The following is a 57,671-nucleotide window of genomic DNA, read 5'->3' as shown; positions in this document are numbered from 1 at the left end:
GCTCCGGGCAGGTCCGTTTTACTGATCACCGCGATATGCTGTTTACGCGCGCCAATATCTAATAACCCGGCGGGTAATCGACTCTCTTTATCGTCTGCGGCGTGAATATAAATAAGCGTTTCTACATCCTGTAACGACGTTATTAGCGCGTGATACCAGCGTGGATGGCTAAAATATTCCCCCGGCGTATCAATATCGCCGTTGTCATTAAATTCCACGGCCTGCGTTTTACGCGCCAGCGTGTAATTTCCCTGTAATGCGTTAAAGAGCGTGGTTTTCCCCGCACCGACGGCCCCCACAAAAGCAATGCGTTTCATCGCCCCTCCGGATTAGCTTTTTGTCAGGCTGCACAGCGTGTAATTTAATAAACGCCCCAGGCCTGCGACCGTCTGCAATAAGGCCTCTTCCACTGCGCCAACGGAGCCGTAGATAACCAGTGCGCCGCTGAATCTGTCGAGAAAACCAATGTGGACATCCGCGGCTTTCATCGCTAAATCACCGGCAATCATCGCGGTTTCGCCGGGTGTGAGCGTCATAATGCCGATAGCACCCGCCTCGGGAACGCCAATTTTTTTGGCCAGTTCTTCGCCCGGATGCGCAATAAGATGCGCCAGCGTGACCTGTTTCCCCGGTACAAATTCCTGAATAATGCGTTCTTTATCCATGACTCGCCGCCTCCGCTAAAACGTGCCTCATCGTGGCAATTTTTTGGCAGAGTAAATAACAAAATTCGGCAAGGTGATTTAAAAGGAGAGGTAGATCACTAAGAATGGAAATAAAAAAGGCGCGGATAATTTTCCGCGCCTGATATTAATTAAATCGCTTACAGTGGCTGCGTTTGTGCCTCAACCACCGCCAGCGCCACCATATTCACAATGCGACGCACAGAAGCGATCGGCGTCAGAATATGGACCGGTTTCGCCACGCCCATCAATACCGGGCCGACGGTGACGCCTTCAGAGCTGGAGACGCGCAGCAGGTTATAACTGATACGCGCGGCTTCCATATTCGGCATCACCAGAATGTTCGCCGAACCTTTCAGCGGGCTGTCCGGCATGCGGTCGGCGCGGATGCTTTCCACCAGCGCGGCATCACCGTGCATTTCACCGTCAATCATCAGCTCCGGCGCTCGCGCTTTCACCAGCGCCAGCGCGTCGCGCATTTTGCTGGCTGACGGGCAGTCAGACGAGCCAAAGTTCGAGTGAGACAGCAGCGCCACGCGCGGTTCGATACCGAAGCGACGCACGCTTTCCGCCGCCATCAACGCGATTTCCGCCAGCTGTTCCGGCGTCGGATCGTTGTTGACGTAGGTATCGGCAATAAAGGTGTTGCCGCTTGGCAGCAGCAGGGCGTTCATCGCACCGGCGGTATGCACGCCATCGCGATAGCCAAACAGCGGCTGAATCACGCCGTAATGCTCATGATAGTCGCCGATGGTACCGCAGATCAGCGCATCCGCTTCGCCGCGATGCACCATGATTGCACCAATTACCGTGGTGTTGCTGATCACCGCGCGCTGCGCCTGTTCCGGGCTGATGCCACGGCGTTTCATCAGGTTATAGTACTCATTCCAGTACTCTTTAAAGCGCGGGTCAGATTCATTGTTGACGATTTCGAAATCGACGCCCGGTTTGATTTGCAGGCCCAGTTTCTGGACGCGCATTTCGATAACGCTCGGACGACCGATCAGAATCGGTTTCGCCAGCCCCAGCGTAATCAGCTCCTGCGTCGCGTGCAGTACACGCGTGTCTTCCCCTTCCGCCAGTACCACGCGTTTTGGCTCTTTACGCGCCTGGGAGAAAATCGGCTTCATGAACAGGTTGGTTTTGTAGACAAACTCGCTCAGTTTTTCGACGTAGGCGTCAAAGTCGGCAATCGGACGCGTCGCCACGCCGGAGTCCATCGCGGCTTTGGCGACAGCCGGGGCGATCTTGACAATCAGGCGTGGATCGAACGGTTTTGGAATGATGTACTCCGCGCCAAAGCTCAGATCCTGATCGCCATAGGCCGATGCCACCACTTCGCTCTGTTCCGCGTGCGCCAGCTCGGCAATCGCGTGCACCGCCGCCAGCTTCATCTCTTCGTTGATCGCCGTCGCGCCAACGTCAAGCGCGCCACGGAAGATGAACGGGAAGCAAAGCACGTTGTTGACCTGGTTCGGGTAGTCCGAACGACCAGTACAGATAATCGCATCCGGGCGTACTTCTTTTGCCAACGGCGGCAGAATTTCCGGCTCCGGGTTCGCCAGCGCGAGGATCATTGGCGCGCGCGCCATTTTCTTCACCATCTCCTGGGTCAGCACTTTAGGCCCGGAGCAGCCAAGGAAAATGTCCGCATCGGCAATCACGTCATCCAGCGTGCGCTTGCCGTCATCGTCCACCGCATAAGCCGCTTTGGTTTCCGCCATATTGGCTTCGCGGTTTTTATAGATGACGCCTTTAGAGTCGCAGACCACGATATTGTGTTTCTGCATCCCCAGCGCCACCAGCAGGTTCATACAGGCAATTGCCGCCGCACCCGCACCGGACACCACCATGCGCACGTCAGAGATATTCTTCTCAACCACACGCAGGCCGTTGAGGATAGCCGCCGTGCTGATAATCGCCGTGCCGTGCTGGTCATCATGGAACACTGGAATGTTCATGCGTTCACGCAGTTTCTGCTCAATGTAGAAACACTCAGGCGCTTTGATATCTTCGAGGTTGATGCCGCCGAAAGTCGGCTCCAGCGCCGCGACCACATCGATAAATTTGTCGGGATCGAGTTCGTCCACCTCGATATCGAACACGTCAATACCGGCGAATTTTTTAAACAGGACGCCCTTACCTTCCATTACCGGTTTACCGGCCAGCGCGCCGATATTACCGAGGCCAAGCACCGCCGTACCGTTAGACACCACTGCCACCAGGTTGCCACGGGCGGTGTATTTGTACGCGGCTAGCGGGTCCTTCTCAATTTCCAGACACGGCGCGGCAACGCCAGGTGAATAAGCCAGCGCCAGATCGCGCTGCGTCGCCAGCGGTTTTGTCGGAGAGACCTGAATTTTCCCCGGAACCGGGAATTCGTGGAAATCGAGGGCACTTTGTTTTAACTGCTCGTCCATTTGGGGTTCCTTTCACGTATCGAACTAAAAAGTGATGCGCCACGGCCGGGCCGGCGGGTTCACATTGTTATTGGTATATGAGGAACATGTTACCAAGTATCGAAAACAATGCTATGCCTGTCTGCTATGCTTTTTTGTTATGCATCTCATAACTTATCAAGATCGCCACTTTTGCTAAGGAGTCGTTAATGTCACGAAGAGATCTCGCTAATGCCATCCGTGCCCTGAGTATGGATGCCGTTCAGAAAGCCAATTCCGGACACCCTGGCGCGCCAATGGGCATGGCGGATATTGCTGAAGTCCTGTGGAACGACTTCATGAAACATAACCCCACGGATCCAACGTGGTATGACCGCGATCGCTTTATTCTCTCTAATGGCCACGCCTCGATGCTGCTCTATAGCCTGCTGCACCTGAGCGGTTACGACCTGCCGATTGAAGAGCTGAAAAACTTCCGCCAACTGCATTCCAAAACGCCAGGCCACCCGGAAATTGGCTATACACCAGGCGTTGAAACCACCACCGGGCCACTCGGCCAGGGACTGGCGAACGCGGTAGGTCTGGCTATCGCCGAGCGCACGCTGGCCGCACAGTTTAACCAGCCAGGGCATGAGATTGTCGATCACTATACTTACGTATTTATGGGCGATGGCTGCCTGATGGAGGGAATTTCGCACGAAGTGTGTTCCCTTGCCGGGACGCTGGGGCTGGGCAAACTGATCGGTTTTTACGATAGCAACGGGATTTCGATTGATGGTGAAACCAAAGGCTGGTTCACCGACGATACGGCGAAACGCTTCGAGGCTTATCACTGGCACGTGATACATGAAATCGACGGACACGATCCGCAGGCGGTGAAAAAAGCGATTGAAGAGGCACAGAGCGTTAAGGATAAACCGTCGCTGATTATCTGCCGTACGGTTATCGGTTTCGGCTCGCCGAATAAGGCCGGTAAAGAGGAAGCGCACGGCGCAGCACTGGGTGCGGAAGAAGTCGCGCTGGCGCGTAAACAGCTTGGCTGGAATCATCCACCGTTTGAAATTCCAAAAGAGATTTACAAAAAGTGGGATGCCCGCGAGCGCGGTGAAAAAGAACAGCAGAGCTGGAAAGAGAAGCTCGCCGCGTATCAAAAGGCGCACCCGAAACTGGCGGCGGAGTTCATCCGTCGCATGAGCGGCGGCTTACCGGAAAACTGGGCGAGTACCGTGCAGGCGTACATTGAGAAAATGCAGTCGGAGCCGGCGAAAATCGCCAGCCGTAAAGCCTCGCAAAATACCCTCAATGCCTATGGCCCGATTCTGCCGGAGCTGCTGGGCGGCTCGGCGGATCTCGCGCCCAGTAATTTAACGATTTGGTCCGGCTCGAAATCACTGAAAGAGGATCTCGCGGGTAATTATATTCACTACGGCGTGCGTGAGTTTGGCATGACGGCGATTGCCAACGGGATTGCCCACCATGGCGGCTTTGTGCCCTACACCGCCACCTTCCTGATGTTTGTAGAGTACGCGCGCAATGCCGCACGTATGGCGGCGCTGATGAAAGCGCGGCAGATTATGGTTTATACCCACGATTCTATCGGCCTTGGCGAAGATGGCCCGACGCACCAGGCGGTGGAGCAGCTTGCCAGCCTGCGGCTCACGCCAAACTTCAGCACCTGGCGTCCGTGCGATCAGGTGGAAACCGCGGTGGCGTGGAAGGCGGCGGTGGAGCGCCACCACGGCCCAACGGCGCTGATCCTCTCCCGACAAAACCTGGCACAAATGGAGCGCACACCAGAGCAGGTTCGGGAAATCGCGCGCGGCGGTTATGTGCTGAAGGATGCGGGCGGTAAGCCGGACCTGATTCTGATTGCCACCGGTTCAGAAGTGGAAATCACCGTGCTGGCGGCAGAGAAACTGCGCGCGGATGGTGTAAACGTGCGGGTGGTTTCGCTGCCTTCAACGGATACGTTTGATGCGCAGGATGAAGAGTACCGTGAGTCGGTACTGCCTTCCGGCGTCAGTGCCCGCGTGGCGGTCGAAGCAGGCATTGCCGATTACTGGTATAAATATGTCGGCCTGAAAGGGGCGATTGTCGGGATGACCGGCTACGGCGAATCAGCGCCTGCGGAGAAACTGTTCCCGTACTTTGGTTTTACGGTTGAGAACATTGTCGAGAAGGCAAAAGCGGTATTGAAGAAGCGTTAGGTTATGGCGCAAATGCCCGATGGCGCTGCGCTTATCGGGCCTACGAGCGAATGTTATTACGAGCGGCTGTTTTGTAGGCCGGATAAGGCGCAGCCGCATCCGGCAATTCTCCGCACCACACCTACCCGGTGATCCACTGGGTAGGCCACGCATCGGCACCCTGCCAGTTATCGCACTCCGGCTGCCCCGCATAGCGCACTAAACGGAAACGCTGCCCATCGTAGCGCCAGCGGGTTTGCACGCCGCAGTCGCCCAGTCCGCGCCCTTTCTCAAGGGTGATAAGCTCGCGCGTATTTTCATTAAAGGTCAGGTTCATCAACTCGACGTCACGATTGTCCTGCCCGGAAGGCAGGAACGGCAGACGCAAGCGCACCGGATGCGAGGCATGAGGCTTTTTACGCGACACCAGCCAGGCACGGTAAATTGTGTTATAGGCGCCAGATTCACAACTGATCATCATCAGCGCTTTATCATCGGTGAGTGCGGTGACCCACACTTCACGGCGCAACGGATCCAGCGAGCACTGGGTATTGTTCATCCGCCAGGTGCCATAATCGAGCAGATCGTTATATTCATCGCGGTTGAGCGGGGTCGGCGTCGGGTTGACTTTGGCGACGGTTTTCAGCGCTGGCGCAGGGGGTACGCTCAGCGGCGGTTCGTCGCCCTTTCTCACCCACGCCGTTTCGCTGCCAACCCGTTTTTGCTGCGAATCGATAAACAGCAGCGCGGCTTTTAGCCCTTTCAGAGAAATCACCTGGACCCCTTTTTGCAGGGTTATCGCTTGCGCATCCTGTACCTGTTGCAAAAACGCATTTATCGTCGCGCTGTCTTCCGTGGCAAGAAGCTTTGGCTGAACCTTCCAGTGCTCTTCCCCACGCTGAAGCGGTTTATCATCCAGCAGCAGTCGCGGCGCAATCGGTGGTACGGCGGCGACCGGATTGACCAGTCCGCCCAGTTCAACACGCAGCGCAGCGTCCATATGCGCGCCCGCACTGCGGCTGAGGGTCATCACCAGACCGTGATGCAACCCCACGTTACGCGTGACGCAGAAATTCTGATTATTGCAGGTAACCAGCCAGTCGGAAAAAACCTGCTGGACAGGAGACGCCCACGTCAGAGACGTTGGGAGCAGCCCCAAAAACAATAAGAGAAGAACGCGGTAACGCATGAACGGTACAACCCCAGAAGAAAAAAACATCAGTTTACCGGGGTATCTTCAACGCCATGAGCGCTGCGCTCAATCGGATTTGTCGGATTGATTCATATAAAATACATAATTATTTCTTTAGTAAAATCAATTCATTAAACCAGAAGACTGCAAATACTGTAGCAAGATCACCGTCTTACCGTCGCAGATTTCACCGCGCGCCATCATCGCCAGCGCCTCGGTGAACGGGATTTCCAGCACTTCAATGTCTTCATCGTCGACGCCACCACCCATAGTCTTTCTCTGGTTATCGTCGTACTCGCCAATAAATAAATGCACGATTTCCGTGACGCCGCCTGGTGACATATAGAGCTGGAACACTCTGCGCACCTCGCCAACCTGATAGCCGGTTTCTTCTATCGCCTCTTTGCGAATGCACACTTCCGGCTCGTCATTATCCAGCAGACCCGCGCAGGTTTCGATTAATCGCCCGTCAGCGTTGCCGTTAACCCAGGTGGCGACGCGGAACTGGCGAACCAGTACCACACTTTTTTTTCGCAGGTTGTAGAGCAGAATGGTGGCACCGTTACCCCGGTCATAAACTTCGCGCTTATGCCGGATAACGTCGCCATTTTTGCGGGTTAAATCGTAGGTAATATTGCGCAGAATAAAGTAGTTATCGGAGAGGACTTTATCTTTAATCAGTTCAATCTTAAATGACATACGGGCTCCACAACGCGATTCGAAGCGAACCATACTACGCCGTGGCGCCCGTTTTGTCGTTAATGTACGCCGTGCGTTTTCACACCTAACCAGTCGATAATACCCTGGGCGGCATGACGACCCTCTGCCATCGCGGTCACCACCAGATCGGCTCCGCGCACCGCATCACCACCGGCAAACACTTTCGGATTCGTCGTCTGATAACGATAGCGGCTTTCAACATTCGCGCGAATGCGCCCCCAGTCATCCACCTCGACGCCCTGGGCGCTCAGCCACGGCATGCTGTGCGGATGGAAACCAAACGCCATAATGACCGCATCGGCAGGCATAACAAACTCGCTGCCCTCAATTGGTACGGGGCGTCGGCGCCCCTGGCTGTCGGGCTCACCCATCGCGGTGCGGATGAACCGAATCCCGTTCACCTTGCCTGCGTTATCCAGTTCGAGCGTCAACGGCTGGACGTTGAATTCAAACTCCGCTCCCTCTTCCCGCGCGTTTTTCACTTCTTTCCTGGAGCCCGGCATGTTGGCTTCATCACGCCGATAAGCGCAGGTTACCCTGGCGGCACCATGACGCAACGCGGTGCGCACACAGTCCATCGCCGTATCGCCGCCGCCCAGCACCACAACATTTAACCCGGCGGTGTTGATGAAAGGCTCGTTTGGCAGTTCGTTTAGCCCCATCACATTTTTGGTGTTGGCGATCAGGAAAGGCAGTGCGTCATACACGCCAGGCGCATCTTCGTTGGCTAAATTGGCTTTCATCGAGCGGTAGGTGCCCACGCCGACAAAGACCGCATCGAACTCTTCCAGTAGGTCATTCATCATCACGTCTTTCCCGATTTCGCAGTTCAGCTCAAAGCGAATGCCCATCGCGGTAAAGATTTCACGGCGTCGCGCCAGCAGCGATTTATCCAGCTTGAAAGAAGGAATGCCGAAGGTCAGCAGGCCGCCGATTTCCGGGTGGCGGTCAAACACCACAGGCTCCACGCCCTGACGCACCAGTACATCGGCACAGGCCAGACCTGCCGGGCCCGCACCGATAATCGCCACGCGTTTACCACTTGCCGCTACCGGGCCCACTTCAGGCCGCCAGCCCTTCGCCAGCGCCTGGTCGGTAATGTAGCGCTCAAGGTTGCCAATGGTGACTGCGCCGTGTTCGTCACGCACGGTGCAGGCGCCTTCGCAGAGACGGTCCTGCGGACAGACGCGTCCGGTAATCTCCGGCAGTGGGTTAGTCTGATGCGACAGCGCCACCGCCGCGTCAATGTCCCCGGCTTTCACCCGCTCGATCCACTGTGGAATATGGTTGTGCAGCGGGCAGGTCCATTCGCAAATACTGTGCTCGCCGCAGGTCAGGCAGCGGGAAGAAGCCTGCTGCGCCTGATCTTCACTGAGCGGCAAGTAGATTTCCGCAAAACCGGTTTTTCGCGCGTCAATCGCCAGTTTGTCGGCTTCACCACGCACAGGCGTTTGCGCCATCTGCTGACGTTTACTGAGCATGATGGATTGCTGGTCTGTGCTTTCGCTGTGCCACGGCTGGGCATCGCGACAGGCTGCCTGCATGCGGCGATTTTTCGACATGTCAGCCAGACGCTGCGGGCTCACCAGCGCCAGCGCATCCGCCGGGCAGTTTTCCACGCAGGCCGGGCCGCCATCACGACCGTCGCAAAGGTCACATTTCTGCGCATTGGCCTTTACCCGCCCATCGGCGGCGGGCGTCAGGACAATCTGCATGGTGCCAAACGGGCACGCGACGGCGCAGGATTTACAGCCGATACATTTGCTTTGGTCAACCAGGATTGCATCATCGCGTTGACTGATAGCGCCATTCGGGCAGCTTCGTGCGCACGGCGCATCTTCACAGTGGCGGCAGGTGACCGCGCTGCGCTGCGTCTGGTTTCTGAAGACGGTGATACGCGGTTGAAAACGCGCAGGCGTTAAGACATGCTGTTCATAGTTATGCGACATTACGCAGGCAACTTCACATGCCCGACAGCCAATGCATTTTTGGCTGTCAGCCATAATAAAACGGTTCATAGCATCCCTCTGTCCGGGTTATATAAGCTTTATATTTATAAGGTCTATTTATTAGCCGAGGAGCTATGCAACAGGCAATGTCCATTTGCCCAGGAATGATGACTATTTAGCACTATGCTGTGGCAGATCAAAAAATTTCATCTTAAATGAAATTACGTTTCATTCAGTTAATGGCAAGATCCCCGCTGAAAACTTCTTGTAACGTGACCGTAATAATCTTGACGAAATGCCTGTCTATGCAGAAAAGCGGCATGATAATTTACACTATCTCCTTAATTTCTCCACGATTGCCGGAAGCCTTGCGGCTAGAGTGTTCGGAGCATTGGCATCACTAAAAATACGTATAACGAGGTCTCTTTCTGATGGCGAATTTCTTCATCGATCGCCCCATTTTTGCCTGGGTGCTGGCAATCCTGTTATGTCTGACGGGAACCCTGGCTATTTTTTCATTGCCGGTTGAACAATATCCCGATCTTGCGCCGCCGAACGTGCGCATCACCGCGAACTATCCAGGGGCGTCCGCGCAAACGCTGGAGAATACCGTCACCCAGGTTATCGAGCAGAACATGACCGGCCTTGATAACCTGATGTACATGTCATCACAAAGTAGCGCGACCGGACAAGCGAGCGTGACGCTCAGCTTCCTTGCAGGTACCGATCCTGATGAAGCCGTCCAGCAGGTGCAAAACCAGCTGCAATCGGCGCTGCGTAAACTGCCGCAGGCGGTGCAAACTCAGGGCGTCACGGTACGTAAAACCGGTGATACCAACATTTTGACCATCGCTTTTGTCTCCACTGACGGCAGCATGGATAAACAGGATATTGCTGACTACGTCGCCAGTAATATTCAGGAGCCACTCAGCCGCGTGAACGGCGTGGGCGATATTGATGCCTACGGTTCGCAATACTCCATGCGTATCTGGCTGGACCCCGCCAAACTCAATAGTTTCCAGCTCACCACCAAAGACGTTACCGACGCGATATCCTCACAAAACGCTCAGGTCGCCGTCGGTCAGTTGGGGGGAACGCCTTCTGTGGATAAGCAGGCGCTGAACGCCACCATAAACGCGCAGTCGCTGTTGCAAACGCCGCAGCAGTTCCGCGATATCACGCTGCGCGTTAACCAGGACGGTTCCTTCGTCACGCTTGGCGATGTGGCTGAAGTCGAAATGGGTGCGGAAAAATATGATTATCTGAGCCGCTTTAACCGCAATGCCGCCTCGGGCCTCGGGGTGAAACTCGCGTCAGGCGCCAACGAAATGGCAACCGCGGAGCGGGTTATCGCGCGTCTGGATGAACTTAAAGACTATTTTCCGCGCGGGCTGGAATACAAAGTCGCTTATGAAACGACCTCGTTCGTTAAAGCCTCCATCACTGATGTGGTAAAAACCCTGCTGGAAGCCATTCTGCTGGTGTTCCTGGTGATGTACCTGTTCCTGCAAAACTTCCGTGCGACGCTTATCCCAACCATCGCCGTTCCGGTGGTGTTAATGGGGACCTTCGCCACCCTCTACGCCTTCGGCTACAGTATCAACACCCTCACCATGTTCGCGATGGTGCTGGCAATTGGCCTGCTGGTGGATGATGCCATTGTGGTGGTCGAGAACGTCGAACGCATCATGAGTGAAGAGGGGCTGACGCCCCGGCAGGCAACACGTAAATCGATGGGGCAAATTCAGGGCGCGCTGGTGGGCATTGCGATGGTGCTCTCGGCGGTATTCATCCCGATGGCGTTTTTCGGCGGCACCACGGGGGCCATCTACCGTCAGTTCTCGATTACGATTGTCGCGGCGATGGTGCTTTCAGTGCTGGTGGCGATGATCCTCACCCCTGCCCTGTGCGCAACGTTGTTGAAGCCCATTCATAAAGGGGAATCTCAGCATACGAAGAAAGGTTTCTTTGGCTGGTTTAACCGCGTCTTTGATACCAGCTCGCGTCGTTATGAATCGGGCGTGGCTAAAATTCTGCATCGTAGCCTGCGCTGGATAGTGATTTACGTTCTGCTGCTGGGCGGCATGGTGTTCCTGTTCCTGCGTCTGCCGACCTCCTTCCTGCCACAGGAAGATCGTGGCATGTTCACCACCTCTGTGCAGTTGCCCAGCGGCGCAACCCAGCAGCAAACGCTGAAAGTGGTGCAGAAAGTTGAAGATTACTTTTTCGCCAACGAGAAAGATAACGTCACCTCGATTTTCGCCACCATCGGTTCCGGCCCTGGCGGTAACGGGCAAAACGTGGCGCGTATGTTTGTGCGCCTGAAGGACTGGGACGATCGCGACGCCAAAACCGGTACCTCCTTCGCCATTATTGAGCGTGCGACCAAAGCGTTTAACAAGATCAATGAAGCCCGCATTTTTGCCAGCAGCCCGCCAGCCATTAGCGGCCTGGGCAGTTCCGCCGGGTTTGATATGGAGCTTCAGGACCACGCCGGAGCCGGCCACGATGCGCTAATGTCAGCGCGTGACCAGTTGCTGGAAATGGCGGCCAAAAATCTGGATCTGACGCGCGTGCGCCACAACGGCCTTGATGATAGCCCGCAGTTGCAGGTTGATATCGACCAGCGTAAAGCGCAGGCGCTTGGCGTGTCGATTGATGATATCAACGACACCCTGCAAACCGCGTGGGGCTCAAGCTATGTGAACGACTTTATGGATCGCGGCCGCGTGAAGAAAGTGTACGTTCAGTCGGCGGCGAAATATCGCATGCTGCCGGAAGATATCAACCTGTGGTATGTGCGTAACCAGTCCGGTCAGATGGTGCCGTTCTCCGCCTTTGCGACCTCGCGCTGGGAAACCGGTTCACCGCGTCTGGAGCGTTACAACGGTTATTCGGCGCTGGAGATTGTCGGTGAAGCCGCGCCGGGCGTCAGTACCGGGACGGCAATGGATATCATGGAAAATCTGGTGCGCCAGCTTCCGGCGGGTTTTGGCCTCGAATGGACGGCGATGTCCTATCAGGAACGGCTTTCCGGCGCGCAGGCTCCGGCGCTTTATGCTATCTCATTGCTGGTGGTGTTCCTCTGTCTGGCCGCACTGTATGAGAGCTGGTCGGTGCCGTTCTCGGTGATGCTGGTGGTTCCGCTGGGGGTTATCGGCGCATTACTGGCAACCTGGATGCGCGGGCTGGAGAACGACGTCTATTTCCAGGTGGGGCTGTTGACCGTGATTGGGCTATCGGCGAAGAACGCCATACTGATTGTCGAATTTGCTAACGAGCGAAATCAGGAAGGGGAAGACCTGCTTCAGGCAACGCTGGATGCCTGCCGTCAGCGTCTGCGCCCGATTCTGATGACATCGCTGGCATTCATCTTCGGTGTACTGCCAATGGCTACCAGCACCGGCGCAGGCTCTGGCGGACAGCACGCCGTGGGTACCGGCGTGATGGGCGGGATGATTTCCGCAACGGTGCTCGCTATCTTCTTCGTACCGCTGTTCTTTGTACTGGTACGCCGTCGTTTCCCGTTGAAAGAGAAGCCCGAGTAACCTCTAATCGCAGCCAACAAAAAAGGCGACTGGTCAGTCGCCTTTTTATTTGTACGTCCGTACATATAATGAGAAGAAGAACAGCGCGCCCTTAACTCACAATGCTGGAATCATTTACGAAGCATAACTTCGATAAAGTCTTTCCAGTTCCCCAGTTCACGTTCAATCATAACAGCCTCTCTTATTATTATGCTTATCTTACGTGGAATTTTATGGCCTGTGAAGATCGTTTACCCTATTGCTATGATTGTTGCCTCCAGGACTGCTTTCACTTCTTGCGGTAACTATGGGCCCGCTGAATATAAAATTATGTGATGCACAGCAACATTTTGAAATAGTTCACCCACACCGCATTTAATGGAGAAAAACAGACGTCAGAAACTGTTATAACGGCCATAATGGTAGCGCCGGGGCGTGATTCCTGCTCGCCAGAAGCCTGCATTGTTGCGTTCATCTTTCCAGCCAATAACTTACCTTTCCTGCTTTCGGCAGAAATAGTATGCATCTCCAGTGAAATTTTATTCATCAGCCTTTGGAAATCACGCTGAATTAATTGATAATACGGATTGCTAAGAGTATTCCGTGTATATTTGTTCTCTCATTACACCTGCTAATTGATAAAAATAAGGATGCCAATACATGATCACCCTTTATGGAATAAAAAATTGTGACACCATAAAAAAAGCCCGTCGCTGGCTGGATGAACACCAGGTCACCTATCGCTTTCATGATTATCGCGCCGATGGATTAACGGCAGAATTATTAGCCACCTTTATAAATGAACTGGGTTGGGAGGCGCTGCTCAATACGCGTGGCACCACCTGGCGCAAACTGGATGAATCCGTTCGCGCCGGTGTCAATAACGCGGATAGCGCCGCGGCGATAATGCTCGAAATGCCAGCAATCATCAAACGCCCATTGCTCTGCGCGCCCGCACAGCCTATGCTGCTGGGTTTTAGTGATGAACGTTACAGCCAGTGGCTTGCCGACATCGCCCCGGCAGCCGGTCAATAAACCGCCTGTCAGCAACAGCACACTCGGTGCGAAGCAAGCGAACTGACGTCGTACCGATGAAGAAAACACGCAAACATCAGCAGTTAATCAATGAGGTGTAGTCTATGTCTTGCCCGGTCATTGAGCTGGCTCAGCAGCTTATTCGCCGCCCTTCCCTTAGCCCCGATGATGCGGGCTGCCAGGCGCTAATGATTGAACGCCTGCGCGCAGCGGGTTTTACCATCGAACATATGGATTTTGGCGATACGCAGAATTTCTGGGCGTGGCGCGGTCAGGGAGAGACGCTGGCTTTTGCCGGTCATACGGATGTCGTACCTTCCGGCGATGCCGATCGCTGGATCAACCCCCCCTTTGAACCCACCATACGCGACGGCATGTTGTTTGGCCGCGGTGCGGCAGATATGAAAGGTTCGCTGGCCGCCATGGTGGTCGCCGCCGAGAGATTTGTCGCGCAGCATCCGCATCATCAGGGGCGACTGGCATTTCTCATCACCTCCGATGAAGAAGCCAGCGCGACAAATGGCACGGTGAAAGTCGTTGACGCGTTAATGGCACGCAACGAGCGTCTGGATTACTGCCTGGTGGGCGAACCGTCGAGCACCGAAGTGGTGGGCGATGTCGTGAAAAATGGCCGTCGCGGCTCGATGACCTGTAACCTGACGATCCACGGTGTTCAGGGCCATGTGGCCTATCCGCACCTGGCCGATAACCCGGTTCACCGCGCCGCACCGTGGCTCAACGAGCTGGTGGCAATTGAGTGGGATCAGGGTAACGAATTCTTCCCGCCAACCAGCATGCAGGTAGCGAATATTCAGGCGGGTACCGGTAGCAATAACGTGATTCCGGGCGATCTGTTCGTGCAGTTTAACTTCCGTTTCAGCACCGAACTGACCGACGAAATGATTAAGGCGCGCGTGATTGCGCTGCTGGAAAAACATCAGTTGCGCTACAGCGTTGAGTGGTGGATTTCCGGGCAGCCGTTCCTGACTGAACGCGGTAAACTGGTCGATGCGGTGGTCAACGCCATTGCGCACTATAATGAAATTAAACCGCAACTGTTGACGACGGGCGGCACATCGGATGGTCGATTTATCGCCAGAATGGGCGCACAGGTGGTGGAACTGGGTCCAGTCAACGCCACTATTCATAAAATTAATGAATGTGTGAACGCTGCCGATTTGCAACTGCTGGCGCGGATGTATCAGCGCATTATGGAACAGCTTGTCGCCTGACAACACATTTAAGAGGTAACGCACATGGACTGGCTGTCAAAATACTGGTGGGTTCTGGTACTGGTGTTTCTGGTTGGCGTAATGATCAACGTGATTAAAGATCTCAACCGCGTCGATCACAAAAAATTCCTCGCCAATAAGCCGGAGCTTCCTCCGCATCGCGACAACAACGCGAAGTGGGACGAAGACGACGATTGGCCGAAGCACGATCAGTCGAAAAAACCGTAATAATAAACGGGCCGGAAATCCGGCCCATTTTGTTTTAAAGCATCTCTATGAGATCGTCATTCTTCGGTGTACTGCCGCTTAACGCTTCATCGAAGTAATGTTTCGGAATAGTGTAACGCAGATGATCGAGTGCAAACTGCATACTGTGTTCGTCAATCGCGTGCCCCAGATCGTCTACGATATCGAGCGTCACATCGCCGCCGGCTGCTAATAAAGCTTCCTGCCCCGCCACAGCATGCGCAAGATCGATAACCCGGTCTTCACCACCGTGAATCAAATACACCGTCGTGGTTGTCGATGCGGTTTCTGGCAACGTCGCATAACGGCCATTAAAGGCAATAACGCGGGATGCCAGATTGGGTTCCGCTTTAACGCTCTCAAGCGACATAATCGCGCCCTGCGAGAAACCAATTAATGCGGTTGCCAGCGGGCCGACGCCGCTCTGCTTTTGCCAGTAGCGTACGGTTTCAATAAAGGTTGGCATAATCGCATCAACGCGTGCCTGGCGATTCTCTTCGGTCACGCCCTGCACAGAGAACCACTGACGCGCCGGAGCCGGGCCACAAGGCTCTGCGCCACCGATGCTGACAATGAGCGCATCAGGAAACAGCGGCGCGAACCAACTGCCAATTTGCCCCATTGCCACCGGGTTATCACCCACGCCATGGAACAACAGCAGCAGCTGTTGCGCGGGTTTAGCGGGGCTTTGAACGACAAAATGATCGTGTTTCATGGCTATCTCCTTTGTTACCGCACAGTTTACGCTGGCCGGAAAGAATGACCATGCCATTTAACTGAATGAGATAGTTAAAAAAATTGCATCTGCTTTATCCGTTCGCGAAGCTGTTCAGTTCGCGCGTGATTAAACCCAAACATCGCCTGGGCGACCTCTTCCCGTTGTCGGATAAGCAACGCTTTACGCCCATGAAGACCCAGCGTTGCGCAAAGTTTAGCTTCATCTTCCCGCGCTAATCTGCGGCGCAGCGCCGTTAATGCTAACGGGCTGAGAGAAGTCAACAGATGCAGATTACCCAGCGTAGCCAGCAACGGGCGATGAGCAAACGCAAACCCCGCCAGATCCCACCACGCTTCATCATTAAGCATAGACTCCAGCCCCGGCGGCAGCGTCAATTTCTCATCGACCCACCCTTGCAGCCAGCGCCACTCCTGGCATAAACGTAAATGCTCATGCCTCGTCAGCTCTTTTCCGGCATCGGTGAGCGGGAACAGCGCCATCGCCGCATAACAGCCGCTGCTGGCTTCGCGCTGCGTGCCGATGCGCACCAACGTAAAGCCACAGCGTTGCCAGAACTGCCAGAGTGCTTCGGTATAGCCAAAGCTAACGGAGAGATAATCGCACCCCGAGGCGTGCTTACAGGCACGGGCGATGAGCGCAGAACCGATACCCTCGCGCTGGCGCAAAGGGTGCACAGCTACCCGGCTAATGCGCCGACCGATCAATGTTGCCGCCAGCGGGCTACCGCCGTGTGCGGCGAGCGACTGCGCCACCAGGTTACCGCGCGGTCGACGAAAACCCGCCCATACCGCCTGACTTAATTCGGCGCTCAATCCGCCTTCATCCACCAGCCACAGCGCACCTGCCAAGCCATTCGGCGTGTCGGCTGCGATAAAATGTTGCCCCGGCGCATCCATCATCCGCCGGAGATCGAGCGGTGAGGTGCGATAGTGCGCACCGGACAGTAGCTGATACATCGCCGTGGGGAGTTTAGGTTGCGACAACCATTGCGCCTGTTCTATCGCCCTGAAACTTAATGGGCCGGACGGGGAAACGGTAAAGCTATCGTCAGTGAAAATCAGCAGGTCATTCACCACCGCTTCCAGCGGGCAGCCCTGAGCCCAGCGAACGGGCGTATTGAGCGTAAATTGCCGTAACGCGGGGAAATGTGCGCAGAATTTCAGCAGAAATCCCCGTCCCGTGCCTTCATAGCCCTGAACGGTGGTGGTAAGTAAAAGATGTGGGAATCGTAAGGCCAGTTGTTCCAGCAATGGCGCAGGAATAGCGGCAGCTTCATCCACCACCAGCCAGTCTGCGGTTTCCGTAGAAGCCAGCAGGGCGTCCGGCGCCATAAAGTGAAAACGCTCGCCGGCAAAAGCAGCAATCACGTCAGCAGATGCCCGCGTCGGCGCGGTCACGATGGCTCGCCCCTTCAGGCTGCGGATGTGCATCCCCGCCAGTGCCGATTTGCCACGCCCACGCTCGGCGGTAATGGCGGTAACGCGCGCAGGATCATTCGCCAGCGCGTTAAGGATCGCAGCTTGTTCCGCATCCGGCTCACCACTGGCACGCAGCCAGTGTGGGCGCGAGGGAAAATTGACCTCCGGGAATGCATCCCCCTGTCGCCACAGTAGTGCTTCCGGGCTTTCGCGCAATACATCGCAAAAATGGTGCACAAAGCGCGGTGTGGCAATCGCTTCTGGCGAGTCGCTCCAGCGCAGGGAATCGGTATCCGGTTGATAAGGCCATCGCGCCCATTCCGGCACCAGCAGCAACAGCCAGCTTCCGGCGCGCAACGTGCCAGCGAGCGCGGCAAAAGCAGACACGTCGAAACCCTGGCGGGCATCAAAGATGGCGTGCTGAAACTCACGCCCCAGCAGCGTCACCAGCTTTGCAGGCGCGCAGTACGGCTCTGCTTGCGCTTCGGGCCCCACCCACACGACGTCCGTATGAGAACTGTCACGAAAAACCTGCGCCTGCTGCTGAGCCCAGCGTGACTCGCCGCTGATAACCAACAAGCGGCGTACACCTTCCTGCACCATGCGCGGCGCGAGAGCGAAAAGTTCATCCATGATGGCGATTCATTAACTTACAGCATTTTGCCAAACGTATTGCACTGCGCCGGGTCACCACTATCCAGGCCGCGTTTCAGCCAGGTAAAACGCTGCTGTGATGTGCCATGTGTAAAGCTATCCGGTACGACGCGTCCCTGACTCTGCTGCTGAAGACGGTCGTCGCCAATCGCTTGCGCCGCGTTAAGCGCTTCTTCCAGATCGCCCGGCTCCAGCACGCCCTGCTGCTGCATCGCGTGGCCCCAGACGCCTGCAAAGCAGTCCGCCTGCAGTTCCATGCGCACAGAGAGTTGATTCACTTGTGATTCGGACGCATTCTGCTGCATCTGGCGGACTTTTGGCTCGATACCCAGCAGTTTCTGCACGTGGTGCCCTACTTCATGAGCAATCACATAGCCCTGAGCAAAGTCGCCATCCGCGCCCAGTTTCTCCTTCATATCATCGTAGAAAGAGAGATCGATATACACCGTCGTATCCGCCGGGCAATAGAATGGGCCCATGACCGACTGGCCCGTGCCACAACCCGTACGCGTCGCGCCGCGATACATCACCAGTTTCGGTACCTGATAAGTTTTACCCATTTTTTCGAACTGCTGGGTCCAGGTATCTTCGGTGGTCGCAAGTATCACCGAGGTGAATTTGGCGGCTTCGTCATCCTGAGGGCTAACGCTCCGCTGTTGGGAGGATTGCTGTGATACAGGTTCTCCGGTCAGAAAGCCCGTGAGATCGACGCCGTAATAGCCCGCGACAACCACGACAATCAACAGAATGATGCCGCCTTTCCCGCTGGGAATACGAATGTTTCGCCCGCCGCCTGAAATCGGCGAGCCGGAATCATTTCGTCTGTCTTCAACATTGTCGCTTTCGCGACGACCTTGCCAACGCATATCTACCTCGAACCTATCCTATTAATTATAGTTATGATCGTAGGCGGTTCAGACAAGGATTACCACAGGAAATAACGGGGAAATTCAGAGGGTGCAGGCACCCTCTGTGAGGCAGTGACTCAGGAGACTCAGTCCAGGTTAACACCCAGACGACGTGCCACTTCTTCGTAAGCTTCAATCAGACCGCCCAGACTCTGGCGGAAACGGTCTTTATCCATTTTATCCATGGTTTGCTTATCCCACAGACGGCTACCGTCCGGTGAGAATTCATCACCCAGTACGACTTCACCTTTGAACAAACCAAATTCCAGTTTGAAATCGACCAGAATCAGGCCCGCATCATCAAACATTTTTTTCAGAACATCGTTGGCTTTGAAGGTCAGTTCTTGCATACGTGCGAGGTTTTCTTTGCTCACCCAACCAAAGGTTTCGCAGTAAGATTCATTAACCATCGGGTCATGCATCGCATCATTTTTCAGGAACAGGTCGAACAGCGGTGGGTTCAGCTCGATGCCTTCTTCGATCCCTAAACGTTTCACCAGCGAGCCTGCCGCACGGTTACGCACCACGCACTCTACCGGCACCATATCCAGTTTTTTCACCAGACATTCGGTGTCAGAGAGCAGACGTTCCATCTGGGTCGGGATACCCGCTTCTTCCAGTTTGGTCATAATGAAGTGGTTGAACTTGTTGTTCACCATGCCCTTACGATCGAACTGCTCAATGCGCGCACCGTCCCCTGCTGATGTATCGTTACGGAACTCGAGCACCAACAGATCCGGGTTTTCCGTACTGTAGACGGTTTTCGCTTTACCACGATACAACTCAGCTTGCTTTTGCATCTTTATTACTCCTGGTGAGATTTAACGATAAACTTGCCGCTTTTCTGCCGACGCACACGTTTGCGTATCATATCAGAAAAAAGGGCCGGATTGCTCCAGCCCTGAATATTACTTGCTAAACGCGGCCTGGAAGACGGCGACCAGCGCGTCGTTCTGAGACTGCGTCAGGGTATGACCTTTCGGGTCGATGAATTGCAGACTGCTGCGGTTATCGAGGTCACCGACCTGCAGTTTGTAATCACCGGAGACCAGACCCGGATCGGTCGCGCCCAGTTCCTGCCAGCTGCTGTCAGACAGCGGCTTGTAGGTCACGTTGATGCTGCCCTGAGAACGGGTACTGTCGGTCACTTTCATGCCCACTTTTTCCAGCACGCCAGGCAGACGTTGCCATACCTGGTTGAACGGACCACGTACCACCAGCATTGGCAGGCCCGTGTCATCCGCTGCGCTCTGCACATCGAAGGAAGACCCTGCCGTGCTCTGAGAAGCATTCTGCGCGGCAGTGGCGTTCTGATCGAGACCTGCGGAGATAACGTTCAGCATCTCGGCGCTGTAGCGCTGCAGCGATGCAGTATCGGCAACCGGTTTGCCCGCTTGTTCCAGGTTAACCAGTTTAACCACTACGGCCTGTTGGTAGCCCTGTGGTTTTACGGAGACTTGATAACGACCACGGTACTGCTGGTCTTCATCGAGACGGTTCCACTCGACCCAATCGGTGGTTAACGTTTGGGTGGCATCATCACGTTTATCGATGGTGTAGTTTTTACCCTGAAGGATGCTCACTACCTGCGGCCACAGGTTACCGCTACGGCCGCTTTCAACCAGTAGCGTGGCGGTATCGCCCGTGAACTGCGTGCGCGCACCAGAAACCAGCGCCAGAGGCTGTGCCGGCGGACGGATGTCCAGGGCTTTACCTACTGCGCCGCTACCATTAGCAACCGGAATGTTATAATCACCGCGTTGAACCGGCAGGATCATGCCAGCCGGCGCGTGAAGTTCACTTAACGGCGCGGCATCCAGATAGGATTCATCGCCGCTCACCTGGCGCTTATAACGCGAGTCGGAACTGCACGCTGCAAGCAGCAGGACAAGTGAAACACCCGCAACCTTTGCCAGGCGCGACTTCTGTACTGAGTAAGCCATCAAATCTCCCTAAACTTTACAGCAAACCGGCGTGCTTCATTGCAGAGGCGACGATATCGCGACCGTGGTCGGTGATAGGTGTCATCGGCAGACGCATCGTATCGGTTGCTACAAGTCCCAACTCCTTACACGCCCATTTAACCGGGATAGGATTGGGTTCGACAAATAATTTATTGTGCAGCGGCATCAGACGATTATTGATGACGCGCGCTTTCGCAAACTCGCCAGCGGCGGCCAGTTTACACATTTCTGCCATTTCACGCGCAGCAACGTTTGCAGTGACGGAAATCACACCCTGACCGCCAAGCTGCATGAAGTCCAGACCCGTGGCATCATCACCGCTCAGCAGGATGAAATCGTCTGAAACCAGCTCTTTGATCTGGTGAACACGACTTAAGTTCCCTGTTGCTTCCTTGATTGCGATAATATTTTTTATTTCAGCCAGGCGACCCACGGTTTCTGGCAGCATATCGCAACCCGTACGAGACGGCACATTATACAGAATTTGTGGCAAGTCAGTATGTTCTGCGATCGCTTTAAAGTGCTGGAACAGACCTTCCTGAGTTGGACGGTTGTAGTAAGGAGTCACGGTCAGGCAACCGACTACGCCGGTGTTGTTAAAGCGCTGGGTCAGGCTTATCGCCTCTGCAGTGGCGTTCGCCCCGGTGCCCGCGATAACCGGAATACGGCCATCGGCCAGCTCTACGGTCATCATCACGACATCGCCATGCTCGTCGTGGCCAAGCGTCGCCGATTCTCCAGTCGTCCCTACAGATACAATCGCCGAGGTCCCGTTGGCGACATGGTAATCAATCAGTTTTTTCAGGCTTGAACGGTCGACATTACCTTTCTCATCCATCGGCGTGACAAGCGCTACAATACTTCCCGTGAACATGGAGCCATCCTCTGTGCTGACGTGCGGACATGAGTCTCAATGGTACGTTTGGTACCGTAATAAAAGCAAGAGACTGAAGCCCCTCAGAATGTTGTATGCCGGTTTTTTTTATGCTTTCCTAGGGAATACCTCACCTTTTTAAAGGAAGCACCGGTTTGACAGCCACATTACAACACTATTTGGTCATTACAGCTCTGGGGGCCGATCGCCCTGGCATTGTCAATACCATCACGCGTCACGTCAGTAGCTGCGGCTGCAACATCGAGGACAGCAGGCTGGCCATGCTGGGTGATGAGTTCACTTTCATCATGCTGCTTTCCGGTAGCTGGAATGCGATCACCCTGATTGAGTCCACCCTGCCATTGAAAGGAGCTGAACTGGATCTGCTGATTGTGATGAAGCGCACCACCGCGCGGCCACGTCCGGCGATGCCTTCCACCGTGTGGGTACAGGTTGAGGTGCCTGATTCTCCGCATATTATAGAACGCTTCACCGCGCTTATCGATTCATGGGAGATGAACATTGCCGAACTGGTTTCCCGAACCCAACCCGGCGATGAAAATGCGCAGCCACAGCTGTTTATTCAGATAACCGCGCACAGCCCGGCTACGAAAAATGCATCAAATATTGAGCAAGCGTTCAAAGCCCTATGTACAGAATTGAATGCACAAGGCAGTATAAACGTCATAAATCATTCCCAGCATGACGAACAAGATGGAGTTGCCTAATGAACCCACTGAAAGCCGGTGACATCGCACCGAAATTTAGTTTGCCCGATCAAGACGGCGAGCAAGTAAATTTGACCGACTTCCAGGGACAACGCGTACTGGTCTATTTCTACCCGAAGGCCATGACGCCGGGCTGCACCGTGCAGGCCTGCGGTCTGCGCGATAATATGGATGAACTGAAAAAAGCGGGCGTGGAAGTGCTGGGCATCAGCACCGATAAACCGGAAAAACTCTCCCGCTTTGCCGAAAAAGAGCTGCTGAACTTCACCCTGCTGTCCGATGAAGATCATCAGGTTTGTGAACAGTTTGGCGTCTGGGGCGAGAAGTCCTTTATGGGCAAAACCTACGACGGTATCCACCGCATCAGTTTCCTGGTTGATGCTGATGGGAAAGTTGAGCACGTCTTTGATGATTTCAAAACCAGCAATCACCACGACGTGGTGCTGAACTGGCTTAAAGAGAGCGCCTGATGCGCTACGCTTATCAGGCCTACAAGGTTTCTGCAATATTTTGTAGGCCGGATAAGGTGTTCACGCCGCATCCGGCATGAACAAAGCGCACTTTGCCAGCGTTCTTAAGCCGACGTTTTCGCGTCGGCTTTTAATTTACTCTTCGTCGGCCACCAGACCATCCGGCCAGGCATGCATCACCGCTTTAATCAGCGTCGCCAGCGGAATGGCGAAGAAAACGCCCCAAAATCCCCACAGCCCGCCGAAAATCACCACCGACAGAATAATCACCAGCGGATGCAGATTCACCGCTTCAGAGAAGAGCACCGGCACCAGCAGGTTACCATCCAGGGCCTGAATAATGAGGTACACCGCAAACAGGCTCCAGAACTCGGTCCCCAGGCCAAACTGGAACAGCGCCACGCACACCACCGGAATGGTGACCACAAACGCGCCGATATAGGGAATCAGGACGGAGAACCCCACCAGCACCGCAAGCAGCAGCGAATAGTTAAGACCGAACAGAATAAAACCTATCCAGGTCGCTACGCCGACCACCACCATTTCCAGTACCTTGCCACGGATATAGTTGGTGATTTGCTGGTTCATCTCTTTCCAGACTAACCCGGCCAGACCGCGGTTACGCGGCAGCACGCGACGCACGGCATTCAGCATCTGCTCTTTATCCTTCACCAGGAAAAAGACCATTAACGGCACCAGCACCAGATAGACCGCCAGCGTCAGCAGGCCGACCAGCGAAGCCACCGAATATTTCACCACCGAGTCGCCCATGGTCTGCATGCGCGCGCGCATATTTTCCGCCATCGCATCGATGATGCCTGCGTCCATCAGCGCTGGATAGCGGCGCGGCAGCGTGGCGGCAAAATCAGAGAGCTTATTGAGCATGCCGGGCATATCGCGTATCAGATAGATACCCTGTTGCCAGGCCACCGGCATCACCACAAAGGCCATCAGTAGCAGAATACCGACAAAGACGACCAACACGGCGGTGGTGGCCCAACGTCGCGACCAGCCGAGTTTCTCCAGACGAATGGTGGGCCACTCCAGCAAATACGCGAGCACAATTGCCACCAGCAGCGGCGCCAGCAGGCCGCTAAAGAAAAACAGGATACCGAAACCGGCCACCAGAATAACCAGCAGCGCTATCGCTTCCGGGTCACTAAAACGGCGGCGATACCACTGCATCAACATTTCGAGCATATAGACTTCCCTGACGCACATTGGCGGATCACAGTGTCCGAATTGTATCTAAATGTCACAGAAAAGACTTCGCTTTTTCTATTTATCGACACAAACAGCAAAAGTTATGTGAATATCATTTTCAACCTCTATGAGGCCAGATAAACTGCCCAAACAGCCATTCAGGGAACGTAACGCCGCCCTGTCGGTCAAACTGAAACATCCCACATTACAGGACAGAGGTTATGTTCAGGCAGTTGAAAAAAACGCTGGTGGCATCCCTTATTGCAACGCTCACGCTCGGCCAGGTAGCCCCCGCTTTTGCGGATGCGGCTGATACGTTGCCTGATATGGGCACCTCCGCAGGAAGCACGCTCTCCATTGGTCAGGAGATGCAAATGGGGGATTTCTACGTACGCCAGCTGCGCGGCAGCGCGCCGCTGATTAATGACCCCCTGCTGGTGCAGTACATCAATACGCTGGGGATGCGTCTGGTGTCGCACGCCTGGTCGGTACGTACGCCGTTCCACTTCTATTTAATCAACAACGACGATATCAACGCCTTCGCCTTCTTCGGCGGTAACGTGGTGCTGCACTCGGCATTGTTCCGCTATTCCGATAACGAAAGCCAACTGGCATCGGTCATGGCGCACGAAATCTCCCACGTCACCCAGCGCCATCTGGCGCGGGCGATGGAAGACCAGAAACGTAACGCTCCGCTCACCTGGGTTGGCGCACTCGGCTCAATCTTGCTGGCAATGGCCAGCCCGCAGGCCGGGATGGCGGCGCTGAGCGGTACTCTCGCCGGTACGCAGCAGAGTATGATCAGCTTCACTCGTCAGAATGAAGAAGAAGCGGATCGTATCGGGATTCAGGTGTTACAACGATCCGGCTTCGACCCGCAGGCGATGCCGGCATTCATGGATAAATTGCTCGACCAGGCGCGCTACTCCTCACGCCCGCCGGAAATGCTGCTGACTCACCCCCTGCCGGAAAGCCGTCTGGCCGATGCGCGTAACCGCGCCAACCAGATGAAACCGATGGTGGTGCAATCCTCCGCTGATTTCTATCTGGCGAAAGCGCGTACGCTTGGTATGTATAACTCCGGGCAGAATCAACTGACCAGCGATCTGCTCGACGCCTGGTCAAAAGGCAATGTTCGCGAACAAAATGCCGCGCAGTATGGCCGCGCGCTTCAGGCGATGGAAGCGAAGAACAACGCGCAGGCGAGTAGCCTGCTGCGCCCATTACTGGCCGCCGACCCGCAAAACCCCTGGTATCTTGACCTGGCGACCGATATCGATCTGGGCCAGAACAAAGCCGCCGACGCCATTACCCGCCTGAAAAGCGCGCGCGATCTGCGCACCAACCCGGTGCTGCAGCTCAACCTGGCCAACGCCCTGCTGGAAGCAGGCCAGGCGTCCGAAGCGGTGACCATTCTTAACCGCTACACGTTTAATTATAAAGATGACACCAATGGTTGGGAGCTGCTGGCGCAGGCGCAGGCTAAACTGGGCCATCGCGATCAGGAACTGGCCGCCCGAGCCGAGAATATGGCGTTAGTGGGAAGGCTCGACCAGGCGATTTCTCTTCTGAGCAGCGCCAGCGCCCAGGTCAAACTCAGGAGCCTGGAACAGGCGCGCTACGACGCGCGTATCGACCAGCTTCGTCAATTACAGGAACGTTTCCGCCCTTACACGAAAATGTAAGGCCGGAGCAAAAAACGTCAGAATCACGGGAGATTTTATGACTGATGCGGTAAAAATTTACCACAATCCGCGCTGCTCCAAGAGTCGCGAAACCTTAAGCCTGCTGAAAGCCAACGGCGTTGAGCCGGAAGTGGTGCTTTATCTGGAAACGCCGCCAGATGCGCAAGGCATCAAGCAGTTGCTGCAAATGCTGGGCATGAACAGCGCCCGCGAACTGATGCGCCAGAAAGAAGATCTCTATAAATCACTCAATCTGGCCGATAGCCAACTGACTGAAGCGCAACTGATTCAGGCGATGGTTGAGAACCCGAAGCTGATTGAACGCCCGCTCGTGGTGAGCAACGGCCAGGCCCGCATCGGTCGCCCGCCGGAGCAGGTTCTGGAAATCGTTAGCTAGTGTGAGTTTACCGCAGCCGTGTTTTACCGGCTGCGGCCCATTCCGTCCCCCTGAAATGCGAGCATTTACGTCGTTCTGATGCAACGTTGCATGCCAGTGAATGTTCTCCTGATAACGCCTCGCAACCTGCAAGTCCTCATGTTGTTGTTTGGCCTATCCCCTGCCAGAGTCCCTCCATTGGTCAACATCCCATTGAGGGATTTATGGAAGAACAAAGCACATCCACGCCGCACGATGCGATTTTTAAACATTTCATGGCGCACGTGGACACGGCGCGTGATTTTCTCGACATTTATCTGCCAGCCCCGTTACGCGCCATTTGTGATCTAAGCACCTTAAAACTGGAAGCCACCAGCATGGTGGAGAAGAATCTGCGATCGCGCATTTCTGATATTCTTTATTCGGTGAAAACACAGGCAGGCGACGGCTATATCTACACGCTGATTGAGCATCAAAGTCGTCCGGAAAAACACATGGCTTTTCGAATGCTGCGCTACTCGCTGGACGTTATGCAACGGCATCTGGATGCCAAAAATAAACACTTGCCGATCGTTATCCCCTTGCTGTTTTATCACGGCGAGGCGACGCCCTATCCCTACAGCCTGCGCTGGTTTGACGAGTTTTCCGATCCAGAGTTGGCTAAGCGTCTGTATAGCCAGCCTTTTCCGCTGGTCGATATTACCGTCGTTCCCGACAGCGAAATTATGCAGCATCGACGAATTGCTACCCTTGAACTGCTGCAAAAACACATCCGTTTACGGGATCTTTCCGAACAGATCGCCCCGCTAGCTGCACTTTTAACGATGGGATACACTAGCAAGGATCGGCTGCTTGCCATACTGAATTACATGCTGCATACCGGCACCGCCGAGAATCCTGAGAAGCTGATTCAGGAGCTTTCTCAGCGCACGTCACACCATGAGGGAACGCTTATGACTATTGCCGAATATCTTGAGCAGAAAGGCTGGACGAGAGGAGTTGAAGAGGGGCGAGGTGAAGAAGCACGGCGCATTGCGCTTGCATTGCTGAAAAACGGAATGGAGCCGGTACTGGTAAAAGAGATTACTGGCGTCCTGGATACGGAACTGTTAGGTAGCAGCACGCACTAACCGCTACAGCTTCAGAATCTCTTTCACAAACGGAATCGTGAGTTTTCGCTGGGCAGTAATCGACGCGTGATCCAGCTGGTCGAGCGTTAAAAATAGCGTACGCATCTCTCTGTCCAGCCGTTTAAGCAGGAAACGGCACACATCTTCCGGCAGCTCAAACCCGCGCAGACGCGCGCGCAGCTGTAATGCCTGCAGTTTGTCTTCATCAGAGAGGGGCTGAAGTTTATAAATTTGCCCCCAGTCCAGGCGAGAAGCGAGATCCGGCAGGCCGAGATTAAGCTGACGCGGTGGACGATCGCCGGTGATCAGCAGTCGGGTATTCCCGGTTTCGAGGATCCGGTTATACAGGTTGAAAATCGCCATCTCCCAGAGTTCATCTCCGGCGACGCACTCGATGTTATCGATACACACCAGCGCAAGCTGTTCCATCCCTTCCAGCACTTCCGGCACAAACCAGGTGCGTTTATCCAGCGGAACATAGCCCACGGCATCACCGCGCGCCGAGAGTTCAGCACAGGCTGCGTGCAGCAGATGGCTACGCCCTGCCCCTTCCCGCGCCCAAAGATAGATGTATCCGCTGTGTTCCTGACGCAGGACGTTTTGCACGGCTGCAAGGAGAGAAGGGTTATCACCCGGCCAGAAACTCGCAAACGTTTCGTCGTCGGGAAGATAGAGTGGCAAAGAGAGCTGTGCCGGTGCGTTCAGAGGGACCTCTTCATGAGCTTACGTAAAAACGCGATGAGTTTATCACAGAATTATCCCATGAGAGAACCGGGCGGCGCACCGCCCGGTCAGAGGATCAGCGGGTGGAGACGTCGCTGTCGTCAGCATCCAGCACCACTTCTTCCGGGCGCAGCACGCTAATCAGTTTGAAGATCAGGCTCAGGCAGACGCCCACAACGGTCGCCAGGGCCATGCCTTTCAGCTCAGCAGCGCCAATGTGCACTTTCGCGCCGCTGACGCCGATGATCAGAATCACCGAGGTCAGGATCAGGTTTTGCGCTTTGCTGTAGTCAACTTTCGATTCAATCAGGACGCGAATACCGGATGCGCCAATCACGCCGTACAGTAGCAGAGATACCCCCCCCATCACCGGCAGCGGAATAATCTGGATGGCCGCAGCCAGTTTACCGACGCAGGAGAGCAGAATCGCAATCACCGCCGCGCCGCCGATAACCCAGGTACTGTAGACGCGGGTAATCGCCATTACGCCAATGTTTTCGCCGTATGTGGTGTTTGGCGTGGAGCCAAAGAAGCCAGAGATAACCGTCGACAGACCGTTAGCAAACATAGAGCGATGCAGACCCGGGTCACGAATCAGGTCTTTTTTAACGATATTCGCGGTCACCACCAGGTGGCCGACGTGCTCTGCAATCACCACCAGTGCAGCAGGCAGAATTGTCAGAATAGCGAACCACTCGAAGCGCGGGGTGTAGAAGGTTGGCAGCGCGAACCAGTGCGCCTGCGCAATTGGCGTGGTATCGACAACGCCCATTACGAAGGAGAGCGCATAGCCCACCAGCACACCAATAAGAATGGGGATAATAGCAAGGAAGCCGCGGAACAGAACTGAACCAAATACGGTAACCGCAAGCGTAACCATGGAGATAATAATGGTTTTGCTATCCGGTGTTTGCCCTTCAGCGGGAAGCAGGCCTGCCATATTCGCCGCCACGCCGGCCAGTTCAAGACCGATGACGGCAACGATTGCGCCCATCGCCGCCGGAGGGAACATCACATCCAGCCAGCCGCTACCGGCTTTTTTAACGATAAACGACACCAGACAGAACAGCACGCCGCACATAATAAAGCCGCCAAGCGCCATTTCATACCCCAGTGGCAGCAGGAGCATTACCGGTGAAATAAACGCAAAGCTCGATCCCAGATACGCCGGAATTTTGCCTTTACAGATAAAAAGATAGAGCAAGGTACCGACGCCGTTGAACAGCAGTACGGTTGCCGGGTTGATGTGAAACAGGACGGGCACCAGAACGGTGGCGCCAAACATGGCGAACAAGTGCTGCAAGCTAAGCGGGATCGTCTGTAACAGCGGCGGTCGTTCACTCACTCCGATAGCACGGCGCGTCATAATGTTTTCCTCATTGTTATTAGATTTGCATTTAGTTTTATTCAAAAAAAAGCCGACTCTTGAGTCGGCTCTTGATGATTTATTCTCTTATTTGGTACCAAAGATTTTGTCACCGGCGTCGCCGAGGCCCGGAATAATGTATCCTTGCTCGTTTAACCCGTGGTCAATGGATGCGGTGTACAGCTCGACATCCGGGTGAGCGCTTTCCAACGCGGCGATACCTTCAGGTGCCGCAACCAGCACCAGCACTTTAATGCTGCTGCAGCCCGCTTTTTTCAGCAGGTCGATGGTAGCGATAACGGAACCGCCGGTTGCCAGCATCGGGTCAACGATCAGCGCCATACGCTCATCAATGTTGGAAACCAGTTTCTGGAAGTACGGTACTGGCTCCAGTGTCTCTTCGTCGCGGTACATACCCACTACGCTGATACGTGCGCTCGGAACATTTTCCAGCACGCCGTCCATCATGCCGAGGCCCGCACGCAGGATGGGCACAACGGTAATTTTCTTGCCTTTAATCTGGTCGATTTCTACCGGGCCGTTCCAGCCTTCGATAGTCACTTTTTCGGTTTCCAGATCGGCGGTAGCTTCATAGGTCAGTAAGCTGCCAACTTCGGAGGCGAGTTCACGGAAGCGTTTAGTACTGATATCGTTCTCGCGCATCAGGCCTAGCTTGTGTTTGACGAGTGGGTGTTTCACTTCCACAATCTTCATTCTCTTTCTCCTTTGAATAGGGCAGCCACAAAAAAAATCGACGGATTATACCGCCATTCTTTTCGTCGGCAACATATTTTTACTTGATGCTGATCAAGCATAGGCAGGGTTGCTGTGAAGAGAGAAATGATTATCGGCACAGACACGCGTTACGAAAGGGAAGCGGCCAACCGGGGTTGACCGCTTAAAAGCAATTACAACTTCTCGCCGTTAGAAGCGATCACTTCTTTATACCAGTTGAAGGATTTTTTACGGCTGCGCGCCAGTGTGCCGTTGCCTTCGTTATCTTTATCAACGTAGATAAAGCCGTAGCGTTTTTTCATCTCGCCGGTGCCTGCGGAAACGAGGTCAATACAGCCCCATGGGGTGTAGCCCATCAGGTCAACGCCATCTTCCACTACCGCTTTTTTCATCTCTTTGATGTGCGCCGCGAGATAATCGATACGGTACTGGTCGTTCACCGTGCCATCGCTTTCCAGCACGTCGATTGCGCCAAAGCCATTTTCGACGATAAACAGCGGCAACTGATAATGATCGTAGAACCAGTTCAGCGAGTAACGCAGTCCTACCGGGTCAATCTGCCAACCCCAGTCGGATTTCTGCACGTACGGGTTAGAAACCAGGCTGGTGGTTTCGTCGTAATCAAGCTGCGGGTTATCGTCGGTCGCTTTGGTGGCAAACGACATGTAGTAGCTAAAACCGATGTAATCGACACAGCCCTGAGTGAGGGCCTGTTTATCTTCTTCGGTGATATCCAGTGCAAATCCGCGACGTTCGAAGTAGTTCAGCAAATGTTGCGGATATTTCCCGCGTACATGCACATCGGTGAACCAGTAGCGGCGATGCATGGCGTTCATCGCCATCATCATGTCGCCAGGTGCGCAGGTCAGTGGATAGATAGGACACATGGCAATCATGCAGCCAATTTGCAGCGAAGGATTAATTTCACGCCCCGCTTTTACGGCCAGGGCGCTGGCCACCAGCTCATAGTGCGCCGCCTGATACATCACCGGCTCGCGATCTTCACCGGGCTGATATTTCAGCCCGGAGTTGGTGAACGGGGCAAAATCTTCATGGAAGTTGGCCTGGTTGTTGATCTCGTTAAAGGTCATCCAGTACTTCACTTTGTGCTGATAGCGTGCGAAAACGACCTGTGCGAAGCGCACAAAAAAGTCGATGAGTTTACGGTTACGCCAGCCGCCATATTCGGTGACGAGGTGATACGGCATCTCGAAGTGCGACAAGGTGATCACCGGCTCAATGCCGAGCTTCAGACACTCATCAAACAGAGAGTCATAGAACTGCAATCCGGCTTCATTCGGTTCCAGTTCATCGCCTTTTGGAAAAATACGCGTCCAGGCGATAGAGGTCCGGAAACACGTGTAGCCCATCTCGGCAAACAGTTTGAGATCGTCCTTGTAGCGATGATAGAAATCAATGGCTTCATGATTGGGGTAATTTTTGCCGGGCAATACGCCATCGGTGATTTCACGCGGTACGCCGTTCGCACCGGCCGTCATCACATCAGCTACGCTGATGCCCTTCCCGCCTTCCTGCCAGCCGCCTTCCAACTGATGCGCAGCCACCGCGCCGCCCCACAGAAATCCCGTTTTAAATCCAGACATAGCTTTCCCTCATTAAACAGTCGCGTTCTGTTGATTGAAATGGTAAACCGCGCCCAGCAGCCCGGCGTCGTTGCCCTGGCTTGCCGCACACACGAAGTCGTCGATACCGAACCAGCGCAAATGCTCACGCAGCAACGCCAGGAATCCGGGGCGTTCAATAATGCCGCCGCCAATAAAAATGGTTTCAGGATCGAAAAGATTGACCAGGTTATAGAGCCCGGTAGCGATGCCATTCAGAAAATCATCGACCAGACGAAGCGCCGCGCGATCGCCTGCTTCATAGGCATCAAAAACCGCTTCGCCGGTGACGGCATCCAGCGGTTGCCCGAGGCTGTCCGCGTAGCGTTTACGCAGCACGCGCAGCGTACAGGTTGTATTCATGGTGTAATTCGTTACGTGACGCGAGCCCGGTCTGTCTGTGAACATGTAACCAAACTCGCCGGCGCGAAAACGCTTACCGTGAACCAGTTTGCCATTGCAGAAAATCGCGCCGCCGATACCGGTGCCGATAGTTAGCACCAGAAAATCATTCATCTTCTTAGCTTTACCGAGCCAGCGCTCCGCCAGTAGCACGCAGTTGGCGTCGTTTTCAACCGTTACGGGGCGTGATGTTTTCGCCTCCAGCCACGCTTTCATGGGGAAGTTATCGAAGCGACGAATAGCGCCGCCCATTTCGATAAACCCGGTATGAGGATTAACGTAGCCCGGCGCACTGATAGCAATGCCCGTGCATTGAGGATGCGTAGCAACCCAGTCGAGCATAGCCTGCAAAATCTGGTCGCCGTCGCTGTCGAGGATGGTCGCTTTGCCTTTCTCTACAATCGAGCCCTGAGCGTCCACAACGCCCATTTTTAGCGCGGTGCCGCCAATATCAAATGCTGCAATGCTCATCGTTCTCATCCCTCCCGAATGGTAAAACGACACGCTGAATTCTGGTTTTCGCAAAAACAGAAACCGGTTTCAGTGGCATCATGTGCATTCAAAGCAACTGATGCAAGGACAAAAATGTACCCGGTTTCATTTTCGTGAACGGTATCAAACTTGACCGCATTCTCGGGCTGGACGGTAAAAATTCACGCCCTGAAAAATGGATGCATAATGGGCTCGCAAACGTTTGCTTAGACTGTTAGAATTGCGCCGATTTTTCTTGCTAACGCAAACGCGTGGAGACTTAGCAGTGACCGACAAAACCTCTCTCAGCTATAAAGATGCCGGTGTTGATATTGACGCAGGAAACGCTCTGGTTGACCGAATCAAGGGTACGGTGAAGAAAACCCGTCGCCCGGAAGTGATGGGTGGATTAGGTGGATTCGGCGCATTGTGCGCGCTGCCGCAAAAATATCGTGAACCGGTGCTGGTCTCTGGCACTGACGGCGTTGGCACCAAGCTGCGTCTGGCAATGGATTTAAAACGTCACGACACCATTGGTATCGACCTTGTCGCCATGTGTGTGAACGACCTTGTAGTTCAGGGTGCTGAGCCCCTGTTCTTCCTCGACTACTACGCCACCGGTAAACTGGACGTCGACACTGCGGCCAGCGTGATCAACGGCATCGCGGAAGGCTGTTTACAGTCTGGCTGCTCCCTGGTGGGCGGCGAAACGGCGGAAATGCCGGGCATGTACCATGGCGAAGATTACGATGTGGCAGGCTTCTGCGTCGGGGTGGTAGAAAAATCAGAAATCATCGATGGCTCAAAAGTCACCGACGGCGACGTGCTGATCGCGCTGGGCTCCAGCGGCCCGCACTCAAACGGTTATTCACTGGTGCGTAAAATCGTGGAAGTCAGCGGTTGCGACCCGGAAACCACACAGCTGGAAGGTAAGTCTCTGGCCGACCATCTGCTGGCGCCAACCCGTATCTACGTGAAAAACATTCTGGAACTGATCGAAAACGTTGACGTTCACGCCATCGCCCACCTTACCGGCGGCGGTTTCTGGGAAAATATCCCACGCGTACTGCCGGACAACACCCAGGCGGTGATTGACGAGTCATCCTGGCAGTGGCCGGCCATCTTTAACTGGATGCAGGACGCAGGCAATGTCAGCCGCCATGAAATGTACCGCACCTTTAACTGTGGCGTAGGTATGGTGATTGCGCTGGCAGCCGATGAAGCGGATAAAGCCATCGCCCTGATGAACGAAAAAGGTGAAAACGCGTGGAAAATCGGCTATATCAAAGCCACTGATTCCGAACAGCGTGTGGTCATCGAATAATGAAAAATATCGTGGTGCTCATTTCCGGCAACGGAAGCAACTTACAGGCCATTATCGACGCCTGTGCGCAGAAGAGAATAAAGGGCACCATTCGTGCGGTATTCAGCAATAAGGCCGACGCGTTCGGCCTTGAGCGCGCCCTTGATGCGGGTATCCCGCAACATGCGTTAACCGCCAGCCAGTACGCCAGTCGTGAAGCGTTTGACCGCGAACTGATGCACGAAATCGACGCTTATGCGCCGGATGTCGTGGTGCTGGCAGGCTATATGCGTATTCTGAGCGCCGAGTTTGTCAGCCACTATCAGGGGCGTTTGCTGAATATCCACCCTTCCCTGCTGCCAAAATATCCCGGCCTCGATACCCATCGACAGGTGCTGGAAAACGGCGATGCTGTACACGGTACCTCGGTACACTTTGTCACCGAAGAACTGGACGGCGGGCCGGTAATTTTACAGGCGAAAGTCCCCGTGTTTGACGGTGACGACGAAGGCGATATTACCGCGCGCGTGCAGGCTCAGGAACATGCCATTTACCCACTGGTGGTGAGCTGGTTTGTTGACGGTCGGCTGGCCATGCGCGAAAACAGCGCCTGGCTGGATGGTATAAAGCTGCCCGTCAGTGGTTATGCGTCTGAAGATGAGTAATCTTATTCACCGCAGTTTCCGCTGCGGTGATTTTAATACAATCAATCCTCCCACCAAAGCCGCCCGGCGAATAGTATTTTGGGCATGAATTTCCCTGCCACCGCTTAATAAGTGTCATACTCTTCTGGCACAGTTGGACATTCAACTGGAATGCTCGCCATAATAGCCAGGCCATAACGCGTGGATGGAACGGAGTGTAAGTAGTAATGGGTCAGGACAAACTGTATATCGAGAAAGAGCTAAGCTGGTTATCCTTCAATGAGCGGGTTCTTCAGGAAGCCGCGGATAAAAGCAATCCGCTGATTGAACGCATGCGTTTTCTGGGGATTTACTCCAATAATCTGGATGAATTCTACAAAGTGCGTTTCGCCGAACTGAAGCGGCGCATTATCATCAGCGAAGAACAGGGCACCACGGCCCACTCTCGTCATCTGTTGGGCAAGATCCAATCCCGCGTACTGAAAGCCGATCAGGAATTTGACGGTCTCTACAACGAACTGCTGCTGGAAATGGCGCGTAATCAGATCTTCCTGATTAACGAGCGTCAGCTGTCAGTGAATCAGCAAAGCTGGCTGCGTCATTACTTTAAACATCAGTTGCGTCAACACATTACCCCGATTCTGCTGAACCGGGAAACGGACCTGGTGCAGTTCCTGAAAGATGATTACACCTATCTGGCGGTGGAGATTATTCGCGGCAACGACACCAACTACGCGCTGCTGGAAATTCCGTCTGATAAGGTTCCTCGTTTTGTGAATCTGCCGCCGGAAACGCCGCGTCGTCGCAAACCAATGATCCTGCTGGATAACATTCTGCGTTACTGTCTGGATGACATCTTCAAAGGCTTCTTTGACTACGATGCTCTGAACGCCTACTCGATGAAGATGACTCGTGATGCCGAATACGATCTGGTTCACGAAATGGAATCGAGCCTGATGGAGCTGATGTCTTCCAGTCTGAAGCAACGTTTAACCGCCGAGCCGGTCCGTTTTGTGTATCAGCGTGATATGCCTGATGCGATGGTGGAAATGCTGCGTAAAAAGCTCACTATCTCCCGCTACGATTCCATCGTTCCTGGTGGGCGCTATCACAACTTTAAAGACTTTATTGGCTTCCCGAACGTCGGCAAAGCCAATCTGGTGAATAAACCGATGCCGCGCTTGCGCCACATCTGGTTCGACAAATTCCGCAACGGCTTCGATGCCATTCGCGAACGCGATGTGCTGCTCTATTATCCGTATCACACGTTTGAGCACGTGCTGGAACTGCTGCGTCAGGCGTCATTCGACCCGAGCGTACTGGCCATTAAAATCAACATTTACCGCGTGGCCAAAGATTCCCGCATTATCGACGCCATGATCCACGCTGCGCACAACGGCAAGAAAGTGACGGTAGTGGTGGAATTACAGGCGCGTTTTGATGAAGAGGCCAATATCCATTGGGCCAAGCGCCTGACGGAAGCGGGGGTTCACGTAATCTTCTCAGCACCAGGGCTCAAAATTCACGCCAAACTGTTCCTTATTTCGCGTAAAGAAGGCGAGGATGTGGTGCGTTACGCCCATATCGGTACCGGGAACTTTAACGAGAAAACCGCACGCATTTATACCGACTATTCATTGCTGACCGCCGATGCGCGTATCACCAATGAAGTGCGTCGGGTGTTCAACTTTATTGAGAACCCGTATCGCCCGGTCACCTTCGATTACCTGATGGTGTCACCGCAAAATTCCCGCCGTCTGCTCTATGAGATGATTGACCGGGAAATCGCCAACGCGCAAAACGGTCAGAAGGCGGGCATTACGCTCAAACTGAACAACCTGGTTGATAAAGGCCTGGTCGACAGGCTGTATGCTGCATCAGGTTCGGGCGTGCAGGTTAACCTGCTGATTCGTGGTATGTGTTCGTTGATCCCAGAACTGGAAGGGTTGAGCGATAACATCCGCGTGATCAGTATCGTTGACCGCTTCCTTGAACATGACCGGGTCTATATTTTTGAAAACGGCGGCGATAAGCAGGTTTACCTCTCTTCCGCCGACTGGATGACGCGTAACATTGACTACCGAATTGAAGTGGCGACGCCGCTGCTCGATCCGCGCCTGAAGCAGCGCATTCTCGATATTATCGAGATTCTGTTCAGCGACACGGTCAAAGCACGTTACATCGATAAAGAGCTGAGTAATCGCTATGTTCCGCGTGGTAACCGCCGTAAAGTGCGGGCCCAGCAGGCGATCTACGACTATATAAAATCCCTTGAACAACCTGAATAACCTATGCCCATAAAAAGCAAAGCCCCCCGCCCGCAAGAATTTGCGGCGGTAGACCTTGGTTCGAACAGTTTTCATATGGTCATCGCCCGTGTGGTTGACGGCGCGATGCAGATAATCGGCCGCCTGAAGCAACGTGTGCATCTGGCTGATGGTCTGGATGAAAATAACATGCTTAGCGAAGAAGCGATGGAGCGTGGGTTAAGCTGCCTGGCGCTGTTTGCCGAACGTCTGCAAGGGTTCTCCCCTTCCAGCGTCTGTATCGTGGGTACACACTCACTGCGCCAGGCCGCGAACGCCACGGAGTTTTTAACCCGTGCTGAAAAAGTGATCCCCTATCCGATTGAAATCATTTCAGGTAATGAAGAAGCGCGTCTGATTTTTATGGGCGTAGAGCACACCCAACCGGAAAAAGGCCGCAAACTGGTACTGGATATCGGCGGTGGTTCGACGGAACTGGTGATCGGCGAAGATTTCGAACCTAAGCTGGTTGAGAGCCGTCGCATGGGATGCGTCAGCTTCGCACAGCAATTTTTCCCGGGCGGCGTGATTACCCGCGAAAGCTTCCAGCGCGCCCGTCTGGCAGCGGTACAAAAGCTGGAGACACTCTCCTGGCAATACCGCATTCAGGGCTGGAATGTTGCGCTGGGCGCATCAGGCACGATAAAAGCCGCCCATGAAGTGCTGATCGAAATGGGTGAAAAGGATGGTTTCATTACCCCTGAACGCCTCGAGATGCTGGTGGAAGGCGTGCTGAAATGTAAGAACTTTTCGGCGCTAAGCCTACCGGGTCTTTCCGAAGAACGTAAAAACGTGTTTGTTCCAGGGCTTGCGATTCTGTGCGGCGTGTTTGACTCACTGGCGATTAAAGAGCTGCGTTTGTCCGATGGCGCGCTACGCGAAGGCGTACTGTATGAAATGGAAGGCCGTTTCCGTCATCAGGATGTTCGTAGCCGTACCGCGCAAAGTCTGGCAAACCAGTACAACATTGACCGCGAGCAGGCACAGCGCGTGCTGGAAACCACCACGCATATGTATGAACAGTGGCTGGCGCAGAATCCAAAGCTGGGACACCCACAACTGGCGGCTCTGTTACAATGGGCATCTTTGCTGCATGAAGTCGGACTGAATATTAATCACAGCGGTATGCATCGCCACTCCGCTTATATTCTGCAAAATAGCGACCTGCCGGGATTCAATCAGGAACAGCAATCACTGATGGCGACGCTGGTTCGCTATCATCGTAAAGGCATCAAGCTGGATGATCTTCCGCGCTTTACACTGTTCAAGAAAAAACAGTTCCTGCCGATGATTCAGTTACTGCGCCTTGGCGTGCTGCTGAATAATCAGCGTCAGGCCACCACTAAACCGCCGACGCTGACGCTGAAAACAGAGGCCCATCACTGGACGCTCTGTTTCCCGCACGGCTGGTTTAGCCAGAATGCGCTGGTCCTGCTCGATCTGGAAAAAGAGCAGGAATATTGGGAAGGCGTTTCCGGTTGGTTGTTAAAAATTACCGAAGAAAGTTCACCGGAAATCGCTGCCTGATTGCGGCAGTAGCGGTAAATGCTCCGTAGCCAGCTCCTCCAGAGGAGCTGGTTTGCCGATGCAATATCCCTGAAGGTAATCAATTCCCAGTGATATCGCTGCTTCACGAATCTCTTCATTTTCGACAAACTCCGCGACCACGCGCATGTTTTTCATCCGTGCCAGATGGCAAATGGAGGCGACAATTTGGTAGTCGAGGCTGCTGGTCGCGATATTGCGGATAAAGCTCCCATCTATTTTTAAGATATCGGCGCTGACGTTTTTCAGTCGCGCATAGCTCGCGTAACCGGTGCCAAAATCATCAATCGCCACGCGGCATCCCATATCCTGAAGCACTGCCAGCGTCTGACGAGCCTGCTCCGGGTTGCTCAGCGAATGGCTTTCCGTGACTTCAAAAATCAACTGCCAGGCTTCAATATTATATTTCGCCAGTAAATCAGCCACCTTCTGAGAAAAATCCAGCCCGCAGGCCGTCGACGGCGATAAATTAACCGACAAGCGCATTCCAGGATGATGTTCCCGATTGTTATCCATAAAACGCAATGTATGTTCCAGAACCCAAAGATCAATCCGCGATGCCATACCGAATTCATGGGCGACAGGCAGAAAATCATTGGGGGAAATCAGTTCCCCGTTATCACCAATCATCCTCAGCAGTACTTCATGATAATCATCGCCACGAACGCTGACTATTGGTTGTGCCATCAGACAAAAACGATCGTTCTCAAGCGCTTGCTGCACGCGTAGCATCATCGCCACTTTATCTTTTAACTCCTGCTGCAAATGCAGAGCGCCGCGCCGCTGAAGGTTTTCCGGCTGGTGAGAAATCAGTGACAAATCGGCTATGGTACTCAGCTCTCCCAGCAGCAGGGAAAGGTGTGAAACCGGCGAATGAATGTAGCAGTAGCTCATTCCGACCTGTGGCTGAAGCGGCATCCCGTTCCAGATATAGCGGAATTGCTTCACTCTGGCATCTACCCGCGCGATATGTTGCTGGTAGTCTTCAGTATTCAACCGCATTGCCAGATCGTGTCCAGAAAGCTGGTATACATCTTCCCCGGGCCGCAGTACCTCGCTCAGCCACTCTGCCAGTTTCTGTTTATAGTTTATGCGGAGCATCACGCCATAATGGCGGCCCAGCACTTCCAGATCGGGCATTCGCAGGAAACAGACCACCGACCAGGGCGCAGCATCAATTGCCCGATTCAGGGCGCGGAGATTGGGTAAATGCACCACCGGGTCGAGGAATGCCATCCTCCGTACTCGGGCATGGATAGTTCGCTCACGCGTTGACAGCACGGCGATGTAAGCAATGATAAAGGAGAACACCAGATAACTGGATGAGGTGATCGCCAGTTGAGAACTATAACCAGGATGAATAGGCAAATAGTGATAATGGAAGTGAATCGCCACAATCAGCAATAGAGTCCACAACGGCGAGATAAAGCGATAGCCAAAACGCATTGCTCCCCACAGCGTCACGGGCAGCAGCAGCGACAACGTGTAGTTGGTGCTGAAAATAGTGCTCTGATTGGTCAAAGGCATCAGCAGGAGAACAAGCAGCGATGAGAGAGCAATAAGCCAGGCGACGACTTCCGTCCACTTTACTTTAGGATCGAAATCGAGGCGCATCTGCGAAATCAGGCCACGAATGTAGCAAGGGTTACGCGCCAGACGAATCAGCATGTAGCAGAACGGTACGCCGGTTAAACAACTCACCAACAGCGATTGATAGTTAATCAGGCTGCGTAATGTCAGCGGCGATACCCACTGAAAATCACTGCGGCTGGGATAGAGCCCCACGTAGATTGCAAACTGAAACAACAGCTGGAATACGGTCGCCGGGAAGAACATCTGCCAGAACAGGCGATGTGCAATCAGCCGCGTATCACCATGAGAAACCATTTGGCGACGCGGGATAAAAATATGATATCCACCCCAGGCAAGAACCAGCGGGATTAGAAAATGCAGGACGATACCAACTCTCTCAAGAAAACAGAGGTCTTTGCTCAGGTAGAGCCAAATGCTTGCAGCAATACCCGGTATCGCTTTCCAGCCAAAAAAAAGCATCAGAGACAGCATAAATGGCAGCGGCAGATAATAAAGAGATACCTTGCCCCCATCAATCCATGCATATGTATTAGCAAGCTTTATGATTGGCAGTAAAATCAAGGGCAAAACAAGCGGTAATGCCCACCAGTAGTCACGATATTTTTTATATGTTTTACAGAAATACATAGATGCTCTAAGGATATCCCAAATCCTGCTGGGTATATTCAGACAGGCATCCAACCTGGCTTAGTGGCCCGCAAAGTAAGTTATCCTGCGGTTCGGACTGGGAATTCTAGAGGTCAACAGGCATGAACGCTTGATACAAATCAACAAATAACACGCCTAAAAACATAAAATTTCAATTTTTTGCGGTGGGGCAGATTAATTAATGGATTTTGTAAATAGCATTATTATCTTATATAACATTAATTAATGATTCATTTGACGTTTTTTTACATTGTCATTGATTGACCCCGATGATTCCCTATGCCTTAATGTAGACATCGCCCCGTTTGTGGGTATTGTTAAAGGACCCCTTTGTGAGCCAGGCTACCAGTATGCGAAAACGACACCAATTCAATGGTCGAATGATTCGAATCATACTACTCATCAGTTTGATGTTCTTCCTTGGGCGTTTCGTCTACTCTTCTATCGGCGCGTGGCACCATCATCAGGATAAAAAAGAATCACAATCAACGAACCTGATGATTGAGGCACCTGTGCAGCGCTAGCTGAGTTTTCACTTAATTCGCTGGCCCTCACAATCAAGCACAGAGGGCCAATCACCTAAAATGTCCTGATTTTGCCTGATAATATTTCTACAGCTTTCTCCCCTTTCCGCGTGGCACAACAACTTCCCAACGCGCAGATTTGATCCCGCTCCTGTATTCCTCTCCCTCATCCTCAGCAAACCGGACAAGGATTGCCGCCACTTCACAGTGAGCAAAATCGATTTGCGGTATAAATTTACTTGAGGTTTTTCCAACGACACATCCCTGGCTATCCAGAATTTGATATACCGCTCCATCCCGTTTCAGAGTAAGAACATCACCTTCCTGGAGCTTACTGATATGCGAGTGTATCCGGTCGTCAGGAGAGTGACGCCCAGCAAAGCCAATATTTATCTCCTGTAACGCGAGAGACTGAAAACTAACTTCCAGTTCCGGGAGTGACTTCCCCTGGAATACGTCATGCGCAACATTGTTTTTCAAACAACGACTTAACGAGTGACCGTCAGCAAGCTCGCATAATGTAAGAGTTTGCTCAGCCCTGGTCATCCCCACATAATAAAGACGACGCTCAGCTTCTATATTCTCTTTATCTGTATTCCAGCCACCATCCAAAAGCACGACGTGACGAAACTCGAGCCCCTTTGCCGAATGCACCGTTCCAAGATAAAGCCCGCTTTTGGGTTGCTGACGAATTTCATGAGCATAGTCATACATCCAGTCGATGAAGGCCTGCCCCCATAACTGACTATCCCCCAGTTCTCCTTGCAGTTGTTCAAAAGCATCGCGAAAAAAACGTTCCCACTCTGCATCCTTCAATAAATAACAGCCAGCTATGCGTTCCCAAACCTCGCTGGGGGATGCGCTGTCGATTTTGCGTAAGAAATCGATAACAGCAACAAAACTGCGTTGGCGAGTAATCGGGGGAAGCGCGTCTTTATCTGCGGCCATAAAATAGGGAATATGGTACTTTTCACACAACGCCTGAACCGGCACTAAGTAGCGGTGTGTTCGTGCAATAATCGCACACCCGTTCCAGCCTCCATTATCAAGCGCAATCAGTCTGCTTAACTCACTAAAGGCTGCTTGCGCCTGCACATTCACCTGCTGCGCATCGACTGAGTCGATCTGCATTCTCAGGATCTGCCCCTGCCGCTGTGCGTCGCGCACTTCCCATTCTCCACCATAAGGCAGAGCGGCTCTCGCGTGGTTAATCTGTACTGGATTCACCGCTTTCATACGCCCAGGATTCAGGCTAATTATTTGGTTAGCGGAATCGATAATATTGCGGGAGGAACGATAATTTTCAGTCAGGTAGCTGGTTAACGCCGTATAATCTTCACGGAAACGCTCTATATAAATATTATTCGTGTCGCGCCATGCGTAAATATTTTGATCATCATCCCCTACTGCCATTATACATAAACGCCCATCTTCTTCAGCATGACGGCCTGCAAGCGCACTGACTAATCGGTATTGCATTTCATTAATATCTTGATATTCATCGACCAGAATATAACGATAGCCACGGAGTAGTTGTTCCCGAAGGTCATCCTCACCCTCGATATTCCGTTTACCCTCCAGTAACTCGACTGCATCCCTTAAGACTTGATCAAGGGAACCACTATTTACGTCAAAGCCACGCTCAAAGCGAGTACCGGTTAAACGCATCGCCATACTATGGTAAGTCATGACGCTCACACCGTAAGCATCCGCGCCAACCAGTGCTAACAGACGCTTACGAATTTCATTAGCGGCATGGCGATTAAACGTCAACGCTACGATGCTAGATGCCGCAATGCGACGCACACGAAGTAGATAAGCAATGCGGTGCACGATCACTCGCGTTTTTCCAGAACCGGGGCCCGCCAGAATTAGACGATTGAGATCGTCATCATCAGCTACAATGTCTTTTTGCGTCGGATTTAACATCCCTATAATCGAATTCCAGGATTCTTCACTGGTCGCCAGTTTGAGCACCTCTTCTCGACCAGTAAAATACCCTTTTATAAAATCCTGTTTGGAACCAGTGAAGTAATCAAGAACCAGCCGTAGTGCCTTTGCCATATTTTCGAGGGCTTGTTCCGCATATTCGCGCATTACGTGTACCTGTATACGCTTTTCACGATAATGTTCATCAAGACGCAAAAAATCTTCCTTAAGGAAAGTCTTGCGCTTATCATCTTTATTCACTTCTATGGTCATGGCCCGGCGCATTACCGTCATGCCATGGTTGAGCGTTAAAATCTCCTGCCGATGAAGATAGAGTAAGACATGCTCAATAACTTTTCGACGATTGTTAATGGGCACAATGTGTTGTAGTTCCAGATCGTTTTCAATAATCTGAAGTAATTCGCCAAAGCTTGTTTCAATTAATAAATCGGCACCACGCAATCCAGCGGGTAGCTTTGCGATCATTTGCTCGAGAAATTTACCTGCCAATATACGCCGCACATCACCGAAGCTAACAATTCTCGTCCAGAGATGCCGACCTTTAATTCGGAGTTTGAGGTAGTCCCGATTAATCTGCCTCAGTTCAAAAGTGCTGCGCTGATGACCATCTGAATCATGATCCTGGGCCAGGCTACGTAATAATCGCAAAACATGTATTGGGAGTAACCCTTCAATTTCGGTGAGGGCTTTCAACTCCATGGTAAGTACAGGCAGTTGTAAATCCTGCCATCCGCCCTGTTCGGCATCGGGCATCAATTCAGGCAGGCGTTTTAGCAGAGCTGACTCCAGTTTTAAGGAGTTCTGGAGCCGTTGGAGAGAAGCGCCGGCCACGCCATAACGCACGTATATTGTAATCTGAGAGTCATTAATTAATATCCCCAACTCTTCCAATTGCTTTAACGCACTGGCAATTTCCTCTGACTCGAGGCTGGTCAGTTGCATGAGCTGATCGGTATTTATTCTCTCCGCAACGTCTGCATTATAGAGAAAACGCAGGATAGCGCGGTATTCCTCACGCCGACGTTGCGGTATCTGAGCTTTCAGCAGGCGATTTTCCGCTTCTTCCTCAGCAAGATTAAGTTTTCCTGGGAATATCTGAGTATGATTTTCCTCACGTTTAAGATATTCACCACGCTCAAGCCAGGCTACGGCGGTAACCACCTTCGTTTCCGCGTCTCGTTCATCAGCAGAAAAGGTTGTGTCAACGCTATCATCCTGCAAGATTTCTCCGGCAGTAATCACAAGTTTATTTCCCTTTCTTCGATTACTTTCGTTACGCAACTTACGTAAAATTTGTTGGATATCCCGGATACTTAATTTTGAACGCTCACTCATGCCAAATTGCGTTTCGATATCCTGTGGGTCGTATAAAAGAATACAGCGCGCATCTTCTTGATCGCGGCCAGCGCGTCCCGCTTCCTGTAAGTAGTTTTCAAGCGATCCGGGAATATCAGCATGAACAACAAGCCGAATATCAGCCTTATCCACCCCCATTCCGAACGCATTTGTCGCAACAATGATTCGCAATTGGCCCGCTTTAAAACTGTCCTGAATATCTGTTTTCGTATTGGGCTCCAGCCCGGCATGAAAGTGCTTACATGGCCATCCTTGTCCTATCAGAAAATCGGATAGCGCTTCTGCATTCTTTCTGCTTGAGACAAAAACAACCGCTCCACCGGTCTGGTTATCGAGATACTCGTGTAGCAAACGATCCGTATGCTGCCATTTTTCAGCTCGAACACAGGGTAATACGTCAAAATAGAGATTAGTACGCTCATGGCCCCCATGAAAAACCGCAAAATCGATATTCAAGGTATCCTTAAAGTGGTTGCGTATATCAGCAAGCACATCCGGTTTCGCGGTCGCAGTAAAGCAGCCTATCTGAGAAAGTGTATTTTCCCCCGTATATTCGCGGATAAAACGAGAAACATAGAGGTAATCGGGCCGAAAGTCGCTGCCCCATTTCGACAGGCAATGCGCTTCATCAAAAATCCATGCCCCAATCTGACGCTGGCTGAGCGCTCGTCTGAATGCTTTATTGCGAAATTGTTCCGGAGATACCAGCAGGATACCGACATCCCCCATCTGAATTTTCTCCAGGACATCCGCACGCTCCGGCATGGTCAAAAGCCCATTCAGGGCCGCCGCACACTGGATATTACGCTCAAGAAGCCCATCGACCTGGTCCTTCATAAGCGATTGTAAGGGGGAAATAATCACTGTCAGGCTGCCATTGCGATGAAAACGATTGAGGGCAGGCAACTGATAGCATAAAGACTTACCCCCACCGGTTGCCAGTACAGCCAGAACATGTTGCCCTCGCATACCCGCAAGCACGATGTCATGTTGCAGACTCTTACCCGGCTGCTCATAACGAAAATCGGCAAAGCCGAAATAACGATTAAGTTCATGACGTGGATTATGGGTTGTCTGGCAATATTGGCAATTGGCCCGCTCGCAAGGGACATCGCGCAGCTCGTGAACCAGTTGTTGCACTTCAGGGAACTGATGCCTTACCCAGGGAGCCAGAACAGAATTCCCGCCCGAAACACGAAGCCATGCCAAAGCATAAGCTAACGGCAAATGTTGTGCAGGATTATGCAAATCCCGCTCAAGCAGGTGTTCCAGCCGTGTCCGACAGACCTTCAAATCTCGAGACAAAGCGGGATCGGATTCTTGTAAAATTTCCGGAAGAAGCGCCTTTAAATCAAATAGAGGTAAAGCGTTACGACCTGTCAGTGAGACAAAAAAAGCAGCCAGGTCAGAATCTGTCGCCGGAGCTAATAATGTTTGATAACACAACAACTCCTTTCGACTCACCGTATTCAATTGTGTAAAGGCCAGACGCTGATCGTTAAAAAGCGTCCAGGTAGAATGACAATCTGACAGCGGTGAATTCAGGCTATCACGAATGAGTTTATAATCTTTCACCAGACGATGGTACGGGTTCTGCGGAAATGCCAGCGGCGACAGACGCAATGTATCAATCGCGGGTAAAGAATGGAGCGATAAAGAGGGATAAACTTTTCGTAGAATAGGAAGATCGTGCTCAATGATATTATGACCAAGGACGAAACTCGCACCTTCAGACAAACTATCTAATTTCTGCAACGCGGGATAGGGGTCGCCAGAAACTTTTAACTCCAGCTCTGTCCCTGAGTCGGGACATAATGCACCCAGCATGATAATGCGTGGAGGCTGATCGTCAATTGATGGTACGACTTCAAGATCGAACACCATCCCCGTAGATTGAGAAAAAGATAGAGACACCAGGCCATTCCTTTAATACCATTCGATATGAACCACTCCCTGCAAGGCAAATTATTTACACCGTGAATTATTTAAATACATATAAGCCGGGCAGTTATGTGTTAACAATGAGCCGCGCACTCCACAGTTCTCATACTTATAAAATACACATAAAATCCAATAAGGTTCAGTATTTTTATACTTGATGGGACAAAGACAATATATTTATCTCTACTTTTCGGTATCGGTGCCCAGCACCCACGCTCCCACATAATGCCCACCAAGCCGGCTGTACCACATCAGCGCCAGCAGGGTGTTCTTTTCCGTCCCTTCGCCGCGCAGATACATACCTGCTACGGCTTTTTCAGCTTCAGGTAGCCCACGCTCCGCAGCTTTCAGGTACCATTCCAACGCCAATTGGCGATCTTTATTCAGATGGTAGCCGTTGTAATACCATACACCAAAGTTATATTGGACCTTCGCAATTTCCCGTTCCGCGGTCTGGCGATACCACGTCTGTGAATGAACTTGCTCAGGCCTGTGGGCTTTGTCATATATTTCACCAAGAGGAAGCTGGCCTGGTGCATAGCCACTCCGTACCGCTTCATTGAGCCAGTAGACGGCCAGCCGATAATCCTGCTCGACGCCTTTACCGGTGAAATAGGCCTCACCCAGGTAGAATTGCGCCGGCTCATACATTCTGTCTGCCGCTTTGCGCATATAAGCCACTGCCTGTTTATCATCCTTAGGTAAGGCAAGGCCGTGCGCATACATAACGCCAACAAGAAACTGTGCTGTTGAAGAGGGATCGCCTATTTTATCGGCGGCTTTACGATACCAGTAAAGTGCCTGTTGGTAATCCTGCGCAAGCCCATCACCGTAGTAGTACGCGTTTCCCAATATGACTTGCGTAGACCTGTCCCCCTTCTCCGCCGCCTTGCGATACCATTTGAGGGCTTGTTGCCTGTCTTGTGGGAAATTTTTGCCATATTGGTAATGATAGCCAAGGATGAAATACTCAAACCCGTTACCTTCCTTACCTGCTTTTTCAAGCCACTTTATCGCCAGTTTATAATCAGGAATAACATATTCACCATTCGCATACATATCGCCAAGAATAAATTGCGAAAGGTCATGCCCTTCTTCCGCTTTGCGCTCAGTTTGTTGTACATACTGACACTCCTCTGAATCTGACGTGTATCGAGGTAGGCAGCGAGCGGCATAGCTTTGTTGCGGAAGAATAAAACCTAATAATGTAAAAACAGCCACTATTCTCAAAATTAATATTAAGCGCATACAACATCCTTATTGTCATTTTGACATCAGATTATCTGTGCAATATTGTTCCCGTCATCGCTTAATTGTGCCTTCGCCTTACAGGTGAATAGCAGCATAAAAAAACCCGCCGTTAAGCGGGTTTCAATTACTTCACCGTATCAAAAGGAATAATCATTCCCACTCGATTGTAAATGGTAAAAAAACCCTATTTATTTACAATCACTTAAAAAAATATATCTGAGCAATGCCACGAAAAATACCATGCCAAAATTAGCCGACTGAAAATGGCTTGTTCTGTCGATGCTTGCGCTCCTGGTCGGCAATCCTCGGCTGCAATGCCAGCTCAGCATCGCTCATACGCTCCAGCACGTCGCGCAGACGCCCAGTGCAGGCAACGGGCGGCGGCTCAAACTCATAGCCCGTCGCGATCAGCTCCGTCTCAATTTCCTGAGTGATGAAGAACGGCTCTGCGTAACTCTCTAGTTTCAATCCTCTCATGTCCTATCCTCTTTGTTTAGTATGGAATGAACATGTGCATAAGTCCCATCTCATTCGGAGTGATAGACGCTGGAAATTTTATCTGGTGCCTTGGCAGGCCGCTAATGAAATCATGCCTCTCCGTTTGGTAGAAATTGCGCAAAATAAATTCAACAAACCAACGTGGTGTCACTGGCGCTGATACGGGAATACGGCAACCTTTTACATCGCCCAGCGTAAGATGGCTTTTGGGATGAACAGCATCGACATGAACACCTTCTCGCGCATCAAAATCAAAACGTAACGGAAATGGAACAATTCTGCGTTGAACAATCTCAATGAACAGTTCGTCGCGCATGTACGCATCCGGATCATCTTGAAATGGCAACAGACTTGGGGAAGGGTAAAAGGCAAGCCTGTGCTGTAGAAGAACAGCACCTTCCACTCGGTACATTATCTGAAGCAATGCGCCATCGACCAGCTTCATGTTGAATGAACGCTTATCTGCTAGCTCGCGATAAATCTCGGCGTATTCGATATCGCCCAATGCAATGGAGACATGCTCTGAACCGCTGAAGGTAACATCAACCATACGGCCATGCGGTCGAATCGCAGAAAAATTTGAATCATCACAAACGCCTTTTTCTATCAAATCAGAAATTAATCCATCAATATCTTTTTTGATAGCATTCGGGGTCAGCACCATAATTCATGCCCCCCCGAGGAGTTTTTTTAGCTTCTCGCGAGTTATGTCATCAAGGTCTTCCGGATGCAGCTCACCACTCTCCAAATCACCCAGCAGATCAGCAAGTTGACTCTTTCTTTTCTCAAGACGTTGCCGCTCTTGTGGTGACAAATCACGATGAACAATGCGCAACTTGCTCAACAGGGCCTCATCTGGATATGTAAAATCCAAGACAAAGCCACTCTGTTTCAAAGCATTAAACTCCTCAATCAGCTCCTGCATACGCGGCCCATAACCTATCACACGTACCCATGCCTTACTCCGAGTGATCGCCGTGAAAAGGCGATTTCGCAAACTAGAAAGACCTGGACCGGAACCATTACAATCCTGAGCATTGATGACATAAACCATGCCAGCCTCATTCCCTTTAGCACGGTAAATTCCAGTGAAAGTTACTGACGGAGTATCTGTTCGGAAGAATACGTCCGCATCCGTATCTACACCGGCCAAATGGGTCTGAACTCCCGCTTCGAAGAGCTTCCTACGGATTGGGCCAGTACTGCTACGAGCAGTTCGAGGATCTGAGTGAATAACAATGATGTCGTCGTGGCGAAGTTCGTCCACTGTCAAATTGCTCTGGATCTGCTGAACTAACCATGCGTTCTGTTGCGCCTCATCATCAAACTTGATGAATTGGACGAGATCGTTAATATCTGAATGCTCTTCCAAAAATCTCGGGCTAGTTTCCGTTGTACGTTCAAGAACGATATGCTGACCCTTCGCCAATTGCCCACTCTTAACCTTGTATCCGATCTCTTCCCATAGCGCCGGATAGTCGAACATCTGGACCAATCCGGTCGGAGCTCCTTGCGGAGCTTCTCTGTAAATGCCGAAGCCAAGACCGTGGGCCGACACCAACACAGGACGAGAGTTTCGGTAGCATTTCTGCAGAATCACATCTCGCCTACGGTCATCACCAAACGTAACTAGAGGCCGTCCAGCCGCATCATTGCCAAAAATTTCTTCTGGCGGAGGAAGAGAAGTTCCAGAGAGGTTCTGAAGCTCATCGTAGGCGTAAACTAATCGCTTTGGCGGCTTCAGCATTGAATAACAAAGCTTCAAGAAACTGGGGGCAAAATCTTGCGCTTCATCCGCAAGAATCACGTCGTAAAGATGCGCAGCATCAGAAGCATTTGCCAGTGCAGCCTGGCAAGCTCCATCAAAAGCTCGCTCATTTCCTCCAAATCTGCCAGATGCGTTACTGAAATCTAAAAACTCTGTTCCCGTTGCTCGGCAATATTCATAGTAAATACCATCCCTAGCATCCCCACCTGGAGCCCCCCAGGCATTGATAATACGAATCTTCGTCCAGTCTGGCTCTTCACCACTCTGTTCTATGCAGAAGTTATTAATTAAACGGCGAAACTGCCCTTTCAGAGAGCGGGTATGGAAAGTTACAGCAATGCGCCAATCTGGGTACTGCGTATGCAAATAGGCAGCCTTGAGCGCCAGCACAATGGTTTTTCCAGATCCAGCCAATCCTCGAATACGCTGAACGCCATCCACTGTCTCAATAACAGCTTTATTCTGCCGATGATCGAGCGTCGCAATGGAATCTTCTAGACGCTTGAGCTTAGCTCCTCGCGAATCTAAGCGATGAACCTCACGCTTAGAGCGACTTTTCCTAATACTGCTGAGGCTCTCGATAGCCGAGAGCGTCATCCTGTATAGATCATTATTCCCATTGACCCAATTCAGTTCGTTAAGAGCAGCAGCAAGGCCGTGCTCATTCACGAGGGGATAGTTCTCTACGGCTACAGCCTCTATATTATTTATTCCTGGAGCAAATGAAATCACTGACAGTGGCACCAGCAACTGACGCCCCTTGACCAGCTCACGGTGCAACTTCAATCGCGCTTCAATCTTGTTTGCCAAATCGTCTTGACGTTCTGCATACTCACCAACGTCTGGCCCTTCGATCAAATCGAATAAAACAATGCCCTTCGATGGGCTCACCAAAGTAGCATCAATCGAATATTTTCCATCTGGCGTAGCGATCAACGGATAGCCTGTAAAGACGTCACCCTGTAAGTCCCGCAATATATCGAGACTTTGCTCCAAGGCGTCGGTAGCAACCGGCTTCTTGTTTACACCACGCGTGATATTCAATCTTTCAGTCATTATTTCCAATCCTCATTGGCGCGGCGTAACAATACCGACGTACTTGTAAAGGGTGGTGCGAGAAACATCATAACGTCGAGCCACCTCGGCAACCCGCATGTCCGGATCGCGCAAAAGAGCCTTGATCTCCCGCACCTGTTGATCATCCAGCTTAGGCTTACGACCACCGGCCCGGCCACGAGCACGAGCTGCGATCAGACCAGCTTGCGTCCGCTCTCGGATCAAGCCGCGCTCGAACTCGGCTAGCGCTGCGAAAACATGAAAAACCAGCTTGCCCGCTGCACTGCCTGTCTCAATCTTCTCCGTCAAGCTCTCGAGTCCAACGCCGCACTTCTCAAGTTCAGCCACTATCCGCACTAGGTCGGGCAGGCTGCGCCCGAGACGATCCAGCCGCCAAACCACCAGGGTGTCCCCTGCCCGAAGCGCCTTGCGACACTGTTCAAACTCTGGTCGAGCCGTGTTCTTGCCGCTAGCCGCTTCTTCGTAGATAACGCCGCATCCGGCCTGCTGAAGCGCGTCGCGCTGTAGGTCCAGGTGCTGGTCGTCGGTTGATACGCGAACGTACCCTATACGTTGATTCATGGACGCAACCAGGACATTGAAAACTTGACGGATATGTTAACACTTTCAAGCGGTTCTCACGATGAAAAATTGCGATGTTTTCATCCGTTCAGAAAACCACCGTTTTCCGAACATGACGGTTGCAACGATACACCACCAGTAGGGCCGAGACTGGTCCCCAATGAGAAGTAAAAAGGCGGCCACTGGCCCCCCTCCTTCATTTGCGCATTACCTCAAAACATCATCAGCCACATGCTTGACGTAGGGCCCTCATAGCTTCCTCAAAATCTGCGCTAGTCGCCCGGTCCGTTTCGGTGTCATCCAGTCCCGCAACATCTACCGAAGCCGTGGTCATCTGCCGCAACAGAATGGCTAGCTCGGCCGGATTGCCCTCGCGGCGGACCTCGGCCAGCAGCTCTGCTGCATAGTGCGGATCAGCGCGGAAGCACTCAGCCATCACCGTGTCGTGCGATCTGTCTTTCATTTGGTGCCGTCCTCCTTTCCCCGATCACAATAAACCATGCGGTAATCCAAGACAATTTCAGCGCCTCGCTTTGGATTGCGCAATCCAAAACGCAGCCCGCAGGCTATCAGTGCCCGGCCGGTGCGGGCCCGCCGTGAGTCGGCTTGAACGTGAACCGCAGACCAATCGCTTGGGTGACTTTCACCACGGTTGCGAAGCTAGGGTCGCCATCGCCTGAAAGAGCCTTGTCCAGTCCTTGGCGACTCATTCCCACCTCGCGGGCAAGCTGGCTAAGGTTGCGGGCGCGGGTCAAGTCTCCAAGCGCCGCCGCGATCAGTGATGGGGCGCCGTCCTCCATCACAGCATCCAGATAGGCCGTAATATCAGCCTCGGTCTTCAGATAGTCCGCTGTGTCATAGCAGCTGAATTTGACTTCCATCGTGGTCACTCCGTCCACTGCACTGCAATGGTCTTGGCTATGGCAATATCTCGCTCCTGGCTGCTCTTGTCGCCCCCACAAAGCACCACCACAAGGGGCCGCACAACCCGGCCATCCTCGAATAAGTATCAAAAGCGAAAAACCGAAACGGCCCGCATGGGCCGTTTGTCATTTCCGAGTAAAGACGATAGCACTCATCTGCTCTCGAATCCCTACCTGCAATTCGCGGAAATCGATCATCATCCGCTCGACGTCTATGGGTTTTGCACCTTGACCGCGCTTTTCCGCGAGCCAGAGTTTCAATAGGCCAGCTACCCGGCCAAGATCGCCATTCAGCTTCACCAACTCGCGCACTGCCTCAAGATCGGCCCGTGCTCCGACCGGTCTGTTCAGACCAACGGCGCGCAAGTAAGCGGAACGAGACAAGCCAGTTTGGTCAGCTAGCTCTGTAATGGCAGCTTTTTCCTCATCCGTTACCCAGACCTCTATGGGCTTACCACGCCGCCGCGCCGCCGTATCTTTTGGTGCCATCACTTCGCTCATGATGATCAACTCCTATTGTGGACAATTACGCACTTGAACGCGGCAGCGTCTGTGTGCCTCGCAGAGCAAGATGCAGTCGAGCCGCAGGCGAGTAAGGGGCGGTGGTGGATGGGGACGGGCTTGCCCGTACCCGTACAACACACATCCTGCCCGCTACCTCTCTGCGATTCTATGCGACTGGAGCAGAATCGCCAGTAAAATATGGCGTAATCGCGTACATTCGCGCTAATTCGCATACACTCGCGTAGCATCGCATTAATCAATTCTTCTAATCGCATAGAATCGCATACATTCGCATAAAAACGCGTTTCCGACTGAGTTCATGAGCATCAAGGACGGACTGACACCAAAAGGAGGGGGCTTTGATAGGCCATCAGCTAGGCCAGCCAAATCTAAGTCTTGTAAATTGCTCGACCCGGGTGAGAACATAGCCTCCGTTTACGCGCTTTTTTCGAAACTCGATCATCAAGAAACAACGGAGTAATCATGGCACGAAAAACCCTCGCAGAGCGCCGTTCTGATGCCCTTTCGGAGCTTGAAATGGCGAAAGCCAGATTGGCAAAACTCGACAATGAGGCAGCCGAAAGAATCGGAAGAATTGCAATAAAGTCAGGATTGGTTAATCTTGAGCTTACGGACGATCAAGTCCGAGAAGAATTCGACAAAATCGTGGAAAGGATTAGCAAGGGGAATTGATCATGAAGACAGCTCACCGCATCAGCGCATTGGCCAATCAACTCAACGAACTGCAAGCCTGCCTCGGTCGAGCCAGTGGACGGCCTAGCAAGAGCGTTATGGAAGCCCAGCGCATAGCGGCCGAGCTGGCTTCTTCACTCGAAGAGTGGCACCTTGAAACGCTACACATCCCTGAACCGGAGCGTGACCTTTATCGCGCACAGAATCCCTATTACGCTGCCCACTGACGCCGCGCACCGCCTTATCAAAAGCTCACTTCGGTGGGCTTTTTTTGTCCGCAAAACGTATCAAACCGGACAGCCGAGCCCCTTTCACGCGTCAAGAAAAACGCGATCAAAATCATAGCGTTGAGAAACAATCTCGTGAAGATTGACGGACAGTTTACGGACATAAATCATTGAATTCTATGCGGATACAAGATTATCCGCATATTTAAAACCGCTCCATATCGGTCAATAATCAAACCTCGGACGATGACAAAATGAGGTATTCGGTATGGAAATGGAATCGCAAAAAACGTCGGCTTATGCCGCCCGAAAATTCGGTCGAGGCGCGGCGCTCGCTCTAGCAATGGCGAGCGCAGGCCTTGGTGTAAGTCTCTACATGGCACCGGCTCCGGCCTATGCCATCTACTGCTCGAACTACTCTACGTTCTATCAGCAGATGTACGAATACGCCGAAGCGGTGAATACGCAACTGAACACCGCGCAGCAGTTGCAGACGCAGATCCAGCAGTACGACAACATGATTAAGCAGGGCATGTCACTGCCCAGCCGCATGTTCAACACCATCACTGGCGACCTCCAGCGCGTGGCCAGCGTCTACAACTCGGCGCAGTCACTCGGCCGCAACATCAGCAATCTGGACGAACAGTTTCGCCAGCAGTTCAAGGGCTATGACAGCTATCTGAACTCGATTGGCCAAGGGCAAAACAACATGCCGCAGCGCTATCGGGACTGGGCACAATCCGGCTTCGATAACGCCCGCACGGCCATGCAGGCCGCTGGCGTGAATACCCGCACATTCGAGGATGAGAACGCGATGCTGGACCAGTTGGTAAGCCGTTCACAGTCGGCCGTTGGTCGCCAGCAGGCCATTCAAGCAGGGAACGAGATTGCGGCGCAGAACGTGCAGCAGCTCCAGAAGCTGCGCGATCTGGTGGCCACACAGATCACCCTGCAAGGCAACTACATGGCGCAGCAAAACGAACGACAGTCCGTTAGCGATGCCTCCGAACAGCAATTCCGCAGCCGTGAAAATACACGCGGCCCGTCTGAGGGGTTCTAACCATGATGATTTCTAAGGCGCTGATTGCCGCCCTCTGTCTCGTCTCGGCCCTTGGTGGGTCGGCACTGACGGCCGTGGTCGTCACGAACGCCGCCGCGCCGGAATGCGCAGCGGTCGGCAATGTCCATCAGGATGACCAATTCCGCAGCCGCCCAAACACTCGCGGCCCGTCTGAGGGGTTCTGACTATGCGACGTTCAACCGTTTACGCACTTGTCGGCGCGGTGCTCTTGCTATCCGCAACTAGTGCGATGGCTGCCGGGGTCGATTTGGCGCAGAGCAACACGTCTATGAACAGCCTTCTGCGGCTGATTCAGAACGCTTCAAACCAATGGGCACCGCGCCTGCATGATTACGCCTTGTGGCTCTTGGGATGCCTTGCCGTCATCCAGTTAGTTTGGACTTTTGCTCCTTTGGTCATGCGCGGGGCTGAACTGGGCGACATCCTCCATGAACTGGTGAAATTCATCCTCGTGATAGGGTTCTTCTATGCGATGCTCGATCACGCGACCGAGTGGGGCGGGGCCATCGTCAACAGCTTCCGGCAGGCCGGGGCGCACGCGGCAGGGTTGGGTAGTGCGGAGCTGATGCCGGGGGATATGTTCTCAACTGCTGTGGACTTTTCACGGCAGGTGCTGACGGCCGGTGTTTCGATGTTCAGCCCAATCACATCGGTTGTGGTGGCCGTATCTGCATTGATCGTCCTGATGTGTTTTACGTTTATAGCGGCTCTGGTGTTCGTGACGCTGGTAGAGGCCTACGTCATCATCAATGCCGCCGTCCTGTTTATGGGTTTCGGTGGCTCTCAATGGACACGCGAATATGCACTGGCTCCCATTCGCTATGCCGTTGCGGTAGGTGCCAAGCTGTTTGTCCTGACTCTGATTGTGGGTCTGATCATGCAGGTTTCCGCAGAATGGTCGGCAGCCTACACCAACGACGAAGCGTCGTTGATGACCTTGGTCGGCCTGTCTTTGGTGTGCGCCTACCTGACCAAAACCATCCCTGAACTGATCGGCGGCATGATTAGCGGCACGTCGATGGGCGGCGGCTCTGCAATTGGGGGCATGGCCGCAGCCGGTGCAGCCGGTGCGGCGGCCGCAGTCGCTACTGTTGCAACAGCAGGGGCAGCAGCCCCGGCCGCAGGAGCACTAGGGGCCGCAGGAACTGGCGGAGGCGCTGCCAGTGCCGCGGGTGGTGGACTGGCCTCCGCACTGAACGCCAGCATGGCAGGCGGCAGTACCGCAGGGGGCATCGGTGGTGCGACGGGCGTCAGCAGCGCTGGAATTGGCGCAAGCACAGGAGGGGGCAGCGGTGCGGCCGCAAAGGCCGCAGGTTCTCGCGTCGGGGGTGGTGCCGCGTCAGGATCGGCGAATCCAGTGTCGGCGGCCGCTTCGCCAGCTAGCCAAGAGGCAGGCAGCGGCTTGAAACAAGCCGCCAAACAGGCCGGAAGAGCGGCCAAGGGCGGTGACGACGATACGGATCAGCAGGCCGTCGCTCAGCAACGGCAGATGACACCAAAAGAAGGGACCGGCGGCAACGGCAAGGTTGTTGCGCAGGGCGCCGAGGTGGCCACACGGGCGCTTGGCGTGCTGGGCGCTATCAGCGTACCCGGTATGGAAAGCTCCCACGGGCTTTCGCTCGGGGGCACCGGGTCTCCCCCTCCCGTCCCCGGCGGCGACAGTCCAACGCCTGACGACAGCGCAGAGCCGACTACACAAGCGGAATCCAACATTATTCGTCCGACATCGGACACAGCTAGGACCGGAAATGTCGGCGCGCTCAATGTGCCCGGCATGGATTCTGGCGTTAACTCTCAATCGGAGGCGTAATCATGATGAACGATGTATTTTTTGGCCTGATGATGCTCGGCGGCTTTTTTGTTCTCGGTATTGGTATGTGGGCGCTTGGCCAATGGCTCCGACGCAAAGGCTTTGGCCCGCAGCTCGATGCACTGGATAAGCAGTACACGGCACTACAGCATCGGGTGAACCGATTGGCTCTGCCTGCCGCTGCGCATTTCTACGGCGGCATGGGTATGCTTAATCGCATGCCACTTTTCGGCAGCAAGAATCAGGTGGTATTGGTAGAGCGTGTGAGAATGGCCATCCTTCAGATGGAAGAGGAAGAACGGCAGCGACGCAGGGTCATCAATCGCTGACGCGCACAGCCAGTTCCATCACCCACAACCCCGCCTGAGTGCGGGGTTTTGTTTTCCTGCCGCAGCATCTCCGTCTATTACACACCGCAAAAACGGCCTGTATCGCTCTGTGAGAAGTTTTCACACATGACAGTCACAACAAAACATTCCGACACTGAAAAAACGCCGCCACGACCCATACAGGAGGGATTTTGGACGCTTTCGCAGGCCGTAAGAGGCCTTATGTCGATTTTGGCCCTGCCCTTCCCTTTTTGGTGCCTGATCGTCTTTTTGCCGGTTTCAACGGCTCGACCAGGTGCTGCGACCGGTGGGTAATCCACGGAACTAGCCGCGTCGGCGACGGCAGGCTCGCCCTACCTTTCTTGGTGCCCAACGGCCGTAGGCCGACCAAGAGCAGCAAGCTAGGAGCTGCGCCATCAAGGCGCGGCACTTAGCGCGCATGCTGGAGATTCTTAGAGAATCTTAGATGGAATTTGCGAACGGCCCGCAAACGCCCGCCGTT

At 53.1% G+C, this 57,671-nt stretch carries 51 protein-coding genes (1 of these 51 running past the window's edge); 21 read left to right on the top strand and 30 right to left on the bottom strand.

The genetic code is table 11. From position 1 onward, the window contains the following. The 3 genes from eutP to maeB form a co-directional block, all read right to left on the bottom strand. A protein-coding gene (gene eutP, locus NMC31_RS10710) for an ethanolamine utilization acetate kinase EutP (protein ID WP_149461882.1) crosses the window boundary here: on the bottom strand, positions 1-317 show its 5' portion. 163 nt of this gene lie to the left of the window's left edge; only the first 317 of its 480 coding nucleotides appear in the window; it begins with the start codon at positions 315-317; its stop codon lies off the left edge, out of view. 12 nt (positions 318-329) lie between these two features. Next, entirely contained in the window at positions 330-665 is a 336-nt protein-coding gene (gene eutS / locus NMC31_RS10705; protein ID WP_015963481.1) for an ethanolamine utilization microcompartment protein EutS, read from the bottom strand. A gap of 158 nt (positions 666-823) precedes the next feature. Continuing rightward, positions 824-3,103 (bottom strand): NADP-dependent oxaloacetate-decarboxylating malate dehydrogenase, encoded by a 2,280-nt coding sequence (gene maeB, locus NMC31_RS10700; protein ID WP_149461881.1) that lies wholly within the window; start codon positions 3,101-3,103, stop codon positions 824-826. Between the two features lie 188 nt (positions 3,104-3,291). Here maeB and tkt point away from each other — a divergent pair, with 188 nt between their 5' ends. After that, a complete protein-coding gene (gene tkt / locus NMC31_RS10695) occupies positions 3,292-5,289 on the top strand; it encodes a transketolase (RefSeq protein WP_253897898.1) in 1,998 nt (665 codons plus the stop codon). 121 nt (positions 5,290-5,410) lie between these two features. Here tkt and NMC31_RS10690 read toward each other — a convergent pair whose 3' ends face one another. From NMC31_RS10690 to aegA, 3 genes are all read right to left on the bottom strand, one after another. Further along, positions 5,411-6,457 carry a DUF1176 domain-containing protein gene (locus NMC31_RS10690; protein WP_253897985.1) on the bottom strand — a complete coding sequence of 349 codons (1,047 nt, stop codon included), beginning with the start codon at positions 6,455-6,457 and terminating at the stop codon, positions 5,411-5,413. Between the two features lie 126 nt (positions 6,458-6,583). Next, entirely contained in the window at positions 6,584-7,159 is a 576-nt protein-coding gene (nudK, locus tag NMC31_RS10685) for a GDP-mannose pyrophosphatase NudK (protein ID WP_253897897.1), read from the bottom strand. A 59-nt stretch (positions 7,160-7,218) separates the two neighbouring features. Then, positions 7,219-9,198, bottom strand: coding sequence for a formate-dependent uric acid utilization protein AegA (gene aegA, locus NMC31_RS10680; RefSeq protein WP_253897896.1), 1,980 nt, complete (start codon positions 9,196-9,198; stop codon positions 7,219-7,221). Between the two features lie 362 nt (positions 9,199-9,560). On the opposite strand from aegA, the gene acrD reads away from it, so the two are divergent. Beyond that, positions 9,561-12,677 (top strand): multidrug efflux RND transporter permease AcrD, encoded by a 3,117-nt coding sequence (acrD, locus tag NMC31_RS10675; protein ID WP_253897895.1) that lies wholly within the window; start codon positions 9,561-9,563, stop codon positions 12,675-12,677. Positions 12,678-12,787: 110 nt separating this feature from the next. Here the strand turns inward: acrD and ypfM are convergent, their stop codons facing one another. Continuing rightward, entirely contained in the window at positions 12,788-12,847 is a 60-nt protein-coding gene (ypfM, locus tag NMC31_RS10670) for a protein YpfM (RefSeq protein WP_001386977.1), read from the bottom strand. 137 nt (positions 12,848-12,984) lie between these two features. Beyond that, positions 12,985-13,203, bottom strand: coding sequence for a hypothetical protein (locus NMC31_RS10665; protein WP_253897894.1), 219 nt, complete (start codon positions 13,201-13,203; stop codon positions 12,985-12,987). Positions 13,204-13,316: 113 nt separating this feature from the next. Between NMC31_RS10665 and NMC31_RS10660 the strand changes: the two genes are divergently transcribed. The 3 genes from NMC31_RS10660 to NMC31_RS10650 all read left to right on the top strand — a co-directional run bounded on the left by NMC31_RS10660 (position 13,317) and on the right by NMC31_RS10650 (position 15,151). Next, positions 13,317-13,691: an ArsC family reductase gene (locus NMC31_RS10660; RefSeq protein WP_149461874.1), complete on the top strand. Its 375-nt coding sequence runs from the start codon at positions 13,317-13,319 to the stop codon at positions 13,689-13,691. 104 nt (positions 13,692-13,795) lie between these two features. Next, entirely contained in the window at positions 13,796-14,923 is a 1,128-nt protein-coding gene (dapE, locus tag NMC31_RS10655) for a succinyl-diaminopimelate desuccinylase (protein WP_253897893.1), read from the top strand. 24 nt (positions 14,924-14,947) lie between these two features. Beyond that, a complete protein-coding gene (locus tag NMC31_RS10650) occupies positions 14,948-15,151 on the top strand; it encodes a YpfN family protein (protein WP_108473434.1) in 204 nt (67 codons plus the stop codon). A gap of 34 nt (positions 15,152-15,185) precedes the next feature. Here NMC31_RS10650 and ypfH read toward each other — a convergent pair whose 3' ends face one another. The 6 genes from ypfH to dapA all read right to left on the bottom strand — a co-directional run bounded on the left by ypfH (position 15,186) and on the right by dapA (position 21,726). Continuing rightward, entirely contained in the window at positions 15,186-15,884 is a 699-nt protein-coding gene (gene ypfH / locus NMC31_RS10645; RefSeq protein ID WP_253897892.1) for an esterase, read from the bottom strand. A gap of 74 nt (positions 15,885-15,958) precedes the next feature. Next, positions 15,959-17,968, bottom strand: coding sequence for a tRNA(Met) cytidine acetyltransferase TmcA (locus NMC31_RS10640; RefSeq protein WP_436650113.1), 2,010 nt, complete (start codon positions 17,966-17,968; stop codon positions 15,959-15,961). A gap of 8 nt (positions 17,969-17,976) precedes the next feature. After that, on the bottom strand, positions 17,977-18,846 hold the full coding sequence (gene ypfJ / locus NMC31_RS10635) for a KPN_02809 family neutral zinc metallopeptidase (protein ID WP_149461870.1): 870 nt from the start codon (positions 18,844-18,846) through the stop codon (positions 17,977-17,979). 128 nt (positions 18,847-18,974) lie between these two features. Then, a complete protein-coding gene (gene purC, locus NMC31_RS10630) occupies positions 18,975-19,688 on the bottom strand; it encodes a phosphoribosylaminoimidazolesuccinocarboxamide synthase (protein ID WP_149461869.1) in 714 nt (237 codons plus the stop codon). A 108-nt stretch (positions 19,689-19,796) separates the two neighbouring features. Then, a complete protein-coding gene (bamC, locus tag NMC31_RS10625; protein WP_149461868.1) occupies positions 19,797-20,831 on the bottom strand; it encodes an outer membrane protein assembly factor BamC in 1,035 nt (344 codons plus the stop codon). Positions 20,832-20,847: 16 nt separating this feature from the next. Further along, positions 20,848-21,726: a 4-hydroxy-tetrahydrodipicolinate synthase gene (gene dapA, locus NMC31_RS10620; RefSeq protein WP_253897890.1), complete on the bottom strand. Its 879-nt coding sequence runs from the start codon at positions 21,724-21,726 to the stop codon at positions 20,848-20,850. Positions 21,727-21,881: 155 nt separating this feature from the next. Between dapA and NMC31_RS10615 the strand changes: the two genes are divergently transcribed. Continuing rightward, positions 21,882-22,454: a glycine cleavage system transcriptional repressor gene (locus NMC31_RS10615; RefSeq protein ID WP_015963465.1), complete on the top strand. Its 573-nt coding sequence runs from the start codon at positions 21,882-21,884 to the stop codon at positions 22,452-22,454. Continuing rightward, positions 22,454-22,924: a thioredoxin-dependent thiol peroxidase gene (gene bcp, locus NMC31_RS10610; protein WP_231826539.1), complete on the top strand. Its 471-nt coding sequence runs from the start codon at positions 22,454-22,456 to the stop codon at positions 22,922-22,924. The genes NMC31_RS10615 and bcp overlap by 1 nt, the downstream gene beginning before the upstream one ends. Positions 22,925-23,059: 135 nt before the next feature. Here bcp and NMC31_RS10605 read toward each other — a convergent pair whose 3' ends face one another. Then, entirely contained in the window at positions 23,060-24,124 is a 1,065-nt protein-coding gene (locus NMC31_RS10605) for an AI-2E family transporter (RefSeq protein ID WP_149461866.1), read from the bottom strand. A 224-nt stretch (positions 24,125-24,348) separates the two neighbouring features. Here NMC31_RS10605 and bepA point away from each other — a divergent pair, with 224 nt between their 5' ends. From bepA to NMC31_RS10590, 3 genes are all read left to right on the top strand, one after another. Beyond that, a complete protein-coding gene (gene bepA, locus NMC31_RS10600; RefSeq protein ID WP_253897889.1) occupies positions 24,349-25,812 on the top strand; it encodes a beta-barrel assembly-enhancing protease in 1,464 nt (487 codons plus the stop codon). Between the two features lie 37 nt (positions 25,813-25,849). Then, complete coding sequence (gene arsC / locus NMC31_RS10595) at positions 25,850-26,209, top strand: arsenate reductase (glutaredoxin) (RefSeq protein ID WP_253897888.1); 360 nt, start codon at positions 25,850-25,852, stop codon at positions 26,207-26,209. Positions 26,210-26,412: 203 nt separating this feature from the next. After that, entirely contained in the window at positions 26,413-27,318 is a 906-nt protein-coding gene (locus tag NMC31_RS10590) for an Rpn family recombination-promoting nuclease/putative transposase (RefSeq protein WP_253897887.1), read from the top strand. A gap of 3 nt (positions 27,319-27,321) precedes the next feature. Here the strand turns inward: NMC31_RS10590 and NMC31_RS10585 are convergent, their stop codons facing one another. The 5 genes from NMC31_RS10585 to bglK all read right to left on the bottom strand — a co-directional run bounded on the left by NMC31_RS10585 (position 27,322) and on the right by bglK (position 32,637). Further along, the gene (locus NMC31_RS10585; RefSeq protein ID WP_071843484.1) at positions 27,322-28,023 is read right to left on the bottom strand and encodes a DnaA inactivator Hda; all 702 of its coding nucleotides are present in this window, start codon (positions 28,021-28,023) and stop codon (positions 27,322-27,324) included. Between the two features lie 94 nt (positions 28,024-28,117). Next, positions 28,118-29,407: a uracil permease gene (gene uraA / locus NMC31_RS10580; protein WP_149461862.1), complete on the bottom strand. Its 1,290-nt coding sequence runs from the start codon at positions 29,405-29,407 to the stop codon at positions 28,118-28,120. Between the two features lie 87 nt (positions 29,408-29,494). After that, the gene (upp, locus tag NMC31_RS10575; RefSeq protein WP_149461861.1) at positions 29,495-30,121 is read right to left on the bottom strand and encodes a uracil phosphoribosyltransferase; all 627 of its coding nucleotides are present in this window, start codon (positions 30,119-30,121) and stop codon (positions 29,495-29,497) included. Between the two features lie 194 nt (positions 30,122-30,315). Continuing rightward, on the bottom strand, positions 30,316-31,746 hold the full coding sequence (locus NMC31_RS10570; RefSeq protein WP_253897886.1) for a 6-phospho-beta-glucosidase: 1,431 nt from the start codon (positions 31,744-31,746) through the stop codon (positions 30,316-30,318). Between the two features lie 12 nt (positions 31,747-31,758). Next, a complete protein-coding gene (gene bglK / locus NMC31_RS10565; protein ID WP_253897885.1) occupies positions 31,759-32,637 on the bottom strand; it encodes a beta-glucoside kinase BglK in 879 nt (292 codons plus the stop codon). A gap of 286 nt (positions 32,638-32,923) precedes the next feature. On the opposite strand from bglK, the gene purM reads away from it, so the two are divergent. From purM to ppx, 4 genes are all read left to right on the top strand, one after another. Next, entirely contained in the window at positions 32,924-33,961 is a 1,038-nt protein-coding gene (gene purM / locus NMC31_RS10560; RefSeq protein WP_015963454.1) for a phosphoribosylformylglycinamidine cyclo-ligase, read from the top strand. Continuing rightward, positions 33,961-34,605 carry a phosphoribosylglycinamide formyltransferase gene (gene purN, locus NMC31_RS10555; RefSeq protein WP_253897884.1) on the top strand — a complete coding sequence of 215 codons (645 nt, stop codon included), beginning with the start codon at positions 33,961-33,963 and terminating at the stop codon, positions 34,603-34,605. The genes purM and purN overlap by 1 nt, the downstream gene beginning before the upstream one ends. A 206-nt stretch (positions 34,606-34,811) precedes the next feature. Next, positions 34,812-36,872 carry a polyphosphate kinase 1 gene (gene ppk1, locus NMC31_RS10550; protein WP_149461856.1) on the top strand — a complete coding sequence of 687 codons (2,061 nt, stop codon included), beginning with the start codon at positions 34,812-34,814 and terminating at the stop codon, positions 36,870-36,872. A gap of 3 nt (positions 36,873-36,875) precedes the next feature. Then, positions 36,876-38,417, top strand: a complete 1,542-nt coding sequence (ppx, locus tag NMC31_RS10545) for an exopolyphosphatase (RefSeq protein ID WP_253897883.1) — start codon at positions 36,876-36,878, stop codon at positions 38,415-38,417. Here ppx and NMC31_RS10540 read toward each other — a convergent pair. Further along, positions 38,397-40,655, bottom strand: coding sequence for a sensor domain-containing phosphodiesterase (locus tag NMC31_RS10540; RefSeq protein WP_253897882.1), 2,259 nt, complete (start codon positions 40,653-40,655; stop codon positions 38,397-38,399). The genes ppx and NMC31_RS10540 overlap by 21 nt on opposite strands. Before the next feature lie 353 nt (positions 40,656-41,008). On the opposite strand from NMC31_RS10540, the gene NMC31_RS10535 reads away from it, so the two are divergent. After that, positions 41,009-41,200, top strand: coding sequence for a YfgG family protein (locus tag NMC31_RS10535; RefSeq protein ID WP_253897881.1), 192 nt, complete (start codon positions 41,009-41,011; stop codon positions 41,198-41,200). An 87-nt stretch (positions 41,201-41,287) separates the two neighbouring features. Here the strand turns inward: NMC31_RS10535 and NMC31_RS10530 are convergent, their stop codons facing one another. From NMC31_RS10530 to NMC31_RS10485, 9 genes are all read right to left on the bottom strand, one after another. Next, positions 41,288-46,420 (bottom strand): RecQ family ATP-dependent DNA helicase, encoded by a 5,133-nt coding sequence (locus NMC31_RS10530; protein WP_253897880.1) that lies wholly within the window; start codon positions 46,418-46,420, stop codon positions 41,288-41,290. A 210-nt stretch (positions 46,421-46,630) separates the two neighbouring features. Next, entirely contained in the window at positions 46,631-47,695 is a 1,065-nt protein-coding gene (locus tag NMC31_RS10525) for an SEL1-like repeat protein (RefSeq protein ID WP_253897879.1), read from the bottom strand. Positions 47,696-47,947: 252 nt separating this feature from the next. Then, positions 47,948-48,175: a hypothetical protein gene (locus NMC31_RS10520; RefSeq protein WP_032195645.1), complete on the bottom strand. Its 228-nt coding sequence runs from the start codon at positions 48,173-48,175 to the stop codon at positions 47,948-47,950. A gap of 16 nt (positions 48,176-48,191) precedes the next feature. After that, a complete protein-coding gene (locus NMC31_RS10515) occupies positions 48,192-48,860 on the bottom strand; it encodes a DUF2290 domain-containing protein (RefSeq protein ID WP_032195646.1) in 669 nt (222 codons plus the stop codon). Between the two features lie 3 nt (positions 48,861-48,863). Beyond that, positions 48,864-51,020, bottom strand: a complete 2,157-nt coding sequence (locus NMC31_RS10510) for a DEAD/DEAH box helicase (RefSeq protein WP_032195647.1) — start codon at positions 51,018-51,020, stop codon at positions 48,864-48,866. Between the two features lie 12 nt (positions 51,021-51,032). Continuing rightward, entirely contained in the window at positions 51,033-51,602 is a 570-nt protein-coding gene (locus tag NMC31_RS10505) for a recombinase family protein (protein ID WP_032195648.1), read from the bottom strand. A gap of 223 nt (positions 51,603-51,825) precedes the next feature. Beyond that, positions 51,826-52,065 (bottom strand): type I toxin-antitoxin system ptaRNA1 family toxin, encoded by a 240-nt coding sequence (locus tag NMC31_RS26130; protein ID WP_032195649.1) that lies wholly within the window; start codon positions 52,063-52,065, stop codon positions 51,826-51,828. A gap of 106 nt (positions 52,066-52,171) precedes the next feature. Beyond that, entirely contained in the window at positions 52,172-52,483 is a 312-nt protein-coding gene (locus NMC31_RS10490; RefSeq protein ID WP_040220435.1) for an addiction module antidote protein, read from the bottom strand. A gap of 168 nt (positions 52,484-52,651) precedes the next feature. Further along, the gene (locus tag NMC31_RS10485) at positions 52,652-53,026 is read right to left on the bottom strand and encodes a plasmid mobilization protein (RefSeq protein ID WP_040151789.1); all 375 of its coding nucleotides are present in this window, start codon (positions 53,024-53,026) and stop codon (positions 52,652-52,654) included. A 486-nt stretch (positions 53,027-53,512) separates the two neighbouring features. Between NMC31_RS10485 and NMC31_RS10480 the strand changes: the two genes are divergently transcribed. The 6 genes from NMC31_RS10480 to NMC31_RS10455 all read left to right on the top strand — a co-directional run bounded on the left by NMC31_RS10480 (position 53,513) and on the right by NMC31_RS10455 (position 57,169). Beyond that, positions 53,513-53,722: a TraC family protein gene (locus NMC31_RS10480; protein WP_000101767.1), complete on the top strand. Its 210-nt coding sequence runs from the start codon at positions 53,513-53,515 to the stop codon at positions 53,720-53,722. 2 nt (positions 53,723-53,724) lie between these two features. Continuing rightward, positions 53,725-53,949 (top strand): hypothetical protein, encoded by a 225-nt coding sequence (locus NMC31_RS10475; protein ID WP_040220430.1) that lies wholly within the window; start codon positions 53,725-53,727, stop codon positions 53,947-53,949. 268 nt (positions 53,950-54,217) lie between these two features. Beyond that, the gene (trbJ, locus tag NMC31_RS10470; protein WP_253897878.1) at positions 54,218-55,009 is read left to right on the top strand and encodes a P-type conjugative transfer protein TrbJ; all 792 of its coding nucleotides are present in this window, start codon (positions 54,218-54,220) and stop codon (positions 55,007-55,009) included. Between the two features lie 2 nt (positions 55,010-55,011). Next, positions 55,012-55,194, top strand: a complete 183-nt coding sequence (locus tag NMC31_RS10465) for a hypothetical protein (protein WP_032195655.1) — start codon at positions 55,012-55,014, stop codon at positions 55,192-55,194. Positions 55,195-55,196: 2 nt separating this feature from the next. Further along, positions 55,197-56,840, top strand: coding sequence for a P-type conjugative transfer protein TrbL (gene trbL, locus NMC31_RS10460; protein ID WP_048270155.1), 1,644 nt, complete (start codon positions 55,197-55,199; stop codon positions 56,838-56,840). A 2-nt stretch (positions 56,841-56,842) separates the two neighbouring features. Then, on the top strand, positions 56,843-57,169 hold the full coding sequence (locus tag NMC31_RS10455) for a hypothetical protein (RefSeq protein WP_027920145.1): 327 nt from the start codon (positions 56,843-56,845) through the stop codon (positions 57,167-57,169). Positions 57,170-57,671 lie beyond the last annotated feature (502 nt).

The sequence above is a fragment of the Pseudocitrobacter vendiensis genome, from assembly GCF_943590815.1.
Lineage (GTDB): Bacteria > Pseudomonadota > Gammaproteobacteria > Enterobacterales > Enterobacteriaceae > Pseudocitrobacter > Pseudocitrobacter vendiensis.
The sequence above is the reverse complement of the archived record's forward strand: the minus strand, read 5'-3'. Positions and strand labels throughout refer to the sequence as shown.

Excerpts from the sequence above, each read along its gene's own strand:
- arsC (WP_253897888.1), top strand. The coding sequence starts at position 25,850 with ATGACTGATGCGGTAAAAATTTACCACAATCCGCGCTGCTCCAAGAGT.
- trbJ (WP_253897878.1), top strand. The coding sequence starts at position 54,218 with ATGGAAATGGAATCGCAAAAAACGTCGGCTTATGCCGCCCGAAAATTC.
- NMC31_RS10480 (WP_000101767.1), top strand. The coding sequence starts at position 53,513 with ATGGCACGAAAAACCCTCGCAGAGCGCCGTTCTGATGCCCTTTCGGAG.
- uraA (WP_149461862.1), bottom strand. The coding sequence starts at position 29,407 with ATGACGCGCCGTGCTATCGGAGTGAGTGAACGACCGCCGCTGTTACAG.
- NMC31_RS10590 (WP_253897887.1), top strand. The coding sequence starts at position 26,413 with ATGGAAGAACAAAGCACATCCACGCCGCACGATGCGATTTTTAAACAT.
- NMC31_RS10465 (WP_032195655.1), top strand. The coding sequence starts at position 55,012 with ATGATGATTTCTAAGGCGCTGATTGCCGCCCTCTGTCTCGTCTCGGCC.
- NMC31_RS10515 (WP_032195646.1), bottom strand. The coding sequence starts at position 48,860 with ATGGTGCTGACCCCGAATGCTATCAAAAAAGATATTGATGGATTAATT.
- NMC31_RS10510 (WP_032195647.1), bottom strand. The coding sequence starts at position 51,020 with ATGACTGAAAGATTGAATATCACGCGTGGTGTAAACAAGAAGCCGGTT.
- trbL (WP_048270155.1), top strand. The coding sequence starts at position 55,197 with ATGCGACGTTCAACCGTTTACGCACTTGTCGGCGCGGTGCTCTTGCTA.
- upp (WP_149461861.1), bottom strand. The coding sequence starts at position 30,121 with ATGAAGATTGTGGAAGTGAAACACCCACTCGTCAAACACAAGCTAGGC.
- ppx (WP_253897883.1), top strand. The coding sequence starts at position 36,876 with ATGCCCATAAAAAGCAAAGCCCCCCGCCCGCAAGAATTTGCGGCGGTA.
- dapA (WP_253897890.1), bottom strand. The coding sequence starts at position 21,726 with ATGTTCACGGGAAGTATTGTAGCGCTTGTCACGCCGATGGATGAGAAA.
- NMC31_RS10505 (WP_032195648.1), bottom strand. The coding sequence starts at position 51,602 with ATGAATCAACGTATAGGGTACGTTCGCGTATCAACCGACGACCAGCAC.
- purN (WP_253897884.1), top strand. The coding sequence starts at position 33,961 with ATGAAAAATATCGTGGTGCTCATTTCCGGCAACGGAAGCAACTTACAG.
- bepA (WP_253897889.1), top strand. The coding sequence starts at position 24,349 with ATGTTCAGGCAGTTGAAAAAAACGCTGGTGGCATCCCTTATTGCAACG.
- NMC31_RS10665 (WP_253897894.1), bottom strand. The coding sequence starts at position 13,203 with ATGAATAAAATTTCACTGGAGATGCATACTATTTCTGCCGAAAGCAGG.
- NMC31_RS10605 (WP_149461866.1), bottom strand. The coding sequence starts at position 24,124 with ATGCTCGAAATGTTGATGCAGTGGTATCGCCGCCGTTTTAGTGACCCG.
- bglK (WP_253897885.1), bottom strand. The coding sequence starts at position 32,637 with ATGAGCATTGCAGCATTTGATATTGGCGGCACCGCGCTAAAAATGGGC.
- NMC31_RS10660 (WP_149461874.1), top strand. The coding sequence starts at position 13,317 with ATGATCACCCTTTATGGAATAAAAAATTGTGACACCATAAAAAAAGCC.
- eutS (WP_015963481.1), bottom strand. The coding sequence starts at position 665 with ATGGATAAAGAACGCATTATTCAGGAATTTGTACCGGGGAAACAGGTC.
- NMC31_RS10570 (WP_253897886.1), bottom strand. The coding sequence starts at position 31,746 with ATGTCTGGATTTAAAACGGGATTTCTGTGGGGCGGCGCGGTGGCTGCG.
- NMC31_RS10520 (WP_032195645.1), bottom strand. The coding sequence starts at position 48,175 with ATGAGAGGATTGAAACTAGAGAGTTACGCAGAGCCGTTCTTCATCACT.
- tkt (WP_253897898.1), top strand. The coding sequence starts at position 3,292 with ATGTCACGAAGAGATCTCGCTAATGCCATCCGTGCCCTGAGTATGGAT.
- nudK (WP_253897897.1), bottom strand. The coding sequence starts at position 7,159 with ATGTCATTTAAGATTGAACTGATTAAAGATAAAGTCCTCTCCGATAAC.
- NMC31_RS10650 (WP_108473434.1), top strand. The coding sequence starts at position 14,948 with ATGGACTGGCTGTCAAAATACTGGTGGGTTCTGGTACTGGTGTTTCTG.
- aegA (WP_253897896.1), bottom strand. The coding sequence starts at position 9,198 with ATGAACCGTTTTATTATGGCTGACAGCCAAAAATGCATTGGCTGTCGG.
- NMC31_RS10485 (WP_040151789.1), bottom strand. The coding sequence starts at position 53,026 with ATGAGCGAAGTGATGGCACCAAAAGATACGGCGGCGCGGCGGCGTGGT.
- NMC31_RS26130 (WP_032195649.1), bottom strand. The coding sequence starts at position 52,065 with ATGAAAGACAGATCGCACGACACGGTGATGGCTGAGTGCTTCCGCGCT.
- bcp (WP_231826539.1), top strand. The coding sequence starts at position 22,454 with ATGAACCCACTGAAAGCCGGTGACATCGCACCGAAATTTAGTTTGCCC.
- NMC31_RS10540 (WP_253897882.1), bottom strand. The coding sequence starts at position 40,655 with ATGTATTTCTGTAAAACATATAAAAAATATCGTGACTACTGGTGGGCA.
- NMC31_RS10490 (WP_040220435.1), bottom strand. The coding sequence starts at position 52,483 with ATGGAAGTCAAATTCAGCTGCTATGACACAGCGGACTATCTGAAGACC.
- acrD (WP_253897895.1), top strand. The coding sequence starts at position 9,561 with ATGGCGAATTTCTTCATCGATCGCCCCATTTTTGCCTGGGTGCTGGCA.
- dapE (WP_253897893.1), top strand. The coding sequence starts at position 13,796 with ATGTCTTGCCCGGTCATTGAGCTGGCTCAGCAGCTTATTCGCCGCCCT.
- ypfH (WP_253897892.1), bottom strand. The coding sequence starts at position 15,884 with ATGAAACACGATCATTTTGTCGTTCAAAGCCCCGCTAAACCCGCGCAA.
- maeB (WP_149461881.1), bottom strand. The coding sequence starts at position 3,103 with ATGGACGAGCAGTTAAAACAAAGTGCCCTCGATTTCCACGAATTCCCG.
- NMC31_RS10525 (WP_253897879.1), bottom strand. The coding sequence starts at position 47,695 with ATGCGCTTAATATTAATTTTGAGAATAGTGGCTGTTTTTACATTATTA.
- purC (WP_149461869.1), bottom strand. The coding sequence starts at position 19,688 with ATGCAAAAGCAAGCTGAGTTGTATCGTGGTAAAGCGAAAACCGTCTAC.
- ypfJ (WP_149461870.1), bottom strand. The coding sequence starts at position 18,846 with ATGCGTTGGCAAGGTCGTCGCGAAAGCGACAATGTTGAAGACAGACGA.
- bamC (WP_149461868.1), bottom strand. The coding sequence starts at position 20,831 with ATGGCTTACTCAGTACAGAAGTCGCGCCTGGCAAAGGTTGCGGGTGTT.
- ppk1 (WP_149461856.1), top strand. The coding sequence starts at position 34,812 with ATGGGTCAGGACAAACTGTATATCGAGAAAGAGCTAAGCTGGTTATCC.
- NMC31_RS10690 (WP_253897985.1), bottom strand. The coding sequence starts at position 6,457 with ATGCGTTACCGCGTTCTTCTCTTATTGTTTTTGGGGCTGCTCCCAACG.
- NMC31_RS10475 (WP_040220430.1), top strand. The coding sequence starts at position 53,725 with ATGAAGACAGCTCACCGCATCAGCGCATTGGCCAATCAACTCAACGAA.
- NMC31_RS10455 (WP_027920145.1), top strand. The coding sequence starts at position 56,843 with ATGATGAACGATGTATTTTTTGGCCTGATGATGCTCGGCGGCTTTTTT.